This is a genomic window from Aeromonas sp. DNRA1, from assembly GCF_963888745.1.
Classification (GTDB): Bacteria; Pseudomonadota; Gammaproteobacteria; order Enterobacterales; family Aeromonadaceae; genus Aeromonas; species Aeromonas hydrophila.
Map to the genome: position 1 here is coordinate 683,351 of NZ_CAWPKQ010000001.1, position 57,671 is coordinate 741,021.

A 57,671-nucleotide genomic window follows, 5' to 3' on the forward strand; every position below is an offset into this window, starting at 1 on the left:
AGCACATGCCGACCCTAAAGCCGACAGAATTACCTATGCTGATGGCCGATATCGCCAATGGGCGGCTCGATCATACAACTCGTTGCCAAATTGAATGGAGTCTTCATACTTTAGTTCGCCCTGGAGAATCAGCTGGTACACGTTGGGATGAGATCGACTTTGAAGGCAGAGTCTGGAACATTCCTGCAGATAGAATGAAGATGGATCGCCCTCATCGGGTGCCACTGACCTCGCAAGCACTTTCCCTTTTAGAACGCATGAAACCCATTAGCGGGCACCGTCCCTATGTCTTCCCTGGATATCGCGATCCCTTAGGACATATCAACAATCAAAGTGCGAATGCAGCTCTGAAGAGATTGGGATATGGCGGCCGACTAGTCGCCCATGGCTTACGTTCCCTTGGTAGCACGACCCTGAACGAACAAGGGTTCAACCCAGACGCTATTGAAGCAGCACTTTCCCATAGTGATGAGAACGAAATCCGCCGAGCCTACAACCGAACAGACTATTTTGAACAGCGGGTAATCATGATGGATTGGTGGAGTAACCATATTGAGCAGGCCAGCCAAGGTAATTTATCTCTAGCTATTTGCTTTCAAATCCGTCAAGCCGTGAATGAGTAAATACATAACCAAGGCGACCTTCGATATAAAAGGAAAAGTAAAGAGGTATTAGCATGGTTGATAAACTGCAGCAAGGAAAACCATCTCTCATCCCCCTCGAGTATTGTACACCTGTACGAGCTGCTCGTTTATTGGATTGTGAGCTTGAAGACATATATCATTGGGCATACATTGGTGCCATCAGATTCTATGCGGACTTTACCGACTCTGAGTTCTACTATAGTAAGTATGAGGATTCGGTCATTATAAATGATGATATTGGTAACAAATTCGTCACTGAAATAATAGTGGATGAGACCATACCTAAAATGTACTCATACTCTGATTCGAGAAGAACTGAATTTGGCTTATACGGCCCAGATAATTTTATCTATGATGCATCACTAAATTTTTCTCCTCAAGATGAATCGGTTAACATTCAGATTTCTATCTCTGGTTTCTGGGAAGTAAATAACTTCAAGATATCTCACACAGAAGTTTTTGGGCGGCGTAGCCCTCTACATTGGGATCTCAGAGCTAGTTATGTTGAAAATGGAGCTTCTCACGCTAAATACATCAATTTATTAGATATCGAAGTATGTGATATGAATAGCAGATTGAGGGTGATGCATGATGATTTGAAAAAAATCTATGAACACATGATATCTGGCGAGTTGATGGTAAAAAATAGTTATATAAACCAAACCAGAGCAAGCCATTTTACTACAGAAAAAAGGCATAAGCCTCATGGCAATGCAGAGAGGTTTGCAGCCAATCGTGAAGTAGTGCTAAAGGCTGCTATCTACGCTAAAGCACAGTGGCCGGAAGAATGTAGTACAGCAAAGGGATGGGCTGAAATCATTTTAGATCAAGAATGGACTCTTTTTGGTGAAAAAGGGTGTCCACTGGAAATCAATACAATCGAGAGATTGCTTGGCTCCGCAATGAATAAGCCATGCGTAGATTTTCCATAATGAATGACTGTTGACGTGTAAATTTACTAAGCAGTTTAATAAATATTACACGTCATCGTTTCCCGTCCAATTCGTGCTCTAATAACTCCATCGACACAAAACGATGAGGCAATTATGGAGCAACACATCCCAACCCCCAATCAAACACTACGTTTTATTCGTGTTGGGGAGGCTGTTAAAAAAACAGGGTTATCAAAAAGCTCTATTTATGACTTGATGGCCCAAGATCTTTTCCCAAAAACGGTTCGCCTTGGGGCTCGTTCGGTAGCATTTATCGAATCAGAGATCGATGCTTGGATGGTAGAACGTATCACCACACGAAATACTCCCAACAAACGGCATCAATAGGGTAAACACGCTTAGGGGGTAACTGCTACCGCCCACAGGTCGAACCGATGACCTATGGACGGATTAGCGCAGTTACCCCCAGTCGCCACAAGAATTTCTCTCTTGTTCTTTTAGATCCTATTTATATCTTATTTAAACCTATTTATAGGGATGTAACCTATTGATTTTAAATAAAAAATGTGGATGTAGGTGAAGTAAAAAATAGTAAAGGTGAAGTGAAATATAGAGTAGGTGAAGCAAAATCTAGCAAAGGTGAAGTGAAACATAGAATAAGTGAAGAAAAACATAGATGCCTGTGGGTAACTCTAGGATGTCAAAAACATATTGATAAATAAGGAAATTAATTATGGAGCATATCGGCATTGCACTACTACCACAGCAAGAACTGATAGACCTGATCGAGTCAGTATCACCTAACCTACCTCCCGAGCATGTTGAATTACTGGCCAAACAGTTGCAGCCAGCGCTCGCACCTCTTAATGCGGCATTTGCGATTGTCGCTAACCACCCTGTTCTGCATGAAGCTTTCGGCGAGCTGCTGTATCGCATAGGCGCTGGCATGGAAGGCATAGCATGATCGCTCTGCTTCTGGCCGCTGCTGTAGCGACCTCGGATGCACCGTTGGGGGCTGTCGATATAGCCTCCACGGCGGCTAAAGTGCAGGCCGATATCAAACGGATGTGCCCTTGGGTACCCATCAAGGTGGTGGAGTGCAACAACGTTCTCCCCTGCTCCAAAGCGGAGCTCAAACGGGTGATGAAGCTGCACCAGCGTTGCAATGACTCCCTTCGCCGCATACTGATCTGTACGGCTTCCGGCATCCCTGCGGATGTGTGCAAACAAAGCATTTAATTAAATAATGGTGAAAGCAATCAATAATATTCTTTCACCTTCAAAATGCATCATTTAATTGTGCCAATTATCTACCAGTCATATATTTATATATACAGGCGGGAGGCTATATGTTTTCAAAAATGATTTTAGCGAAAGCTAGAAAATACTCTGTTGCCGGTGTGTTGTTTGCTGGTATTTGGATGGGAACCAGCTTTAGCTCACGCGCTGTATTAATGGCGTATGACTGGCCAGCGTTTCATGCGATCATGATAGAAATGCTGATGTTCATCCAGTTTATTTCTTGTGTTTGGGTTGTGTTGAAATATCGAGCAGCCATACCGGCAATCTTGTTGTTAATCGGTGTATGGCAAGCATCTATATTAATTGATGTTATCTCTGATTATCGTGCTGCCGTTGATCTGTTCGGGGCCAAGTTCCTGCTTGTTGTGCTGTTGATACTCCCTATTTTTATAGCCTATTGGGCTAAGGGAGGGGATGCGATGTCCAAGGAGGGAGATCATGTTGAAGCTGCATAATCTTCTGCTGCTGGTGCTGCTCTCGGCTTCTCCAGCGATGGCTATTGATACCTTTAGCCCGCTGCCAAACTCTGCCGCTGTTGATTATCTCCGTTTGATTTTTGGTGGCCTTGTTGACTTCGTGCTTCTGGGGCAATCCTGGTCTGAACCTGGGCTAATCGGGGCATTCATGGGCGTGTTTGGTCTCGGAGCCTATTTTTTAGGTATGCTCTATTTTATCTTTGGCGTACTAAAGGGAATGCTCGACTCTGGTGAAACGGGCCGATTTCTTGGGAATGCAAAAAGCAAAGTTAAAACTCCTGTTAGAATGGTCATCGGTTCTACCTGCCTATTTCCGGCTAAAAATGGTTTTAGTCTTGTTCAAATAATGGTGATGTGGGTTGCCCTTCAAGGAGTCGGTTTAGGGGATAAATCCATAGTAGCCATCATGGATTACTTCAAAGCAAGCCAATACATTTTAAATCCTATTCTCCCCGATGCTAGAAATTTGGCTGCCAGCGTTTTTAAGTCCCAGGTCTGTGCGGCAGCCCTAAATAAGGGATTCGAGGAAACAGGGTTAAGTGAACGGGTTGTTACAAGAATAAACAGTAAGGAATATTCGGTTGGTATTTTCTCTCAAAATGTGCCTGTAACTGAAGTTCATTGGGCAATAGCAAATGAGGGCTCTCCTGTCTGCGGCGGTTTTACTTGGGCACGCCAGACAGTTGGGGATAAAGATGCTCGGATGATCACGAATGCAGTGATGGCCGCTCATAGCGCTGCCATCACTGATTTGCTGTCTGCTACCCGCGGCCCAGCGGAAGCCCTCGTTAGCTCTGATGTCCGCCCCTCTGACTCGCTGATCCAGGAGCTGGCCAATCGCTATAATGCCACGCTGCGGGCCGCTGCGGCGCAGGCGGTACAGCAGACAAACGAGGAAGCAATGAATAAGTTCGTGAGCCAAGCCTCTGACGGCGGATTTTTTTATGCGGGCACCTGGATCGGTCATATCGGACGCTGGAATGATGCTGTGCAGCAGGCTATCAACTCACTGCCAACGGTTCGCCCCCTAGATATAGCAACTCGATTCGACGATGTGAGCTCTCGAACGGTCAGGGACTATCTGGCCACTGTCGATGCCATGGCGAGAAATAGCAAAGATACGCTTGCCCAGGCTTATGAAAATAGCTCGGGCCTGCCAGAGCCTGATGGCCCAGAAGCTTTTGCAGATTTCCTCTCAAAGGTGTTTATGGGAGCTTCCAGGATCACAACGGAACAAGCAGCAGGCGGCACGCTCTCGCACATGACCCAGATGCGGGCGCTGGGTGATAACCTCTTGTGGGCTGCACAAAGCTCAATGCTGGCCGTGGCAGGCGCTTCCGGCCTTGCTGGTGCCAAAGCGGCTGAGTGGACAGCTGGGCTCGGTTTCTCTTTCAGCGAGGCGTTGGCCGCCGCTGGCGGTACGATAACGATGCTGATTGTCTCTATGATGGGACTTGGCTTAATCCTCTCGGTGTATATCCCTCTCATCCCCACAATGGTCTGGACGATGGCCGTCCTGAATTGGTTGCTGTCGGTCGTTGAGGCGGTTATCGCGGCCCCTTTGTTTGCGGCCGCACATATCTCCCCATATGGCGAGGAAGAGATCGGGACTGCTGGAGAGGGATATCGGTTGCTGGCCAGTCTAGCTATTCGCCCGATGCTGATGGTGATCGCTATCTTTGTGGCTATCGGCTTGTGCAACGCAATAGCTGGTGTTGTGAATGATACATTCATGCCTATGGTGGCGGGCGCTCAATCAGGCAGTGTCGTCGGAATCGTGAAGTTTGTGGGGATCGTCTCTGTCTACGTGCTGTTGATGATGGGCCTGACTCATGCCTGCTTTGCCCTAGTTCACTGGCTGCCGGATCGTGTCATGCTGTGGCTGGGTCGCTCTGTTGCGGGTCTGGGTGGTTCTGAGCGCATCGAGGGCGAAGTTAGAAGCGGGATGTCTACAGTAGGCAGTAACCTGCAAACTACAGGGCTTTCCGCAGCTCGTGATGTATCAAAGCAAACCAAGGCAGATGGCGGCAACCGCGAGTCACTGCAGCAGTCGATTAAACCCCCGTCATTCGGTACTGAAAAAACTCTATGAGGTGTGTTATGTCGGATAGATTGAACGATGGCCTTCTTCTCGGGTATCAAGCGGGGCAGGATGATCAGGAGCAAGTCACGGCGATTTGGAAGCGTCAAGCTAAGACGATGCGGGGACAGCTGGAGCAGCAAATCAACGACACAGCAGAACAGTGGTTACAGCGGCAGGCGTGGCTGGAAGTCACTAAGCTGATGCTTGACGAGATCCGCGAGTCAAACCCGAATAGCCCACTGGCCAACAAAGAACACGTGAACGGGATTTACCACGAGCTCTGCCGCGAAATGCGGGGGCAGCTAGCTGCAGGAATAGAACCGGACAAGGTAACTGTTACTCCGAGATAGCGGGTCGAACTCCAAATGTTTGTTGCCAACCATGAGCCCATCTCGTGATGGTAGAAACTCTCGAAGGGAGTTTCTACCAGAGCCGAGTGGGAGGCAAGCGCAGCGCGGCAGTCTTTAGCCCCGCAGGGCCGACACATATCAACCTTCCAGCGAAGCTGGTAGGTGATATGTAATAGTCGGTTACTTTACTTGTGCTGGCATTACAAAAAACTCATTTGGACTCAGATTGATCGTCAGTTAGCAGAGGGCACAATGTACCAGTTTGGGCACGTAGAAGCATATGCAAGGAAGCCACAGAAAGGGGCATGGAGCATACGAGATGTAGCTGCAGAGGCCGAGAGAAAACGAGAACACTGTATGCACGTCGAACAACCACAGGAGCCGATCAGGGTCTTTGGCTGCTCACCATCTGAAGCAGTGAAACAGGCTGAAGCATGGGGGGCGCAGGCCAAAGACGCTAAAGGCCGGAAGCTGCGCTCAGATGCCCCTGTACTCCTTGCAGGAGTTCTTAGCTACCCAAGGCAGGGAGAAGAGTGGCCGGAATTCAAACGGAAGGCTCTGACGTGGCTCAAGAGCGAATATGGGGACAATCTGGTGTCGGTGATCGAGCATCAGGATGAACAGCACCCCCACATACACTTCTACGCAGTCCCAAAGCCCGGACAAAGCTTCAACAATCTTCACCAGGGCAGAGCTGCGGCAGCCGAAGCAAAGCGTAAGGGAGAAACCAAAGCAGCTCAACAGTACGCCCACAACAATGCAATGAGAGATTGGCAAGACCGACTTTATCAAGCTGTGGGTAGGGAGTTCGGGTTAGCTCGGCTTGGGCCAAAGCGCCAACGCCTGACCCGCGCTGAATGGGTAGCCCAGCAGGCTGCCCAACAAGCGATTCTCTCTGCAGAACGGGCAGGAGTCTCCACCCGCAAACCGACAGCAGAGGAGCAAGAAGCGGTTTTCAAAGACATCGAGGGGAAGGAGGTCGGGCTGCTGCGCAAAGAGCGAGTCTACACGGAACACGAACTTATCAAGGCTGCAAACGGTGGTCTCAAGCTCGGGATCTCTATGCAAATGCAGATGCAAGGCGATGCGGCAGCCCAAGCGGCACGCGAAATCGCAAAGCGTAAAATGAGTGTGGACGCAGAGACGCGCCGAACCAAGGCCGAAGCAGAAGCGTTGACCGCTAGGCTGCTAGCTGCAGAGAAAAAACTTGAAGACTATCTGACAACGCTCCGAGAACGTGAGATCGCACTAGCCATTTTGGAAACTGAACACCAGAAGCAAACGTCTGAAATAATGAAACTATCAGGGTACCGGGATGTGTTGTCTCATCAGCTCAATCTTGCAGAAGAGCGACTTAGAGAACTGGAGCCGCACTCCCCGAAACCGCGATAAAGCTGGAGACTATATATCGCTCAAGGCTTCAGTATTTTGGCGTTTAGGGGCAATTCATCAAAAATGAATACGCCCCTCTCCTACTAACTTACCCCGCCTCTGAAGGCGGATGTAGCTAGTGCTTTTTTTCGTTTTCTGAGGCGACCACGTCTAAGCCGCTTCAGCGCGTCGCTTGGTCAAACCATCACGCCAGGCCTTGAGAGCTTCCAAGTCCTGACGCAGCTCTGGTTCCTCCGGAATAAACACAGGTATCTCGCTCGATTGACTGTGCTCATAGCAGCTGTACTTGGTCATCAGCGTATCAATCAGTTCGCAGTCCTTCGGTTCAATGTCCTGGACAGCATGCAAACGGTTATCGGTGGTAATGCTACGCCGATGCCGGAGCACGACCTTGTTAAGCAAATCCTCTTCAACTGACCGCTCAATCAGCTTGCGAAATTCACTGCAAATGCCCTGGGCGAGCATCCGGTAGGCCGCAGCCCCCCCCGTCTCACCAGCCTTACGTGCGGTGTCCAGCTTGGTGATCAAAAGGTTGTTGGCTTTTTTTGTATTGGCGTTCCACACATCCTGGTCTGCTGGATGGCCAGCTACACCAGCGTAGGCCTCGATGCACATAGGTTGGTAGTGCGCCGCTTTCCATTTCTCGCCTTCTTTTCGGGCGAGGTCTTCCAGGACTCCGTAAAGGGACAAACGGTGAGTAAGCACAATTACCTGCCTAGTTTTGGCAAGTTCAACGAGGCGGCATGCAACAAACCACTCAAAATCATGGTCGAGCGAGGAGATAGGATCATCAAATAGGAAAGGGGCCGCTCCCGGTTTATCACCAACATCAGCCAAAAATGCCGCAAGGGAAATGATGCGACGCTCCCCGTCACTCAAGACACTGTCTGGCATGGCGTGGCCGTTTTGAGCTCCTTTGAGCTTGAGCTGATGCAGTACCTTGGCGTTGCGAGTTCTGGTCTTGACCAGTTCGACTTGTATACGGGTTGCACCAAGTGCCCGGAGCTCACGATTGAAGCGTTCAACGTATGCCTCGGTGACGACGGCCTGAGTAACTTCTGCTGATTTCATCGATATCGCCCGGGTGCCCGCCAACCCTTTCCAGGACTCATAGTCTTTCACCTTGCGCAGACGGTCGACCTCAACACCAATTGCCGCAGCCTGCTCTGTAATCCACTTCTTGGCTTCTAGCGCTAGCTTTTGATTCGATGCCTGCACTCTATCAAAACCAAGAGCATCCTGATCGTACTGGGCGGCGGTTGCTTCCAGTGCATCTCGATAAGCCGTTAACTTCGTGATGGCTTCATCGACTGCGTAAACTGAGGTTGCAGGCTGGCCGACCTCATGGGCAATTAGAGCGTTTTTGGCTGAAAGCGCTTGCAGCCAGAACCCTTTGAGGTAATTCCACCAACCTTCATCTGTCAGGCCGGCAGCCTGGCACTGGGTCTGCATATCCTGTTCCGCGATGATGCTTGGCAGTTGATCAAGGCCCGCTCTGTACTTTGCTTCAGCGGTCTTGGCATCTGATTCAAGCTTGCTGTGCACGAAGGATTCAAAGTCATTCAAACGCTGCCGCGCATCTTCAGACAGTTCTTGGTGACATAACACACACCGAGCGTCCGCAGTTGCTGGAAAGGCAGTTTCCGGATATGGAGTTGCTGAATAGAGCCTGGCGGCCTCCCACATCGCTCGCCATGTGGCGGTCCCCACCCCTTCAAGCACGGCTGACTTTACCTTGGCTCCCTCAACGGCAATTTGTCGTTTGGACACCGCATCCTGCCTGAGGAGGCGCAGTGCCTGAATGTTATCGGCTCCATAAGCAATAGACGCTTGCTGGAGTGCATTGATGATTTTTTGTAGCTCGACCTTGGTGCGTCGTTTCTGTTGTGCCAGCGCTGATGGATCTTCGGTTTTAAGGCGTTCTACTAGCTCTAGCAGCTGACGCTCGTCTTCGGCGGCCCAACGCAGGGATGTTTCAAGTTCAGCCGCGGACAATTTACCGAGTTCGCTGTAAAGTTTCTGGGAGGGAGTTGTTCCGTAAATCGGTGGGAACACGGGTAATGCGCTGACCAATTTGTCTTGTTCGGACTCCAGAGTCTGTCGAACCATTTCGACCGCCGAAGCAAGTTTCTCAAAGATACTGATGACGGGAGGAATGTAGGTCGCAGCACTTTCAGCAGTCAGATAATGACTGGCTTCGTCACTGTCGAAGATGTCGATACTTCGCAGTGTATCAATGGCGTCGTCTTCTGCGCTCCACTCATGCAAGCGCTCTACGCCGTTGAGCTGAGAAGTGATACTGCATTTGCTGTGTGCCGGGGCAGCCTTGAACACGTTGGTTTTCAGGTCAACGGCCCTTGGCTTGCCCGACACCTTTTTTAGGATGCGGGTATAGCTGGATTTACCTGATCCGTTGTGACCGTAGATCACGGTGAGGTTCGCACTGCCAAATTCAAGTGGAACACGGGGTTCCAGATTTTCGATCCCGACAACCTCGGCGATTCGAACCAGCCGCAGCTCGTCTCCTACCTTTGGATTATTGATCAACTCAACGAAGTCGCGGTGATTGGTAGGTTTTTGGCCTTCTGGGGTCTTGAGGATGGCCACTAAGGCTGTAATGTCCGCCGGATTCAGCTCTCCATTTTTCAGAAGCCTGTCGGCGGCCTCTTGTAGCCAGTCATTTTGCTTAAGTAGCCAAGTACGAATCTCTGCTTGAACGTTCATTGTGTTCCTCCCTGATGGCCGCTCATAGTAGAACGCTATCAGAACCAATGGGAGCTGTGCTAGAGACAATTTAAATTGTAGGGTTATACATATTTTCCTGAAGTTTTTCGCTGACGCTAAAATGAGCATTTCTCACTCAACCGGTCATAAGCAGGCTCCTTCGAGCACCTGCTTATGATCGGTTGTGGTGGTGCATTATCTGCGGCCAAAGAGCATCTTGATTTTAAGATTACCAAGTTTCAGTCTGGGTTGACGTGGTAAGCGTGGTGTGAAAGTGGCGTGATGCTGTATGGATCGCATGCCGCCTTATGCGGCTGCGGACATGATTCGACTATCGAATTCAATTAAGATTTTAGTGTCGCTACTAATCACTCCCAGCAACTAAAACTGCGAAGTTGGAGAAAAAGCACATGAGTGAATTTGAGCTCAAGGAGTATAAAAGCAGTTTATGGCTGTTTGAGTATGGTCAGCCAGTTGCTGATATGGATGACATGCGAGTCCTTGATTTTGGTAGTTATTTTAGTATTGAAGGAGGGCTATACAATGCACATCTACCTGCAGTCCCATGGAGGCAACTATTCATTGATGCCGGAATTGACTTTGACTAGCCCCCCCCTGTAGTGATAGTCAAATCTGATATGCAGATACTGCTAAGCACAACCCTTCTGAAGCAGAAAAGCGTGATCGTTTGGTGCAAGAGTAACACCATCAGTTACATCATAGTCTGACAATGATTTACAATTCTCTTTAATATCATATAAATGCATGCTTAGTTCAGCCTCCCCCAGCCTTTGGAAAGGGCCACCTCGCAAGAGGTGGCCCTTTTTGTTTGTCTATGTTGTTCACAAAGACCCAACCTGTTGGCTTTTCGAGATCACTCTCACGGATTGATGGCTCTACTGTGGAGGCAAAACCAGTAATATAACGCACTGGTTCATAAGGATTCGTCATGCGCTTAGAGGATGCCTGCAGCCAACATTTCACCTTCGAGATGCTGTTTCACTGTGGTGAAACTTGGCAACGCATCCAATGCCCAAACTTGCCTGAACAAACTGAGAGCTGGCTGGCCTACCGTGAACTGGCAACGCATATTCTCGACCCCCTGGTAGAAGCATTTGGCCCCCCATTGCTGACCTATGGGTTTTGCGGGGTAACACTGCGCAAAGCTATTCTTTCCAACGCCTCCCCCGGTATAGCCCCCACACTGGATCAACATGCGGCCTGTGAACTCAATCAGCGAGGAAGAGTTGTCTGTCCTCGGCAAGGGGCAGCGGTTGATCTGATATACACAGGGAAGAACAGCTATCAGGTAGCCCTTTGGTTGGCGCAGCACACCCCGTTTGATCGTCTCTATCTCTATGGCCCAGACCGGCCACTGCATATCAGCTATGGGCCCGAACAAAACCGCGCCTTGATCGAACTCACCACTCACCATGGAAGACGAATGCCCAAGCGGCTGACACTCACCCAACTCAAAGGAATGTGCTGATGCTGACCCCCGAGCGCTTCACGCAACTGGTCGCTGCCCTGCCATACAAAAAAGTACTGCCCGACGCGGTCTATCTGCACAAAGAGACCCTGGCCACGACCAGCCCACAGCTCTACCGTTTTGTCTGCGCAGTGGCACAAGCGCTCAAACTCCCGGAGTGTGAATGGGATCTGGTCAAGTTGGCAAAGCAGGACTTTCGGCTGTCACTGCTCAGCTACCCCACCTTCTTCGAAGAGGCCTACCCCAGCCTCAAGCAGAGCGTGGCCGTTGACCTGGCCAAACTAAGCCATACCGTTACCCGCTACGACAACCAGGACAATCCCCCCATTCTGCATCGCAAAGAGTGCATGCTAACCCCCGATCACCCACAGGCAGAGAGCTGTCGCCAGATCACCGAAGAGGGGGAGTTGGCGGGACTTTACGATCATCCCCGCATGATTGGCTTCAAAGCATCGTGGGAGCGGCTTATTGCAAGACATGGCTACCAACTGGTTGATGGGCGCCTGTTTCGCATCTCCGCCCTGCCGCCCGAAGAGGGTGGCCCACAAATTGATCGCCATAAAACCGCGTTGGTTCGCCATGAACTCTCGGCCCCCATGAAGATGCTGGCACGCCATGGTTATCTCAACGGCGACTATGCGCTGTTTGATTACGGTTGCGGCCGAGGGGATGACCTGCGGGAACTGGAAGCACACGGTATTGATGCGCTGGGCTGGGACCCGAACTTTCGCCCGGATGGGGAGAAGGTGGTCTCCCATCTGGTCAATCTCGGTTTTGTGATCAACGTGATTGAGGATCAAGATGAGCGAATGGAGGCACTGCTCGGCGCCTGGGAGCTGACCCAAACCCTGCTGGTCGTCTCGGCCATGCTGGCCAACGACAGCTTTATTGCCCAGTTCACCCCTTATAAAGATGGCGTCATCACCTCGCGCTACACCTTTCAGCGCTACTACAACCAAAGCGAGCTCAAGCACTACATAGACAAAACACTGGATGAAAATGCCATCGCCGTTGGGCCCGGCATCTTTTATGTGTTCAAAGACAAACTCGAAGAGCAACGCTTTTTGGCACAGCGTCAACGCCGAAGCCACAGCTGGCAGCAGCTGACCTCGCCCACGCCCAACCATCAGGCCGCAGCAGCACTACTGATCACTCGTCATCAAACGCTGTTTGAAGCCTTCTGGCAGCGGGCGCTGACCCTTGGCCGAATCCCGGCCAATGACGAATTTGAACAAAGCGACGAGGTAAAAGAGATAGCAGGCAGCCATCGTAAAGCCATGACCCTGCTTGGCCAACATTTTGACCTTGCCCAGTTAAAGCAGGCCGAGCTGGAGCGGCAGCAAGATTTGCTGGTCTACCTGGCGCTCAACCTGTTTGGCAAACGCCAAGCCTATACCCAGTACCCCAACGAGCTGCAGCGGGATATCAAAGCCTTTTTCGGTGGCAACCCGCAGGCACAGCAGGCAGCCAAAGCACTGCTTTACCAGATTGCGGATATCGCCCTCATCAACCAGGCCTGCGAGCTGGCCCATCAACAGCTCCCCAACAGCCTGCTCTATCCCAGCCATTCACTGCTGCTGCACAAATGCTTTATTCCGCAATTACCGCCGCTGCTGCGTGTCTACCTGGGGGCGGCCTGCCAGCTCTACGGTGACTTGACCGATATCGACGTGATCAAGCTGCACATCCGCTCCGGCAAGGTGAGCCTGATGGGGTATGACGACTTCAGCAGCCCCATCCCCCATCTGGTGGAGCGGGTCAAGATCAAGATGGCCGAGCAGGAGGTCGATTTCTTTGACTACATCAATGAGCAGACCCGGCCACCACTGCTCAACAAAAGCTATCTGATGGCACCGGATGATCCGAGCTTCAAGGCACAACGAGCGCTGGAGCAAAGATTGAGCAAGTTACTAGCAATAGACTTGGCTCAGGACCTCAACCTGAGCCGCTCTCAATTTAGCAGTGCACTAGATCATGCTGATATGAAAATCATTGGTTACCGAATACATCGAGGCAAAAAACGTTAATTGATAAACAATGAGGCATCAAAATCAAATACATCAATGAGCTGGCGCTGAACACCAATTCCTTTATCTATCATAATATCTGCCAGTTGCTCACCATCAATCAGAATAATAGGAACACAGCCAGGCTTGAATGAAATTTCCTCAGCTTCTTTGGTAAATCCGCTGGTTGTCATGAATATTCCCTGCTCAAAATCGCCGGTAATATCACCCCGAAATGCAGATACTGACGGACGCCCAACCTTATTATCTTCTGCATATCGCTTGCATTGCACTGCTACGCGCATTTCAGCAAGCCCCATTTTCAACAATCCTCTTACATCAATGCCGCCATCTCGACCACGAGATGTTAACTCCATACGAGTAAATCCATATTTTGATAAAAATAAGCGACAAAACGACTCAAACTGCTCAGGAGAAAAGCTCCGCAGGCTGCTTAAAATTTCAGCTTTTACTTTCTCACGCTGGACAGCAGCCAAATCAAGGATCTGCTCTATATAGTTCTCAACTTCCTGAGCAGAGCGTTGCTGTTCCGAAGAAGAGGTATTCTGTTCAGGCTGTAGGACTTCTTTCACATCTGACAGCAGCTCATATGACCCATCATCGTTCTTTTGGAAAAAACGCTGCTTATGCATGGAGCCTAGTGACTTGTTGGCACAGTGGCGATCCATGGTGACACGAATCACCGAGTGAGGTGATTTGGCCCCAAACTCATATAGCTGATGTGTCACGATTACGTCATACACCTCATCTACCGAGGCAGAATGCCCAATCAATAACAAAGCCTGCTTAGCTGCTTCAACGATGGTTCGATTAGTCACTGTAATTTCTTAATCCGATCAACAAGTTCTGCCAATGGTATGTCTTTTGTCATGTGGCACCAAGAGATCCGTATCGCACCTTCAATTCTTTCTTCATCTAGACCCATAGCCATCAAGACATGGCTGGGCACATAGCTTTGAGAGGTGCATGCAGAACCATTCGATAACGCAACGATACCTTTAAGCACAACGAGTGCCGCTTCAGAGTTGATCCCAGGAATTGAGACATTCAAAACATGACTAGCCGTGTTCCGGCCATTTTCAATACACCCGAGCGGGCGAAGGGCAGAACGTAATTGCTCCTTGATCTGCTCGCAATAACGACGACGCTGCTCGCTATCGCGTTTGGCTTCTTCACAGGCTTGACCTAAACCTGCAATCAAGGCAACAGGAAGAGTGCCTGGGCGCAAGCCCCTCTCCTGCCCACCACCAAACATCAGCGGGGTAAGAGGTGCCCTTTTAAAATTGCGCCGCTTCAGTAACAAAGCACCCACACCTTTTGGAGCATACATTTTATGACCACTGACACTGATCATGTCGATACGTGGATCTTCAAGAACCTCAGAATATTTTCCATAGCTCTGAGCCGCATCTACATGGAAAAAAGCATCATGGGAAGTAAGCACTTCGCACAACTCGCTGATTGGCTGAATAGACCCAGTTTCGTTATTAATGTGCATGATCGAAACCAGCGCGGTGTCGGGGCGCAATGCATCACGAAGATGCGCAGGATCCACCATGCCTGAAGAATCCATCGGCAAATACGTGACCTCAAATCCTTTAGCCTCAAGTTGAGCAATTGGCTCCAATACAGCCTTATGCTCAATAGGCGTTGTGATGATATGTTTGCGTCCCTGCTGTTCCGCATATTGAGCCAGTCCCAAAATAGCTAAATTGTTGCTTTCGGTTGCACCGCTGGTGAAATAGACATCAGACTTGTCAGCACCAACAACAGCTGCAACCTGCCCTCTCGCCCTCTCAACAGCTTGCTTTGCTACAACCCCGAACTCATGAGTACGGCTCCCAGAATTACCATATTCCTCAGTCATATAGCGCATGACAACCTCTGCGACCCCTGAAGAAACCGGGGTTGTCGCATTGCAATCCAAGTAAACTGCCATTATCCTTGCCACCTCTTTCAATGTTCGTACGTACACACGACTTTTGTTCGAACCCATCGACATGGTGTCACATACAGTGTGGAGCGCAAGAGGTTACCATGTTTGAACCCTCCTTTGAGTTCGTTTTTCCAGCAATTCGTGGTATCCAGGCGGGCTCTGAGTACTACGTGTCAATGTGTCCTCTCAAGCTATTGCCACGCATCTTCAGGTTTGATGATGAGGATCTCTCGCCTGAACTGCGCGCACAGAGAACCCTCAACGTAGGGCGGATCCCGGTGATGGCTGACTATATAGTTCGCAATAGAGATTCCTACGTGTTTTCTGCCATCACCGCCTCGATTGACGGAGATGTGAGATTTGAACCAATGGGAACCAGTGGTGAAGCGAGCCGTATCGGGGCCCTCAGAATTGGGTTGGACGCACAATTTATCATCAATGATGGACAACATCGCAGAGCTGCGATTGAAGCAGCCCTAAAAGAAGATCCATCCTTGGCAGATGAAAGCATCTCTGTGGTTTTTTTCCTCGATCAGGGATTAGCGCGTTCACAGCAGATGTTTACAGACCTCAATCAGAATCAGGTCAAAGCCAGCAAATCTCTGGCCATCGCATACGACCAACGAGATAAGAGTGCTGCTGTCGCTCGGGCTGTTGCATCCAAATCCAAAGCCTTTAAAGGGATTGTCGATATGGAGCAAAACAAACTTGGTAAACGCTCCCGCAAACTCTTTACTCTTAGCGCTATTCATCAGGCAACTCATGCCTTGTTTAGCAATTGGGAAAGTATTGACATAACTAAAGCGACCCGTGAGGCATGCCGTTTTTGGAATGAAGTAGATAATGTCATACCAGAATGGAAACTCGTCAGGCTATCCAAACTGACTGCTGGGGAAGTTCGTGAAGACTTTATCCATAGCCATGCTGTAACACTGCACGCATTAGGTTTGGTTGGTAAGACTCTTCTTGAAAAGAATTATGACCTGAAGCAATCCTTATCTGGGTTATTGACACTAGATTGGCTACGTCAAAATGCAGAAATATGGGAAGGTCGGGCTCTGATCGCGGGCCGTATTCAAAAGACATCAAATACGACGTTATTAACTGCAACACTGATCAAACAACACCTTGACCTCCCCCTCTCTGAAGGAGAGGAACAAGCTGAATATCTATTTAGGAAAGGTAAGGCATGAGTACCGAAATACATACCCCTTCCCGTTCAGCATTTGATGCGGCCGGGTTTACAGAGACAATTCGGTTCTTGGTTGACCGCACCAAATCACTTTATCTTAGTGATCAGATCCCCTGGGTAATTGGTTACAGTGGTGGTAAAGACTCCACCGCTATACTCCAGCTAGTGTGGTATGCCATGCAGGAACTGCATGCCGAAGGTAAAGCCAATAAACCTGTCCATGTGATCAGTACTGATACGCTTGTTGAAAATCCGATTGTTGCCATGTGGGTAGGACGCTCATTGGAACAGATGCAACAAGCGGTAGCTGAGCAACACTTAAATATTATTCCACATCGCCTGACACCAGAAGTAAAAGATCGCTTCTGGGTCAATTTGATTGGTCGTGGTTACCCTGCTCCTCGCTATAAGTTTCGCTGGTGTACCGATCGACTCAAAATCAGTCCATCTAATAACTTTATTAAGACAGTCGTTAAAAATAACGGTGAGGCTATTCTTGTTCTTGGTACGCGAAAAGCGGAGAGCGCGACAAGAGCAGCAACAATGGAAAGTTATGAGAACAGAGAAGATAATACTCGTAGCGCTGTTGGATTAACTGTTAACAAACAGCTTGATCGTGTCTGGATATATACTCCTATCGCCGACTGGAGTAATGACGATGTCTGGCAATACCTGATGCAGGTTAAAAATCCATGGGGCTTTAAAAATCAAGAGCTACTTGGTATGTATCAAGGTGCAACTGCGGATGGTGAATGCCCTCTCGTCGTTGATAAGTCAACTCCTAGTTGTGGAGATAGTCGTTTTGGCTGTTATGTCTGTACCATGGTAGGTGAAGATAAATCTATGGCAGCCATGATTCAAAATGACACCGAGAAAGAGTGGATGTTGCCTCTCTTGCAGCTCCGCAACGAAATCGACATTAATGATTCAAATAAAGAGCGCAAAGGTAAAAAAATACAAGCAGACAAGGAACGTCGTGATTTTCGTCGAATGAATGGCTCCTTGACCGTTCATATCAATGAATATGGGGCGGATCTGGTGCGTGGTCCTTATCGGCAGCCATTTAGAGAACACATGCTCAAAAAAGTGCTTGAAGCACAAAAAATCGTACAAGAGATAGGACCAGATGAAGTTCGCAACCTAGAACTACTCTCTTTGGAAGATTTGGAAGCAATTCGACATATATGGCTGGAAGATAAACACGAGGTTGAAGATAGCGTTCCTCATATTTATGAACGTACGCTGGGGAAAAAATATCCAGGTATTAAACGTTCACATCATAGTTTATTAAATAGCAATATAATGGAAAAATTGAGAAATAAATGCTCTACGTACAATGATCCCGATGGTTTAATATATGAGCAGATTAGAACACTGATCTCGATTGAAGATAAGCATAGCAATATGCTGCGTCGTGCAAATCTATATAAAGAGCTGGATACAAGCTTGCAGACCATGGCCTTCAACAATATTCAAGAGGCCAGAGACTTTGCACTGAACAGAAAACTCAATGAAAACAAAATAAAACTATTACAGCCCAATTTACCTGATCAGGATAAAGAACAACTATTGTGGGAAAATGAGAAGCTGCAACTTGCTTTGACGAACAATAGTCATTTCTTGGAAGATGAACAAATTGATATTGAAGAGCTATCAGCATGATTTTTGAACAACTCGTGTTAGAAAATTTTGGTATCTATAAAGGACGCCATGAGGTTGACCTTGATAGCCCCGATCATAAAAGACCTATAATCCTCTTTGGTGCACTCAATGGTGGTGGTAAAACAACCTTTTTAGATGCCTTGCAATTGGCTCTTTATGGCAAACATGCCAAATGCTCCAATCGTGGTCGCCTTAGCTATCCAGCATATCTGGAGCAGGCGATAAACCGATACGCACCGGAAAAAAAAGCTTCTCTCTCACTTCGCTTCAGACATACCATTCTCGGTAAAGATCATACTTATGAAATAAATCGAGCTTGGGAGAAAGAGGCTGACAAAGAGTGTAAGGAAGTAGTTGTCGTCAGCCATAACGGTCATCCGGATGCACTATTGAGCGAGCATTGGGGAGAATTTATCAATGAATTTATCCCTCAATCACTGTCTGAATTGTTCTTTTTTGATGGTGAAAAGATTGAACATCTCGCAGATCCCGCTCGTTCTGCAAATCTGGTAAAGACGGGTATCGAAAGCCTGCTCGGTCTTGAATTGCTATCACAGCTCAATATTGACCTTGACGTGCTTAAAAAACGCGGTCAAAACCAGCTGCTGGATCCCAAGCAAAAGGTGAAACTGGAAGAAGCTGAAACTCGGCTTGCAGCCATTTTGGAAGCTCAAAATACATTACAGAATAACCTAATTGATATAGATGATCAGATTCTAGATAGAGAAGCTGAAGTAGCCTATTGGCGACAACAACTGAAAGATAATGGCGCTCATCTTTTACATAAAAAAGATGAGATCTCTCGTCAACAAGTTGAAATTACAACTAAGATAGATGGCATCAATAGCGAGTTGATCAAACTTGCTGCAGGGTCATTGCCTTTGAAGCTCGTCTCTTCATTAATAGAACAGACCAAGTCTCAGCTTTATAAAGAAGATGAGATAAAACGCTATCATATCGCTCGCTCTTTACTTATTAACCAAGAGAATAAAATATTTGGATTATTAAATGAACGAGGAACGGCTCATAATGTCATCCAGTCTCTGCAAACCGAGTTATCTAAAGAACGAGAGGCTTCTGATCAGCTCTACTCTGAACCCTGCTATTTAAACAGTAGCCCTGCAATTTTCGATGGTCTTGCTGAACGGCTCGCTGCCGAAGAACAGGAAGCGTCGTCACTAATGCAGGAAAAAGAAAAATTATATGAAAAACTGCAATTCGTAGAACGGCAACTCGCCGCTATTCCTGAGTTAGCATCTGTTGAGCATATCATTACACGCTCAGTCACAGCGGATAATGACCTAGAAAAAGCAAAGAAAGAGAAAGAGGAATTGCTTCTAGCTGTACAAAATTTGGCCGCAGACATAACGCAAGCAGAGATGCAAGTTACCTCAATTCGGGTACAAGGTAATGCTATCGATTTTGAGCAGCAGAGACAGCAGCAGCTCTTTGCTCATATGGGCAGACTACAAGATATTGTGGATTCCTTTAAAACAGATCTCATCAAAGATAACATCGATAAGCTACAAACAAAGGTCATCTCCAAGTTTAATCAGATAAAACGTAAAGACAGCCTAATCACAAAGATTGAAATTGATGCAGATTCGTTTGTATTAACTCTTTACGCACAAGATAATAAACCTATCTCCCCTGCTCGGCTCTCCGCTGGTGAAAGACAGCTGCTGGCCATAGCCGTCTTATGGGGGCTTGCTGATGAGTCAGGTAAAGAGTTACCAACAATTATTGATACCCCAATGGGGCGCCTTGATGGACAGCATAGAAGCCATCTAATCAAACACTATTTCCCACAAGCAGCATCTCAGGTCATTCTTTTATCGACCGATGAAGAGATCCAAGGCAAATACTATAAGGAGCTCAAGCCTTATATAGCAAAGGAGTATCATATACGTTTCGAGGAACAGAACTTTACCTCTACGATCAATCCTGGATACTTCCCGGAGAGAAATAATGATTGATAGTATTCGTTTGTCAGAAAAAGCTAAACAGCAGCTAATTGTTATCAAGCGCAAAACCGGTATAGAGAACTGGAATGTGCTTTGTCGTTGGGCTTTATGCCTTTCTTTAGCTGAAGAGTCAGCCCCACCATTCGAGGATATCAAAGCCGACAGTTCTGTTGAGATAAATTGGAAAACATTCTCTGGAGAGTATGATAAAATTTATATAAATATAATCATGATGAAATTCCATAATGATAAGTTATCACTAAATGAATATGACCATTGGATTAAAATTCATATTCACCGTGGAATTTCTTATTTACATACCCGGATATTAAAAATTGATGATTTTATGGGGCAGCTATAGCTGCCCCATAAATTAGTTTTGTATTAAATTTTTTTCTAACTCACTTGTGGCAACCCCATAATCTGACATTTTAAGCTCTTTATAACGTTCTCTAGTTTTTTTAATCTCAGCTTTTGTTCGAGGCGCAATATGACATATGAGCAAATCCTCAAGCAAACGTTGATAATCTCTCTGGGTCAACATTTTTATGCCTGATTCATTCATAGTTGTGACACTGCACCATGGATAACTCGCAAGAGTCCAAGGTAAATCTTCCAATTTATTAAGAATAAACTTCCAAGAAACTCTATTTTCCTCTAAAAGTTGGCGTATAACACTTGATATTGCCCGCTGTATAATCCCCTTTAAAAAAGGATGTTCAGAACCAGGATTTAATTTGGATTTTCTTAGCAGTCGCAAGTCATGATTATCACTAATTAATTTAACGATGTCTCCACAGGAAATTAATAGCTCATCGATTCGCTTTGATATAAAATCATAAGCCTCATCTAGCTGCTCTTCACTGGGTCTTGCGGCTTTTGATAAGTTATCAATTGATGAACCATATCCTATTGCTTTAATTATTTCATAAAGCTGTTTAATCGATGTAATTGCCTTTCTATCACTATCTTTGACGCTAGATGCTATTGATAATTCCCCACTATCACCAGCTTTAGTAAAAACTGCAACCCTATCTTGTTCAGATAAAATGGGGTGCCCTTCAATCAACCATCTATTGATAATGGCATACCCATCATCTTCATCAAGTGCTATGTTTTCACTAACAGACGTACTCTTTGCATTTTTATTTATATTGGTAAAGAGACGCCTAGTTTTTTGCTGACCATCTTTGGTTTTTTGATGACTAACCAAAATAACACTGATTTCTTCAGATGTCAGAGAATCATCAAGTTTAATCGCATCTTTTATTGCTTTAAGTCTATGTTGCCCATCAAGAGCAAAATATCTCTGTGTTCCATCAAAAGTCAAAAGACCAAAAGAACTATCTATACCAGAAACATGTTCTGTTTGCTCCATACGAACAGGTGTATATTTAGGGTCTCCCCCCCAAGCAGCTACAATTAATGAGCCAAGAAATCTATGCTTTGAGTTCAATATATATTCAGTGATTTCTTTGGTTCTATCAGATATACCTCTTTGAATAAGTTGCCCAAGTTGGTTATTACCATTTAATTCATGTGCAAACTCTATTTCTTTTGCGACTTGCCCATACTTCATCACACAAACAAAGTAAACCCAATCACCTACATGTGCTTTCAATGCTGGTATTAAAGTTCTATTTGACATTTAATTGCCTCGTTTTTAATTAAAATGCTTTTTCAGTCACCCCAAATGAACCATTGATTCTAATCTGATTACCATATGGGCAAAACAAATCATTAATCAATCCTTTCATTTTTTCCAATACATCCCTTTCACCAAATAAACAACAGCATATTAACTTTTTGAAATTCTTAGCATGTAGTTTATAATTTTTATTATTTACATCACGATGAACAGCAATATTTTCATTCAGGTCACTAAGTTCTCCACTGAAAAACTCATCACGGATGTTATGGCTTAACCCAACATAGACTATATAATTGAAGTTCATGGATGTCATGTCATCCAACTCGAACGATAAATCAGGATTCCAAACTAATATATAGAGTGCCATTTGAGGTGGTAGTTCAACATTTCTGTTATCCACATCAAAAATGAGTTTGTTACCTATATCAGAAAATGCTCGTCTAAAATCAAGAATTTTCTTTTTATCCAGCATGAACTCTACTGGTAATGATATTTCAATTTTTTTGGAGTGATTTACATTATCCATATCTTATTTCTTATTGAATGTCAGTTCTTCACTTGTTATTCTTTCGCAAGATGAACCTTTATATGTGAACAGTCCAACCATTGCTCCAGCCCCAGTTACAACCTTCAATACTAGAGAACCACTAGTACCAAGACTTCTATTTTCAACTAAAAATGAAGCAACACCATCAGAAATGACTCCTTTTAGTTTATAACTTCCAGTTTTAACCTCACCATCAGTTTTATAACTAACACTGAATTCACCTAAAAGCTGGTATCCTGACTGTTCAATAAATAATACATATGTAGTATTACAATCTTGTTTATTGACCTCTGCATGCCAATTTCCAGAAATCATTACACCACGATACATCCAAGACCTAAGCAGTGGAAGCAAACTCTTATTTTTTATTTCAATAAATATCCATATAGATAGCGAAGTCACAATACCGCTAACCACCCCACTAATAATGTCTGATGGAAATGAAGCCATTAAATTAACTCCCAAAATGCCTTATCCCGCATCATAGATACCTTTTTATCTCCATCGATATAGAGACTAAAGTGCTTATCTAGCTTGCGGATGGTTTCCATTAATTGTTCTTGCTCAGTCTTATCATCTTTATTAAAGATGGCCTTGATATCGGCATTCTTGATCTCGGCGACGCGATGTACCACCCAGGTCAAGATATAAGAGCCGTAATTGTTTTCCCCTGTTTTAAAGTGACTCAAGTCTTGGGTTGAGAGGATCACCCCCACCCCATACTCACGCCCCTCTTTCAGGATCTTGCGCAGGCTGGGGAAGTCCTGCGACATGAAGTTGTCGGCCTCGTCGACCAGGATCATCTTGGTGATCTGGCGATAATCCCCGTTTACTTGCGGCTTGCCGCGTTTTTGCATCTGCGAATAGAAGAGATCCAGCGTCAGGGCTACCACCAGGTTCTGGATCTGCGGTGAGTAGCCCGCCAGCTCGATCACCGTCACACCATCGAGTAGCTCATACAGGGAGCTCACCTTATCCGGCATGGTTTCAAAGATCTCGTAAGTGACCAGCGAGTCGAGCGCCGCGTAGAGAGAGTCCTCTTCTACCTTCTCCTGCTCAAGATAGAGATCCCACACCTGAGCCAAGGTGGGCGCAGGCCTTGACCAGGTGCAGGCATCAGCTCTGCTGATCCCCGCAAGCTCATAGGCATCGAGGATCAACTTGCGCAGTCGCAGCTGCTGTTTGGGCCCAAGGCCAAAAGCTTTGGCCAGGGTCTCGGCAAACCCGGTCGCGGTATGCACCGGCAGCATCGGCATATCGCCATAGAGCGAGAGCGGATTGTACGGCAGGCGATACAACCGCAGCCGCTTGCTCTGGTTTGCCTCGCTAAAAGCATCATCCACATAGTCAGATTTGTAATCGAAGATCAGCAGGCCGATCCGTGCGCCCTCGACGTTGTTGTCCTGCTGGCGCATCAGCTGGGTGATCAGCGACTTGGTAAACTGGGTTTTGCCGGTGCCCATGGTGCCAATGATGCCGGTATTGGTATTCATAAAGCGGGCTGTATTGGTCGGCTCCCAATAGAGCGGCGTTTGCCGCAGCGCCTCGTGGCCAAACAGGATACGCATGGGCTCTGTCGGCTCGATGGTCAGTCCGGTTTCCACCGTTATTGGGGTAACCGGATCGGTGTTTTGGGTATCAGTGGCTGGTGCCACTGGCGCCGTATCCACTGCCTCATTGCCCCCTTCTTTTGGCTGCGGTTGAGAGCCAGATTCAGGCTCCGCCACCTCTTCTCTGGGCCCCAGCAGATATTGTTTGTCGACATGGCACAGGGTCACCAGCTCATCAAGCGCAGGGGCGCTACAGGCCTGAATAAGGCTACCCAGCAAGGCGTAGGGCAGTTCAACCTGTAATACGCCCCGTTCGGTCATCTGGTAGTGAGGCACAAAGAAGCTGTCGTTTTCGATATGGGCGACCACAAAGCCTTCGGGATAGTCGGGCACGCTGGCCAGGGTATATTCCCCTTTGAGCCACCACTCCCGCTCGGTCAACAGCGGTGCAAGCTGTGCAGGCTGCATCACCTGATAGAGGCACAGCTTGTCGACCTGCATCAGCACCTGGCGAATAAAGAGACCACGGTAGAGCCGCGCAGCCAAGGTATTGGGGCCAAGCACCTCTTCCATCAGGTAACGTTTTAGCTCCAGCGCCTGTTGCCCGGCATAGGCAAAGTCAGGTCTGACACCGGTCTTGACCTCCAGAGGCAACAAATAGAGTTGCTTGCCCTTGAAGCCGACAAAGAGCACGTCATCGGAAATGGCCCCTTTGCGATACCCATGCACCTGACGGGAGAACTCGCTGTCGCTCATCTTGAGGCCAACATTGCCGGAGACGCGGATCATCTCGGCCACGGAGAGGGGGACCCAGCAGATATCGGATTGCCGCAACAGGGCCGAGACAAACTTGTAGGCACCGATGATGCCGTTCTTCTCTTTGCGCTCCTTGTCGTTGGCCGTGAGCATCTTGAGCAGCCACTCGCCGTTGAAGGCATTGAATTCGGAGAGCAACGTCTCCCCTTGTCCGTGACCCTCTTTTTGCAGCAAGCGTTTAAAGAGGTCTACCTGCTTGGTTACCGTGATGGCGTCATAACCGGCCGCACTGGTGTATTGATCCGAGTAGTGGATCAGCACCACATCCTGCTGACTGGTGAAGAAATCTAGAGTCACCTTGGGATCGATGATGGTGGTCCACAGTGCGCTGTCATAAGAGCGGGTCAGCAGTGCCTTGAAATCAGCACTGACCGCCAGCCCCAGGCTGGTTTCCAGATACTGGGCATTGCTCTGGCTGGCCGGTTGCCACAGGTTGCCCAACAGGCGGGCCACCCGCAGCGACTGCACCCCTTGATAGGGCACGCCACGCAAACCAAAGGCGGTGAAATAGGCCGCCCCTTTCGTTTCGGCCGCTTCCCCGGCGATCAAGCCATCACACAACACACCACTCAGTGCCTCATCGGTATTGATGGGATGGCACTCTACCGGCTCCTGGTTGCGGAAGAACGCCAGATGGGCATAGGCAAACTGCTCGCGCTCGTTGGGCAGGGTGAACTTGCTGTAGGTCAAACGGCTGCGGATCAGGTCGATCAACATATCGGCCTCAGCACGCAGCGCAGTGGTGTTCAAGCCAAGCCAGGCTTTCAGCTCGTCATAAGCGGCCGTTTCGGCAAAGCGGTCGAAGTCATTGAATTGCAACCGCTCATCGTAGAAGTTCACATGAATGGCGATCGCCTGCTCTTTGTGCAGCTTGAAGTGCTCGATCAAACCGAGGAAGAGCTCTGCCCCACTCGCCTGATTGATGGCATTGACGATCAGGGTGCTCTTGGCCCCGGCACTGAACAATCGAGAATAGGCCTGGGTAAACTCGGCCAGTTTGTCGCGCACCAGACGCTTGATGTAGCTGTAGCTCTCCTGTTTTTGTGGCACCACGTCGAGCCAGAAGCTGTTCTCCCGCACCGGCAGCAGATGAGCGTAACCTGAGTCATTGTCATAGACGAAAGGCAGCAAGCCAGATGCAACCAGGCGCTCGCGGGTCACCTCTGCCAATTCGGCAAAAGAGCTGACGCCATCTTCATCGCGATCGGCTTTTATCTCGGCCACCAGTTGCAGGTGATAGGCAAGTACCAAGGGGTGCAGCGGGCTAAGGCGTTGCCACTCATCCTGGCGGCACAGACCGATGCGCATCAACTGTTTGTGCTCGAGCGCCAACACCGCATTGGTCGGTATCTCGCTTAATGCCGCTTCGTAGGCATCCAGCACCCGTTGCACCAGGGCGCAATAGCTGTCGCCCCAGGCAACCAGGCTCGGCAAGGTTTTATGGTGTTGCAGATAGTCAAACAGGGCGGCATAAGCGCCATGTAAATCAGGGAACCTTGCACTAATCGCCGCAAGTGGCATGGGTTCGGCGCTCAAACCGATATACAAGGCCCGCTCATCAACCATCCTAGCTTCGAGATTCAGCAGCTGCTGGCGGATACCGGCCACGCCACTTTCGCTGTTATCGAAAATGATCTTGCCTTTGGCCCGCAGATACTCGGCATTACGGTCATCTCTGAGCAGCTTGGCGAAACGATCTCTGTCAAATAGCAGCGGAACGCAGATGCTCTCATCGGCGGCCGGGCCTTCAATATTGATGGGCAAGCGACGCTCGCCATTGACCAGCTCAAACTGGATCTGTTCGCTCTGCTCGGCCAGCGCATCAAAGTTCACCCAGCCACAGGCGCGGCAGTCCACTTCACCCTCATAATCAGCCAGATGCATGATAGCGTTTTGCTCTGGGTTGACCTTGAACTTGTTCTCTTCCAGCAGCAGGGTCAGCCACTTCTTGCCCGCATCTACTCGGAAGCAGTGCAACAACTCATCGAAATAGAAATCTCCCTGCTCTACCACTAGACAACGGAACTTGTACTCTTCGGAGCGGTTATCGCGTTTGAGCTCAAGGCTAAAAAAAGTGGGTTCTCCTGTGACGGGCAAGGTCACCGTCGCCCAGCAACGCTTACCACCGACACGGCTGACAGAATAAGTGACCGCATTTTTGAGCGGCCCATTGTGCATCAGTTTGAACTGGCTCTCGTCCAGATCATTACCGATGAAGGTAAAAGAGAGGTTGAGGGTTTTCTCCCCCGGCGGGAGCTGGATCAGCAGGCTCAGGTCGCGTTGTCCCGCCTTGCTCTGGCTTTTGGCTCTTTGTTGCAGTGAACCACTGTCAGCGGCCACCTCTTCCAATAGCAACTTTTGCGCTTTGTTGGCTTCAATCTCTTTGAGGTAGGCCTCGAATTCCAGATCACGCCAGCTCTCATCCTGGAAATGCTGGCGGATAAACTTGGCGCTGAACTCTTTCAGGACACTCTCGAGCTGATCGAGATCATAATGCTCAACCGCATCTTCAATCTCGCGTCGCAGCTTACGGTTTGCTTGGAGCCGCTTGCTGATCTGGGCCTTCTTGCCACTCCAGCTCAAAATGACCGGGTCATTGAATAGCTGAAGCTCATCAAACTCCAGAACACCATCTTGATCAAGTGCACTAAACAGAGGAGCAAAACCAAATACAGTCGCCCCCTCTTCGGTGATGAGGGCCAGTTGCTCTTCAAGCAGGCAGGCTGACAGCTCCTTGTTACTGCTGCCAACATCAATCAGCGCGCCAAGCTGCTGCGAGAGACTATCCGGATGCCAGACAGCACCGGGCGCCCCCAAATCAAGCGCACTGTTGATCAGGGTATCCAGCATGCTGTTGTGGATAATGAGCAGGGCTGCTTTTTCAAATTCTGCACTGCGCCCTGCGACCAGATCACGCAAACGGGAAATGTAGTTTTCGGTAAATCCCGGAGCCTCACCATGCAACACAGGTAAAACCCGCACGCCATTGCACTCTACGTATGGCAGGTCAATGCCATCGGCCGTAGCAAGAGTATTTGTGGCAGCAAAGGTCACCAGTGACTGATAGAGCACCAGACCGTTTTCTGCACTGGGGGATTTGAACTGGTAACGAGAGCCGGGTTCAATGTCGGCACTGACCCACTCGATGAAACGTTCGGCCAGAAAATGCTCAAAGGGTCTTGCGGACATATACGGCGTCTCCACTGTCACTCATTCGTTCTACATTGCCCATGCGCTCATAGAAGCTGACCAGTTGCTGCAATGACTGGTTATCAAGATAAAAACCGCGCTGCTCGAAGCCTTTGCGCAGATCGTGCAGGCGCAGCTTGTCGGCCTTGCCGATGGTGAGATTGGTCAACAGCAACAGCTGATCCTGATTCAGCACCAGGGTGCGGCCAGCGGCCCCCCGTGCCTGAATAAAATCACTGAGCAGCTTCTCCTCCAGCTCTTTGACATATTTCTTGTTCACGCCGCCACGGGAGGTATTGGCATCACGGAATTGCTCCAGAGCCAACTCTTTGAGCTGCTCAAAGGCTTCTGCCACGCTGTTTGTGAGAGGGCGCTCAGGCCGTAACCCGCGCTTCTCTCTAAAGGCCTGCAGATAGTTGTTCAAATCTTCCAGCAACTGAGTCTGGTCAGCATATTGCGTGGCATCGTGATAAACCTGCCAAAGCGGTCTTTTCTTGGCATCCCCTGGCAACTGGAGCACGTCAAGGGCGGAAAGCAGCGGGAAAACCCGCTCGCTGGCAGCAGCCAGCAGCTTGTAGCCAGAACGTTTTACCGAAGTACGTTCAGAGCTGGCCTTTTCCGAATCGAGGATAAAGTAGAGGGGTTTGCTTTGGGGCTCATGTTGCCAGTCGGTCACATTCAGTGCCAGCTGAGCACAATAAGCAAAGGCATACAGCTTGAGTGTGCCAGGCAAGGCTTGCAGCAGGTATTGGGGATGTGCAGCCAAAAAGCGAATATCTTCACGAAATACGGCATTCAAAAACGGCAGATAAGGTTGCTCATCCTCATTTTTTACCAGGCTGCCGCTTTGCAGCCTGCCTTGCAAAACGGACAGCAGTTCTTGCTCGACAAAGTTGAGCTTGTCATCGAGCGCATCTTCCAAGAAGAAATCCCCCAACAGACCTGCAAACAATTTGCACAACCGCGTATCTGGTGCGCTGAGATCGGCTTGCCCACTCTTCTTACCTTTGGCCTTAAACAACAGGAACAGCGGTGAAATATGGAAGAGTGCATCATTTGAAAAATAGGCTCGCTCAAGCACCTGCCAAAAATCAGGATCGTCGAGCTTGCCTGCAAACCGGGCTTTGCACTCCTCCTTAAACTGCTCGAATTCATAGGCAGTCACCTGCTTGCGCAAGGAAAGCCCGAGCACGACACCTGTCACGGTATCCCAGTGAAACTCATTGCCTTTGTTGCGAATGGGCCAGTAGTTGGTGAGCTTGTTTTTATCAACCGGAGCTAATCCGACAGGAATTGGATACAGAGACATGGCTATCTGGTTCCTTCTACAGTGATCATGCCGTCATCCAAACCAAGACGGTAATGCTGATCACCTTCGTAATAGTGAAGAACAGGGCTCTTTTTAGCGACAGCGCGGATTTGCTCAACCATCTCATCAAGCAACACGATGGCATTCTTGTCGTACTTGTTTGGTCGATAGCCATTGTTGAGCTTGCAGATCAGCTCAAACAGATTGAGGTTGATTGCCATTGGTGCCAAGGGCTGATCATCAACCTTCAGATAGGCGCTGAAATGATCGTGTTTCTCGACATGCTGACGCTGAATTGCGCTGTAATCAGCTTTCAGATCGACAGGTGCCGCGACATGACACTGGCCAAATTGACCAAGAGAAAGCTCTCGCTTTGACAACTCAGGGGCATTGCGGTTGGCATAAACAAAAATGGCCGAGATCAGCGCTTTCACATAGAAATTGCGCAAGGCCAGCTGGCTTCCACCCTCCCCAAGATACTGACTATGCTGCAGCCAGACAGTGGCATAGTGTTCAAGTACCTGCTCTTCAAAATCGACTTTGAATTGGTGATGGTAGTTATTGCCAAGGTCACAGTCCTTAAGCAGATAAAAAAGCCGCAGAAGGGATGCGGCTTGACCCGCTTTATCACGAGGCTCGTTGAATATGAGCCCCAGTTTTGCCAGCTCGTTCATAAAGGCATCCAGCGCCTCATCCGGTAGATTCAGCTCATAACGCAGCACAAACTGGTCTACCGCTTGGGTATGAATCAAGGCAGGATCAAAGTCAGCAAGACGCAGGCTTAGCTCGCTGTCTTTAGCCAGAAACAGGTTGTCAAAGAGGTAATGCTCCCCGGCCAGAAGCTGATGGAGCAGATCCAGCAAGGCGCGAGTCGTAATGAATTGATCCTTGATCAAACGGGTTTTGAACAGAGTCGTAATGATAATCTCTTGCACGTGTTCATTGGCCAGCAGCCTGAAATTGGCGATGAGGTGCATGTCGCGTTGACGTTGCTCATCTGCAAGCGCAATAGCATGAAACAGATTGTCATCGGTTGGCTGGGTTAACCGCTTGAGCAGTTGACGCATAAAGCTTGAATAGCTGCCTGTATCATCATTAAAACGAAATTTTGGATAGGACTCGAAATCCAGAAAGTGATATGCCCCTTGCGTTCTCTCGCCGCTATCCAAGAAGCGCTCAATCACGCCACGCAGTGCACTGTGCCGCTCAGCCCCTTCTTTGGCAAAGTTGGCCAGCATACCGATGTTGATACCAACCACCAGGGGTTGGGCACCGTTTCCTGCAAGATCAAAGAGTTCGTTTAGCGCATCGATTGCTGATTGATGAGGCGAAAAGCTATGGGTTGCATCCAGATGGAAGGTATATCTGTTTTTATATTGGTCATAGCTACGTGACAATATTTCAGATTTGCCATCACCACTACTGCCGCATAAAAACACACACTCACCAGGCTGCAATGAACGGAGGCACTTTTCAAAGTCATGCTCTATTTCGGGTGTAACGTAGAGATAATCCTTGAGATCATCAAACAGATCTCTCTGACGTTGTGTTGTCGTCTTGACCGAGAAAGAAGAAGATTTAGCCAAGACCCCGAGGGCCTTGCGAAGGGAGATTGAGCTCACGATATAACCCTGCCATTTCCATATCAGCAAGATAGTAACCGATTGAATCATTGAGAGACTACTAGAAAGACATGTCTTTGTATGACTCCTTGATGCCCGTCATAGCAAACCTCAACTAATTACCAAAACGTGCTCACCATATGCGCACTTTTAATCCAACACCAGCTACAGAACAGGTTTGGTCTACAGCCACCTCTGAACTTCCAGCTTCGATGTTTTGAAAGCACTCTGAAGAAGATGACGGTCCATCTTGTTTGTATTTCCTGCTGCCTTCTTTTTCTACAAAACCGGCGCCCTCTCCCCCGCCTGCTGGCAGGCCCAGTCGATGAAGGCTTGCGCCTTGGGGTTCTGGCAATTGGGCAGGGTGGCGATGTAGTAGCGCTGGGCGCAGCGCACCGCCATGTCCGGGAAGGGGGCCACCAGCTCGCGCCGTGCCAGCCGCTTGCTCACCAGGTTCTGCCGTCCCATGGCGATCCCGGCGTGGTTCATGGCGGCGATGATGGCGAGATCGGAGCGATCAAACCCCATGCTGGCCCTGCATGCCGAAAGCGACACGCCGGACTGCTCGGCCCAGCTGGACCACTCGTCGCCGTCGGAGTCATGGCCCCAGGCTTGCCGATCATGGAGCAGGCGGCAGTGCGCCAGGTTGGCTGGGTTGCCGAGCAGCCCGTGCTGTTCGGCATACTCCGGGCTGCACACCGGCACCATGTACTCGTCCATCAGCGGATGGATGGCGAGCCGCGCAGGCGTCTTGTCATCGAAATAGAGGGTGAGATCGATGCCGTAACCGTGCAGGTTGATGTTCTCGTTGCCGGTCATGATATTGAGCTCGATCTGGGGATGCAGGCGGGAGAAATCCGCCAGCCGAGGCACCAGCCAGCACTGGGCGATGGAGGGGCGTGAGTAGACGGTCAGGGTGCCCGACAGCTCCTGATGGCGGATCTCCAAGATCTCCTGGTTGATGAACTCCAGCGATGACTTGAGCGCCCAGAACACCCGCTGCCCGTCTGCCGTCAGCGCCACCTTGCGGTGAAAACGCTGGAACAGCTTGAAGCCGAGATCCTCCTCCAAGGCGCTTATCCGGTGGCTCACCGCACTCGGGCTGAGCGCCAGCTCGTCGGCGGCCAGCGCAAAGGAGCCGTGTCTGGCTGCCGCCTCGAAGGTGTGCAGCCTGGCCAGCTGATAGCCGTTGAGCAGCTTGTTTCCTGCAACACTGCTTCTTGCCACATAGTTCTCTTCGCCGTACATATGCCCCCCCTTGCGAAACCGGCACCGATGATACCGAAAAAGTGGCCCGCTGCATCAGCTCACACCACGCAAAACCACCTTCACACCATAAATGTGATGAATGTGGCACCTTTGCATCAACCCAGCTCACCCAAGCTGCCGATTTCATCATTTGTCAGGGAACCTGCATTTTCATTCAATAGCGCCAACATCATTCCCATGACAGAGGCACGCCATGAATTCAGAAATGTGGATCGTCGGAACCCTGCTGACCAGCATACTGCTGATCGTCGTCACCATAGTGAAGGGCAAGGTGCACCCCTTCCTCGCCCTGCTGCTGGCAAGCTTCTATGTGGGCGCCCTGATGGGGATGAACCCGCTCAAGATGGTCAATGCCATGGAGGAAGGCATAGGCGGCACCCTGGGCTTTCTGGCCGCCGTCATCGGTCTTGGCACCATACTCGGCAAGATGATGGAGGTGTCGGGCGCCGCCGAGCGCATCGGCCTCGCCCTGCAGCAGTGCCGCTGGCTGTCACCCCAGGTGACCATGGTGCTGGTCGGTCTGGTGTGCGGTATCACCCTGTTTGTGGAGGTGGGGGTAGTACTGCTCATTCCGCTGGCCTTCTCCATCGCCCGCAAGACCAACACCTCGCTGCTTACCCTGGCCATTCCGCTCTGTACCGCCCTGATGGCCGTGCACTGCATAGTGCCGCCCCACCCCGCCGCCCTCTATGTCACCAATCAGCTGGGTGCCGACGTGGGATCCGTCATCGTCTATGGCCTCGCGGTCGGGTTGTTTGCCTCGCTGGTAGGCGGCCCGCTGTTTCTGAAGCTGCTGGGCAAGCGGGTACCGTTCAAGGAGGTGCCTGCCGCCTTTGCCGACATCCAGGCCCGTAACGAGGCCGAGCTGCCGACCTTGGGCGCCTCTCTCTTCACCGTGTTGCTGCCCATCCTGCTGATGCTGGTCAAGACGGTGGCCGAACTCAACATGGATCACGCCAGCCACCTCTATACCCTGCTGGAGTTTATCGGCAACCCCATCACCGCCATGTTCATCGCCGCCTTCACCGCCTACTACGTGCTGGGGATCCGCCGGCGCATGCAGATGGAAGGGCTGCTGGACCAGACCGAACAGTGCTTCTCCTCCATCGCCAACATACTGCTGATCATCGGTGCCGGCGGCGCCTTCAACGGGGTACTCAAGGCCAGTGGCCTGGGGGACGGCCTGGCCACCATTCTCTCCCAGCTCGACATGCATCCCATCCTGCTGGCCTGGCTGGTGGCCATCGTGCTGCACGCCGCCGTGGGATCAGCGACCGTCGCCATGATGGGGGCGACCGCCATCGTCTCCCCCATCATGGTGCACTACCCGAACATCAGCCCGGAGATCATGACGCTCGCCATCGGCTCCGGCGCCATTGGCTGCACCATGGTCACCGACTCCCTGTTCTGGCTGGTCAAGCAGTATTGCGGCGCCACCCTGAACGAAACGCTCAAGTACTACACTACCGCCACCTTCGTCGCCTCCCTGATGGCGCTGGCCGGCACTTTCCTGCTCTCCTGTATCGTGTAACGAGGCCGAGAACACCATGAAAAACATCGACGTATCACAACTCACCCAGCAGTTTCCGCTGCTGCAATCCCTGATCGCGCTGGAACCGGTCAGCTGGTTCAACCCCAAGACCACCACCCTGGTGGAAGGTCTTCCCTATGTGGGGCTCGATGGCAGCGATGTGGCGGATGCCTCCGCCCGCCTGGCCCGCTTCGCCCCCTACCTGTGCGAAGCCTTCCCCGAGACCCGCGCCAGCAAGGGCATTCTGGAGTCCGAGATCGCCGCCATTCCCGCGATGCAGGCCACTCTCAACCAGCGTTACGGCCTTGAGGTCAGCGGTCGATTGCTGCTGAAAAAAGACAGCCATCTGCCCATCTCCGGTTCCATCAAGGCGCGCGGCGGCATCTACGAGGTGCTGGCCCATGCCGAGCAGCTGGCCATCAAGGCTGGTCTGCTCTGCGAAGAGGACGACTATCGCAAGCTGTTCACGGACGAGTTCCGCCACTTCTTCAGCCAGTACAGCATTGCGGTGGGCTCCACCGGCAACCTCGGCATGTCCATCGGCATCATGAGCGCCCGCCTCGGCTTTCGCGTCACCGTCCACATGTCAGCTGATGCGCGGGAGTGGAAGAAGCGCAAGTTGCGCGAACATGGTGCCATCGTGGTGGAATACGCAGAGGATTACGGGGTGGCGGTGGAACAGGGGCGCAAGGAGGCCGAACGCGACCCCAACTGTTTCTTCATCGATGACGAGAACTCCCTCACCCTGTTCCTCGGCTACGCGGTGGCCGGTGAGCGGGTGAAAAAGCAGTTTGAGGAAATGGAGATTGTGGTGGACGCCGACCATCCGTTGTTTGTCTACCTGCCTTGCGGCGTCGGCGGCGGCCCCGGCGGAGTGGCCTTTGGCCTCAAACTCGCGTTCGGTGACCACGTTCATTGCCTGTTTGCCGAGCCGACCCACTCCCCCTGCATGCTGCTCGGGGTGCACACCGGCTTGCACGATGCCATTGCGGTGCAAGACCTTGGCATCGACAACCTCACCGCGGCCGATGGCCTCGCGGTGGGGCGCGCTTCCGGCTTTGTCGGCCGCGCCATGGAGCGGCTACTGGCAGGTTTCTACACCCTGAGCGATCAGGAGATGTACGACCTGCTCGGACTCTTGGCCCGCGCTGAGCAGATCAAGCTCGAACCTTCTGCGCTGGCCGGCATGGCAGGTCCGTGGCGCGTCGCAGCCGACCTTGCGTGGCAGACCGGTCAGGGGCTGGATGCAGCAAAAATGGCTCGGGCCACCCACCTGGTATGGGCCACCGGCGGCGGCATGGTGCCCGCCGAGGAGATGGAAAAGTACCTCGCCAGCGCCCGCCGCTGATCTTTTTTTCAGCCATAAAACCCGCCAGACTGGCGGGTTTTTCTCGTGTGGGATCAGCAAGATGGCGCCTCTGCTCACCATCCCATACATCAGACGGCCAGACAGCTGGACACCCTGAATTGCCGACAATCCCCCCAAGCTGGTTATTTTGTGATACGATAGTGGCCGTTTTTTGACATCTGCACCCACGTTGGCGCCCTGATCCGGCGAGATCGCGACCCAATCCGTCGATCACAACCATCACGGGCATGCAGAAAAACCGTGGCCTGATGGCCCCGTCCGGCACAAAGCCTGGCGGCGGTCAGCAAGACACACGAGATAAGGAGATCGGGCAATGAAACAATATCAAAGCTGGCTGGGACAATATCTGATGAGTCGCCGCGATGGGGATCACGCCATGGCATCCGAACTCGCCAGCTCCATCTGCGAGTTCTGGCAGGCCCAGGGAGACGAGGCCGAGTTCAGCAAATGGCAGCAGATCTACCAGCAGCACGTGGAAAAGACCACCTGACCCATTGGGTGCCCCCCTCGGCACCCGCCCATCACCCATAAAAAAACCGGCGCTCATGGCGCCGGTTTTGCATTTCAGGGACCAAATTACATCTGGTCGACCATGTCCTGGGCGAACTGGGAGCAGGAGCGCAGGGTGGCCCCTTCCATCAGACGCTCGAAGTCATAGGTGACGGTCTTGTTGCGGATCGCCGCTTCCATCCCCTTGATGATGAGGTCGGCCGCTTCGGTCCAGCCCATGTGACGCAGCATCATCTCGGCGGAGAGGATGAGGGAGCCCGGGTTGACCTTGTCCTGACCGGCATATTTCGGCGCGGTGCCGTGGGTTGCTTCGAACAGGGCGACGCCGTCGCCGATGTTGGCACCCGGCGCGATGCCGATGCCGCCCACCTGGGCCGCCAGCGCGTCGGAGATGTAGTCGCCGTTCAAGTTCATGCAGGCGATGACGTCATACTCGGCCGGGCGCAGCAGGATCTGTTGCAGGAAGGCGTCGGCGATGACGTCCTTGACCACGATGGTCTTGCCGGTCTTCGGGTTCTTGAAGGAGCACCAGGGGCCGCCGTCGATGAGCTGGGCATCGTACTCTTTCTGGGCCAGGGCGTAGCCCCAATCCTTGAAGGCACCTTCGGTGAACTTCATGATGTTGCCCTTGTGCACCAGGGTCACGGAGTCGCGATCGTTGTCGATGGCATACTCGATGGCGGCACGGACCAGACGCTCGGTACCGGCCTTGGACATGGGCTTGATGCCGATGCCGCAAGTCTCGGGGAAGCGAATTTTCTTCACGCCCATCTCGTTTTGCAGGAAGGCGATCACCTTCTTGGCTTCGTCGCTGTCTGCTTTCCACTCGATGCCGGCGTAGATGTCTTCGGCGTTCTCGCGGAAGATCACCATGTCGGTCAGATCAGGACGCTTGACCGGGCTCGGGGTGCCCTCGTAGTAACGGACCGGACGCAGGCAGATGTAGAGATCCAGCTCCTGGCGCAGGGCCACGTTGAGGGAGCGAATACCGCCGCCGACCGGGGTGGTCAGCGGGCCCTTGATGGCCACGCAGTATTCACGAATGAAATCCAGGGTTTCGGCCGGCAGCCAGGCACCTTCGCCATAGACATGAGTCGACTTCTCGCCGGTGTAGATCTCCATCCAGGCGATCTTGCGCTCGCCTTTGTAGGCTTTCTCGACCGCGGCATTCACCACATTCAACATGGCCGGGGTCACGTCCACACCGATGCCATCCCCTTCGATAAACGGAATGATCGGATGGTTGGGAACCTGCAGCTTGCCGTTGGCATCGACTGTGATTTTCTGGCCCTGGGTCGGGATAACTACTTTGCTTTCCATCGGCATCTCCTAACTTCCGTTTGTTATCAATCTGTAAGTTGCGCGCGGCCATCTTAAGCCCATCCATTTGCAGAATCAAATGGCGAGCACGCATGTCAGACCATAGTCGCGCACTGGATCACAATGCGTCCATTCAGCCAGCTCCGGATCCGAAGCAGCCCCGCCAGCGCCTGACTCGGACAGGCTCCAGCAGCATCCCTGCTTATCCCGCCAGCCCCTCGGCCTGCCCCTGCGGCTGGCTGAGTGCCCGGTACTGGGAGGGGGTCAGCCCGGTCTTCTGCTTGAACACCCGGCAAAAATAGTTCACATCGCTGTAACCACAGCGGCTGGCCACCTCTTCCAGCCGAAACCGGTACTTTTTCAGCATGAACTTGGCCCGATCGATGCGCACCCAGCTGATGTAATCGGCCAGGCGCATATGCCCCTGCTCGCGAAACAGGTGGGATAGGTGGCTGGCCGAGACGTTGAAGCGATGGGCGATCGAATCCCGGCTGATGGGGCGGTGAAAGTTCTCCTGGATATAGATGCAGATTCCGTGAAACAGCTCGGCCCCCCGCGGCCGCTCGAAGGTGGACTCGGCCAGCAGCTGGCGCACGCTGGTGAGCAGCGCCTGCAACAGGTGATTGTCGGTGGGGGAGCGAGCGGGATCCTCGGTCAGCACGTTGAGCGCCGCCAGTATGTGTTCGTTCACATGGCCGGCCCGGGCCATGATGCTGTGCTTTTGCACGTCAAAGAAATCGGGGTCTTCCCGCCGCTTGCTCACCAGACTGAAGCCCAGCTGGCGCTTGCCGAACAGCAGGCTCAGCACCGAGCAGTCGGAGGTCCAGAGCGGCTTGTTCCAGCCGTTGGGGGGGATGTAGAGCGCCTGCCCCGGGGCGATGCAGATCTCCTGGCAGCCCTGCTCCCTGTCCCAGATCTGGTTGCGATACTCGCCGCTGAACACCAGCTCGAGGCGGGGAAAGTTGACCTGATAGCTGAAACCGGGCGGCACCCCCTGATCCTGGGCGAACCAGATCTGGTCGAAGGGGGTCTGCTCGTGGAGGGCGCCATCGAGCAACTGGCTGAAGACAAGAGACATGCTGATCCTGATCAAGAGAGAGGCAAGCGGTTGCGGTGCCCGCGACCGCCCATGTTATAGTCCGGTCCACGGCAGCAATGCCACCCTTTTCTGCACCCGATTTTCTGCACACCCAATGAGGCATCCCTTATGAGCAGTCGCGATCTGCCCTCTTTTTTGTCAATGCAAAATCCGATTCAAGGCTACGACTGGGGCAGCCATGACGCCCTCACCACCCTGTTCGGCATCCCCAATCCGGCGGGCAAGCCCCAGGCCGAGCTGTGGATGGGTGCCCACCCCAATGGCTGCTCCGAGGTGATGCTGGCCGGGCAGGCACAGAAGCTCTCGATCCTCATAGAGCGCGCCCCCGCCGCCGTGCTGGGCGAGGCCACCCAGACCCGTTTCGGCAGCCTGCCGTTCCTGTTCAAGGTGCTGTGCGCCGAGAAGGCCCTCTCCATTCAGGTGCACCCGAGCAAGGCGCAGGCCGAAGCCGGCTTTGCCAAAGAAGAGGCCGCAGGCATTTCGCCCAAGGCCGCCAATCGCAACTACAAGGATCCCAACCACAAGCCTGAGCTGGTGTTTGCCCTCACCCCCTATCAGGCGATGAACGGTTTTCGCGCCATCCCGGCCATCCTGGCGCTGTTCGAGCGGGTCAAGCTGCCCGCCCTTGCCGAGCTGGTCGCCGCCCTCACCGCCAGCCAGAATGAAGCGGGCCTGCAGCACTTCTTCCACCAGCTGCTGGTGCTGGAAGGGGCGCGCAAGGAGGAGGCACTGGCGGGCCTGCTGGCCTTTGCCGCCGCCCATCAGGATGAAGAGACCTTTGCGCTGATCACCAGCCTGGCCGCCCAATACCCGGGGGATGTGGGGCTGTTCTCGCCGCTGCTGCTGAACGTAGTGACCCTGCAGCCCGGTCAGGCGATGTATCTGGACGCCTGTACCCCGCACGCCTATGTGCGCGGCACCGGCCTCGAGATCATGGCCAACTCCGACAACGTGCTGCGCGCCGGGCTCACCCCCAAGTACATAGACGTGGCCGAGCTGTTGGCCTGCACCCGCTGCTTGCCCAAGCCGGACGACCAGATCCTGCTTGCTCCCCGCATGGAAGGGGCGGTGCAGCACTTCGAGGTGCCGGTGCCGGACTTCACCTTCAGCGTCTATCCGGCGGGCGAGCATCAGCTCACCACCGCCAGCGCCGAGATCCTGTTTGCCATCGACGAGGCCGTGATCCTCAAGCGCGGTGACGACACCCTGCGTCTCGAGAAGGGTCAGTCCGCCTTCATCCCGGCCGCCACCGGCCGCTACCAGCTGCTGGCCGAGGGCCGGGTCGCCCGCGCCGGCAACCGCTGCTAAGCCGATTCAAATCGACTCATGACCACAAGGGCCATCCAGGATGGCCCTTGTTTTTTGGCGGTCTCAGCCACCGCGCTCCCCTGCCTTCTGCCGACAAATTTCTTGATGTGCGGCATAAATTCATCAGATCCTGCTGTCGTCCTCTGCCGGGTTGGCTATCATGCCCGTCTGGCTATCACTGCGCCTTGACCCTCGCCGGGGCCACCACAGTCATCCGGCACCAGTTCAGGAAGAACATCATGAAAGGCTACTGCGGACGATCCGTTTTACTGCTGGCGCTGCTGGGCAGCCCGGTGCATGCCGCCTGTGACAAGGGAGTGGCGCTCAGGCTGGCCAAGGCGTTCTGGAGCGAGCACAAGGATTTCTATTACGCCGACCCTGCGCCGCTCAAGGCGCTGCTCACCCCCGACTTCTTCGCCGTGCTGAGCAGCGAGGCCGCCTGCAACGCCGACGGCGAGGTGTGCGCCATCGATGCCGATCCCTGGATCAACGCCCAGGATGGCGAGGTGAGCGAACCCGTCAGCTTCACCCTGGCCAACACACAAGAGCAAGGGGTAACGGTCAGGATGCAGTATCTGTTCGCCCTCTCCGACACCCAGAAAGAGCCGCAGACGGTCAGCCTTCATTTTCAAAAGAGCGGCGACGACCGCTGCTACCTGATGGATGACTTCATCCCGCCCGGCGATGGCTCGCTCAAGCAGCGCCTGCGCCAGTGGCAGAGCCACAACGCCATCGAACCGCAATAAAAAACCCCCGCCATGCTGGCGGGGGTTTTGCATTCTGCCGGGCCACGCGCCTCAGCGCCGGGCTGGCCACGGGGTCACTCCTCCACTGCCTCCGGCTGAGGTTCTTCAGCGCGGATCTGCTGCAGCTCTTCGACCCTGGCCTGCCATTTGTCGTGGGCCTGTTTGCGCTCCTGTTGCTTGAACTCTTCGCGCATGGTGTCGATCTCTTGGACCAGTTTTTCCATCGGGATGTCTCCTTACATCTGGGTGAACATGACAAGTAAAACGGGTTGACGGCACACTCCGCATCAAGGGCGTTGGCCTGTCGGTTCATCAGGTTTGACTTCCGGTTTGCCAAAACTGTCCAACTAAATAAACGATTGGATATGCAAAAAGCAATCTAAAAAATGATTAAACGTCTCCCAGAAGGCCATCAAAAGGAGGTCAAAACCGCCTCTTTCCGCTCTAACAAATAAAATATAAAACATTAATTATCAAACAGTTAAATGCACATCACTACAAATCCGCACACCCTTTTCAATCGGCCGATTATGCACTGATTTTTCATCCCCTCATTCTTGCGTTTCCTGCCACCCCGCCACCATGAGCATCCCCCAAAGCCAGGCCACCGCTTTTGCCGACCGGCTCACAATTTTCCCGCCCGCTCGAGCACACAAATCTCCATCCCGCCGCCTGCCGACAGAGTTCAGGCTCATCACTTATTGGTCATCAGTCGTACTCGGATTAAAAATAACCTTATGTTTTAAAATGTATTTCTATAGAAACGAGCTCGTTCATTCAGGCAGGACAAAATGCGAGCAGGGTCACAGGCAGGCAGCATCGGCACAAAAATCCAGTAAAGGGCACATATCTCCGATTTCGGCCGAGGCACTTGGGAGAAACAATAGGCAGGTCAACCAGTTGCACCACCGTTTTCAACAGGACCACTTCCATTCGGACGGCACCAGCCAGGAGAGAACCATGCTCACCACCCTGATAGATGAAGGATTGATCTGCCTCGATCTTGCGGCCCGCGACAAGCAGGCGCTGTTCGTCGAACTGGCCGCCAGGCTCAAGGCCAGCGGCAAGATAGCCAGTCAGGATCAGTTTGTCCGCGACCTCTGGGCGCGGGAGGAGCTCGACAACACCGGTTTCGAGCAGGGGGTCGCCCTGCCCCACGCCAAGAGCGAGGCGGTGCAAGAGCCCGCCATCGTGGTCGGCATCAGCCGCCAGGGCATCGACTACGGCGCTGAAGATGGCGAGCCCTCCAGGCTGTTCTTCATGATTGCCTCCCCGGCGGGCGGCGCCAACCACCATATCGAGGTGCTGGCCGAGCTCTCCACCAAGCTGCTGGAACCCGGTTTCATCGCCAGCATGCAGGAGGCCACCAGCCGCGCCGAGGTACTCGCCTTGCTGGCCGCAGCAGGGCCGTCCGCTACCCCAGCCTCCCCCCGGGCGCAATCCGCCCAGCCGGCGGAGCCGCAGGAGCGCGGCATCAAGGTTCAGCTCAACACCCTCAAGCAGCATTTGCTGTTCGGCACCTCCCACATGATCCCCTTCATCGTGGCCGGGGGCGTCTTGCTGTCGCTGTCGGTGATGATCAGCGGCAAGGGCGCCGTGCCCGAGGCGGGCGTGCTCAAGGACATGGCCGACATGGGGATTGCCGGGCTCACCCTGTTTACCGCCGTGCTGGGCGGCTACATCGCCTACTCCATGGCGGACAAACCGGGCCTGGCCCCCGGCATGATCGGCTCCTGGATTGCAGTGCAGCAGTTTCATACCGGTTTTCTCGGCGCCATCCTGGTGGGCTTTATCGCCGGACTCATCGTCAACCAGCTCAAACGCATCAAGCTGCCGGATTCCATGAGTTCGCTCGGCTCCATCTTCATCTATCCCCTCATCGGCACCTTCCTGGTGTGCGGCATCGTCATGTGGGTGATAGGCGCCCCCATCGCCGCCATGATGGAGGGGATGAATCACTGGCTCTCCGGCATGGCGGGCTCGGGCAAGGTGATGCTGGGGGCCATCCTGGGTGGCATGACCGCCTTTGACATGGGCGGCCCCATCAACAAGGTGGCCACCCTGTTCGCCCAGACCCAGGTCAACACCCAGCCCTGGCTGATGGGCGGGGTCGGCATCGCCATCTGCGTGCCGCCGCTCGGCATGGCGCTGGCCACCCTGCTCTCGCCCAAGCGCTACAAGAAAGAGGAGCGTGAAGCGGGCAAAGCAGCCGCCATCATGGGCATGATCGGCATCAGCGAGGGGGCCATTCCGTTTGCCGCCGCCGACCCGGTGCGCGTCATCCCGGCCATCGTCGCAGGCGGTATCGTCGGCAACATCACCGGTTTCATGATGCACAGCATCAACCACGCCCCCTGGGGCGGCTGGATCGTGCTGCCGGTAGTGGAGGGCAAGATGGGCTATATCCTCGGCACCATCCTCGGCGCCCTCACCACGGCCCTTATCGTCAACCTGCTGAAAAAGCCGGTCAGCGACACCGAAGAGAGCAACGAGCGCCAGGAGGAGTACCAGATCATCGAGGCGGAAGGGGAAGCCGAAGTGCTGGCCATCACCGCCTGCCCCTCCGGCGTGGCCCACACCTTCCTGGCCGCCAAGAGCCTGCAAAAAGCGGCCGCCAAGGCCGGCATCAAGCTCAAAGTGGAAACTCAGGGCGCCAACGGCATCATCAACCGCATTACGCCCAAAGACGTGGCCAACGCCCGCTGCGTCATCCTAGCCCACGACGTGGCCATCAAGAACAAGGAACGCTTCGCCAATATCGAGGTCATCGACGTCAAGACCCGGGAGGCCATCCACAACCCGGAAGGGCTGCTGGCCCGCACCCAGCCGGGGCGCCAGGTAGCCTGACAACGGCAGTTGAGAGTACCTACGAAAGAAGGGGCCAAGGGCCCCTTCTTTTATCTCGGCATCAGGCAGCAGCAAACCCCGTTCGGCAGCCGCCCGAACGGGGATAGCGCCCTCCCCCTCAGGATCGATAAGATAGGAGTCATATTGTGCCTTCGCCCGCCAGCCGGCCTGGCGACCGCACATGGATGGAGCCTTGCACTGATGGAATTGACGGACGTACTGCTCACCCTGGCGGGTCTGGTGACCGCCGGCATCATTCTCAAGAATCGCGCGGTGACCCAGCCCGACTGGGACAAGCTGCCTACCCTGCCCGAGTACCTTGCCCGCCATCCCGAATGCGCCACCGACGATAGTGAAAGCGCCAGCTGCTGTGCCTGCGGTTCGCACAAGGTGCTGTTTCAGCCGCTGACCGGCGCCGGCGATTACCGTTTGCGCCACACCTGCCTGGCCTGCGGCAAGGTGCTGTTTCGCAGTCGCGCCATTCTCTGACAGATTCCTATATCAACTAGATGAGTGAAGGGACGCCCAGTGAGTGACCGAACAGCCTCAGCCCGTTGGCGCTGGCTTCGCCAACATATAAAAATTTTGCGCAATGCTGAGCTGGAACCCGAAGAAAAGGGGACGACTTGGCGCTTTGCGGGATTGATCGTGGCGGCCATTCCTGCCCTGACAGCAGCAACCTACCTTCTGGGGATGGCCTATCACTATGGCTATACCCTGGCGTTTAACCTCGACTATGCCGAATTTTCTCCGCCGGCGGATTATCTGCTGGCCCTTGGCCTTCTCACGACTCTCAATATGCTCAAACCCTGGATGTGGCCTGTATTGGGTAGCATATTCACGATTTTTTCAGTGGCGTTCACCCTAATCATCTGCGCTCGCTGGCGAATTCATCTCACATGGCTGTGGCAAAGCTCAATGTTCTATCGTTGGCTGATCAAAAGAGCGAAAAAGATTGGGCGATACCCAGCCCCCCTCTCTTTTCAGAGCGTTTGTTTGGATGGGGAATAACTATTACAAATTTGCCTTCTTGTCGTTATCCGTATTGATCCCCGTCATGGGTGCGCTCTGGTTCTTTGTGAAAGGTGTTGAAGAGGCACAAACACAGATCACCCGCCTCGAGCAAGATAAATGGCCGCAGAGAGAGGCCCATAGTCAGTCGCTCCTGCTGGGGGATGAGCCCCATATTCGCATCGCCTGCAACGCTTCCCACTGCGCCTATCGCCTCAAGGGAGGCGATACCCTGATCCTGCGCTTCGATCAGATAGAAGAGACTCGCTATCGGCCTGACAAGGCCGCCTCGAAATAGCAACCGCCGCCTGAGGGTGGCTGTGCGCTATCTGGCCAGCAGCTCTTGCAGTGCACTGATCAGGGCGTCGAGGCCTTTATCTACTTTCGAGCGAGGGCAGCCGACGTTGAGGCGAAGATAGCCTTTGCCTTCGACGCCATAGGTGTCGCCACGCATGATGGCGACCCGGTATTTTTCCACCAGCAAGATTTGCAGCGCATCCATCCGTTCGGTGGAGTCGATGCCGAGGCCGCTCAAGTCAATCCAGGCGAGATAGGTCCCCTCGGGCACCCGATAGCCGATGGCGGGAAAAGCGGCGTTGAGCCGCGCCGCCACCTGGGTGAGGTTGCCGTGCAGATAGGATTTGAGCGCATCAAGCCAGGCACCGCCATCCCGATAGGCGCTGATATGGGCCAGCACCCCGAGAATGGGGGGTGATGAAAGGCCATGGGCCGCCTTGAGTCGCTGCAGATAGCCGGCCCGCGCCTCGGCCTTGGCAATAAAGGCGTAGGCGCCGCCAAGGGCCGGAATATTGAAAGATTTCGAACCCGAGCTCACCAGCGCCCAGCTCTCGTCCTCTGCCACCTCGCTCCACGGCAGGTAGCGGGCAAAGCTCACATCCATATGGATGTCGTCCGAGATGACCTTGACTCCGTGGCGCTGGCAGATGGCGGCCATCCGGCCGAGTTCATCCCGCGTCCAGACCCGGCCGGTAGGATTGTGGGGGCTGCACAGCAGCAAAATCCGGCACTCGGGGCGGGCCGCCTGTTGCTCGAAGCAGGCCCAGTCGATCTGATAGCTCCCCTCTGCTTTTTTGAGCGGGCAAGGCAGCAGCACCCTGTCGTTGGCGGCCAGCATATTGCCGAAGGCGTCGTAGGCGGGGGTGTGCACCAGCACGCCTTCGCCCGGCGCTGACCAGAGGCTCACCAGCTGGGCGATGATGTAGATGACCGAGGGGCCGTAGACCAGGGCGGCTGGGTCGAGCTGCGCCCCGTAACGGCTGGCGAACCAGTCGCTCACCGCCCCCTTGAAGTCGTCGTGATTCCAGCGACTGTAGCCAAAGACCCCGTGCTCAAGGCGCTTGGCCAGGGCCGCGCGAATGCAGGGGGCTGTCGCGAAATCCATGTCGGAGATGGTAAAGGGGAGCAAGTCGGCGTGGCCGAAGCGGTCGGCCACATAGTCCCACTGGGTACAGTAGGTGCCGTGGCGATCGACGACGCGATCAAAATCAAAGAAGTCGGTATTGGGCATCTCTTTCTCACCAGTAAAACAGCAATGAACAAGGGGGCATGGCGCCCCCCGAGGTAGGGTAACAGGGGCCGACTCAGGCCCCCATCAGGCTCTGCAGCTGGTTTTTCACCAGATGGACCTGAGGCCCGATCACCACCTGCAGGTTGTGCTCATCGAGCTTGATCACCCCGATGGCGCCGTTCGCCTTCAATACCTTGTCATCGACCCGGCTCATGTCCTGCACCGACATCCGCAGGCGGGTGATGCAGTTATCGAGCGCCAGGATATTGTCGGCGCCGCCCAAGGCGTTGAGGATCACCTCTCCGTTGTAACCGCTGTTGCCGACCTTCTTGCCCGCGGGCTGGGCAGCCTCGCTGGCCTCAATCTCGCGGCTCTCTTTTTCACGGCCAGGGGTTTTGAGGTTGAAGCGCACGATGGCGAAGCGAAACACCCCGTAGTAGATGGCAAACCAGATGGCCGCAGCGACCGGCACCAGATACCACTTGGTGGCGGTGCCTTGCAGCACGCCAAACACCAGAAAATCGATGAGGTTGCCGTCGGTGTTGCCGATGGTGACGCCGAGCAGTCCCATGGTCATAAAGCCGAGCCCGATCAGGATGGCGTGAATGACGTAGAGCACCGGCGCCACGAACAGGAACAGGAACTCGAGCGGTTCCGTGATGCCGCCGATGACGCAGGCGACCACACCGGAGACCAGCAGCGCCTTGATCTTGCCGCGATTTTCCGGGCGAGCGCAGTGATACATGGCGAGCGCCGCTCCCGGCAGGCCGCCGAGGAAGGCCGGCATCTTGCCCTGAGAGAGGAAAGAGGTGGCCGATACCGAGAACTGGGTGGTGTCGGCGCAGGAGAGCTCGGCGTAGAAGATGTTGAGCGCGCCGCTCACCTCGTTGCCGCACACCAGCGATGTGCCGCCCGCCTCGGTAAAGCGGATCAGCGCCACCAGAATGTGGTGCAGGCCGAGCGGCAGCAGCAGCCGCTCACCAGTACCGAACAGGAAGGGACCGAAGGGGCCGGCGTGGGAGATGAGTGTCCCGATACCGTTGATGCCGGCGGCAAACCAGGGCCAGACCAGAGGCACCACCAGACCCACCACCCCCAGCACGATGGCGGTAATGATGGGCACGAAGCGGGCGCCGCCGAAGAAGGCGAGCGCATCGGGCATCTGGTAGGTGTAGAAACGGGCGTGCAGTTTGGCGACGATCACCCCGACGATGATGGCCCCCAGAATGCCGGTGTCGATGGAGCTGACGCCGAGGATGGATTTCACCCCGTAGGCCTTCTCTGCCGCCCCGTCACCGATGACGTTGGCCACGGTCAGGTAGAAGTTGATGGAGAGGTTGAGGGCCGCATAGCCGACGAAACCGGCAAAGGCCGCGACCCCCTTCTCTTCGCGCGCCAGCCCGAGCGGAATGGCCACCGCGAACATCACTGGCAGGTAGATAAAGGCCACCAGCCCCACCTTGGTCATCCAGAGAAACAGCAGTTGCAGCACGGTATTGTCGAGAAAGGGCATGCTCTGCTTGACCGCATCGCTGGTGAGCGAGCTGCCAACACCGAGCAGAATGCCCGAGAAGGCCAGCAGGGCGACCGGCAGCATAAAGGTCTTGCCGAGGCTCTGCAGGAACTCCCATACGGTGGATTTGGCGGGGGACTTGGCCATGTGTCAGATCCTTGTGAGGTGAGGGTCATTCGATACGCCTGTCCGGTAGCCTCCCTGACGAATGGCAACGGTGAGCCGTATCTGGTTTTGCCGGATGATAAAACGTTTTACCAACTCGCAAGTGCCGACAAGATCACAGTTCAAACGCTCTGCTGGACACTGTTCCTCAAATTTGTGAGGCAGATCCATGGGCGCGGGATGTAACGTTTCACTCGGCAACCCAAGCGGGTATGCTGTGCACCTCCTCTCTTCGCCTTGATCGCCACCGCCTGCCTATGTCGCCCAAACCGCTGCTCGCCAACAACCCCAAGATCACCGACGTGGCCCGGCTGGCCGGGGTCTCGGTCACCACCGTCTCCATGGTGCTGCGCGGCAAGGGGCGCATCTCGCCGGCCACCGCCGAGCGGGTGCAGCAGGCGATCAGGGAGCTCGACTACGTGCCCAACAGCGCCGCCGCTAACCTGCGCAGCCAGCAATCCAACCTGGTGGGGCTGATCCTGCGCGACATCACCGACCCCTTCTATACCGAGGTGACCGCCGGGGTGAGCGAGGTGCTGGAGCAGCAGGGCTATCTGCTGTTTCTGACCCAGTGTGGCCACAGCCCAGAGCGGTTGCAGCAGAGCATCCAGTCCCTGTCACGCCAGGGGGTGGCGGGCATCATCTTCAACCCGGTGCGCGGCGCCGCCGCCAAGCCGCTGGAGAACCTGCTCGGCTCGGCGCTGCCGCTGGTGTGCGCCGCCCGCTCCTACTATCGGGACGACGTGGACTTTATCGGCCCGGACAACACCCACGCCGCCCAGCAGGCCACCACCTATCTCATCGAGCAGGGCCACCGCCATATCGCCTACGTCGGCGGGCGGGCCGATTCCCTCACCCGCGCCGAGCGCATCGGCGGCTACTGTGCCAGCCTGCTGCAATACGGGCTGCCCTTCAAACCGGAGTGGGTACTGGAGTGCGAGCGCACCCAGCGCAGCGCCGCCGACACCATCGCCCAGCTGTTGCACCGGCACCCCAAGGTGACCGCCGTGCTCTGCCACTACCCGGAGGTAGCCCTCGGCGCCATCTACGGCGTCGAGGCGAGCGGGCGCAGCGTGGGCAAGGACAACTACGTCGGCCAGCAAGTTGCCCTGCTCGGCTTTGACGACGTGGCAGAGGCCGAGCTCACCTTCCCCGCCCTCACTTTCGTCAGCTCGCCGGCCCGCGACATCGGCCGCCAGGCCGCCCTGCGCCTGCTGACCCGATTGCAGCAACCCGAACTCGCCCCCAACCGCCATCTCATCATCCCCAGCCTGCAAAAGCGGGCATCGGCCTAAGCTGGCTGGGCAAGCCTGCTGCAGCCCGAACTTGCCCCACCCGCCATATCATCACCGCTCACCAACAAACCGCAAAAGCGGGAGTCGGCCTGAGACGCCCTGTTGCGGCGCCAGGCAAGGGGCAGTTGTGGTCAAGCAGAAAAGCGCGAGCGCAAAAACGTGAGCCTGCTCACTGGGTTGGCAAGGAGAGATTGAGAGCCAAGTGGAGAGGAATATGATGGGCGTCCACTCTCTTCACGAGCCCCTTTATGAGCAACCCGCACGACCAGAATCCACCGAGTGAAATCCATCGCTGTGACAAATGCCGGGAGCGCACCCGCCATATCGTGGTGCTGGTCGCCCGCGATCACACTCAGGACATCATGCCCAAGGATCCGCGCAAAGCCTTCTGGCAAGCCTTTACTTCCAGCAGCATCACCAACTGGGCGTTTGGCGAAACGCTGGCTTACCAGGCCACCCATGTAAAGCACCTGATTTGCGAGCGCTGCGGCGAGAAGTTTCTGGAGTATTGAGGCCCAGAGGACGGCGCGCCCCAGACCGTCACAGCGAGATAAAAGAGAAATAAAGATGAAGTTTGTCGAGATGGACCCCAATCAACTGCCGCTGGCGCTGCTGCTGGAGGCAGATCCCGCAGAGCAGCGCATTGCCGCCTATCTGCCTGGCGCCTGGGGCTTTGCCGTCCTAGCGGGCAACGAGGTAGTGGGCGCCTGTGTGGCCGGTCTGGTGGGGGAGCAAACGGCCGAGATCTTCAATATCGCCGTTGCCCCCAACCGCCAGCAGCAAGGCATCGGCTCCGGCCTGCTGCGCTTCGTACTGACCAGCCTGGCCGGGAAAGGGGTACACCGCGTCGAACTCGGTACCGGCAGCTTCGGCCACCAGCTCACCTACTACCAGCGCCACGGCTTTCGCGTGGATGCCGTCATCAAGGATCACTTCCTTACCCACTACTCCGAGCCCCTGATGGAGCACGGCATCCAGCACAAGGACATGCTGCGACTCTACCTTGAACTGGGCTAGGCTATCCCTACCCTCAGCAGCCTGTACGCCCTGGGGATAAATGGTGGGGGGATCAATTCAGCGTCGCCACATCTCATCGAAAGCAACGAGAGCCATATCGATCGCCATGACACTGGTAAAGGGATGAATGCAGGATGCAGACAAGAAAAGCCAGCCCAGATGAACTGAATGCCATCTTCTGGATGGGCTTTGATGCTTGGGGCGAAGGACTGTCACCGACTGAATATCTGGCGAACTGCCACGCCAGTCAAAAATACCGCTCCGGTGTGTGGTATGTCCTTATTGTGGGCAATCAGCCTGTCTCTTCCCTTATTGTCTATCGGGACCGATTTGGCCTTGGCCAAGGCTGTTTTGGCATAGGTTCACTGGCAACGGCACCTGCGATGAGGGGGCAAGGATTTGGCGCCCATCTGCTGCGTGGGGTGACAGGCATGCTGCTGGATAATCCCGATGCCGTCGCCACCTTCCTCCATGCAGATATCGACCATCACTTCTACGAGAGGCTGGGGTATAGGCGCATTCCGGGGGGTGATTGCATGTATTTCTCTCATAGGCGGCCACGCTATGTCGGCGAACCGCCAACCTACTTTTAATCCACTCTCAGCGTCATCACCTCTACTTGTCAGCCTCCAGATATCTGTTCCAGAAAAGAGCACTCATAGATGAAACGTATTCTGATTATTGGCAACTCGGGATCGGGCAAGAGCTGGTTGGCGGCTCGATTGGCTGAGCAGTTAACTATCCGCGAGGTCAATCTCGATACCATTGTCTGGCAGCCGGGCAGCTTTAACCAAAAACGGCCCCAGCATAAGATTGACCAGGCCATTCAAACACTTGCTCAAGAGCCCTCATGGGTGGTCGAAGGGGTATTTGGTGCCCTGGCCGAGCAACTGCTTGATGCCGCCGATACCCTGCTATTTCTGGATCTCGACTGGTCTGTATGCCGTTATTCACTGCTATCACGCGGATCACAAAGTGCCAGGCAACGGGATGCAGTGGCAGCCGAAGAGAGCTTTCAACAACTGCTGGTATGGGCATCGGAATATGGGCAGCGAGCCGGCAAAAGCTCCCGCCAATCCCATCGCGAGCTGTTTGATCGATTCCCAAACGCCAAGCACCGTTTCACGACTCGGGCAGAGGTAAATAGCTATCTCACTCAACTGACCACTCATAGCTAACGGGGGTAGAGGATGACGCAACAGGAGCTGGCGAAAATGGGGGGCGCTTCGGTAAATATCCAGTTGCTGGATGGCAAGCCCTGCATCAGAAAAAGCGGTGCATCAGCGGTCGAGCGTCATTTCTACCAATGCGCCGCCCCGCATTTGAGCGGGCTCAACACACCTGCCCTTCTCAGGGTCGAGGGGGAGATCCTGTTCCTTGAGCAGATCCCTCATCCGGTCACTCTCACGCAACTGCACCACAACGAACAGACCTTTGCTCAGCTGGCCAGCCTGCACAACACCAACTATCAGCCCGACTTTGCGGTGAAAAATCACGGCTGGTCACTCGCCGACATCGACGAGGCGCTCTCTGTACTAGCGGCCAACGAGAAGATCCGCCATATCCAGCAAGTTGGCCACGAACTATTCGAGGAACAGTGCCTGATCTCGGGGGATAGCAATGAGGGCAACTGGGGTACCCGCGACAATGGTGAGCTGGTGTTGTTTGACTGGGAGCGATTTGGTTATGGCAGCCCGGCCATCGATCTGGCTCCGCTGGTGCCGCGGATGGGTTCACTGGCGGAGTATGAAGCCATCATTGAACGCTATCTTTGCCACAGTTCGCTTCTCTCTGGTGACCGGTTACTGCGCCATCTCGTCATGGCCAAGTGCTGGCTGATTATTGAGGTCACCAATCTGCTGACCAGAAGAGAGAAGCCGCAGGCACAGCAATATCTGGAGTGGTATCGGCAACAAGTTCCCCACTGGCTGGAATCGGTTGCACATATTGTGTAATTCGTAGGTTCGAATAGCGGAGCGTATTCGGACGTTCGCGTTATCACCTCTATCTTTTCGTCCATCCCCTCTCTTGCTACCACCCAGCCTACCCAAACAAGCGGTGCAATTCACTTCGTTCATTGCAGCCTACGGGGCCAATACCTGTGGTTTCACTCGTGCATTGTAGTGAGCTGTCTGGCACCTATGGCGCAACTCATTTATCCAGCTTGTGCTGCTCGCGCCTCCCCTGCACCCGCCCCTCGCTTCCCGCCAGCGGGGCCATTTCTGTGCGTTGGCTCACATCCCACAGCCGTTTTTCACCTCATAAATTTACAGAAAGAGCGCTCCCATCCGCTGAGTAAAAACTCACCACACGGCCAAAGCGCTGAACCATACACAAACACAACCAATTGATTTTAATCATTAATTAAAATACTAGCGATTCAATCCGCCCCCGTTTCAGCAGCTATTCAGCTTTGCGATCAGGGTCACACTCGAGGCGATGCCGCACAAAAATCCAGTATTTCGCAGTTTTGTCCGATAGGTGCGCGGCACTGCGGGCGGGATAATAGTGGGGTCACTTTTGTCTGCATGTCCTGGGCGCTAGCCCAGGAAAAGATGCCAACAGGCTCCGGCCAGGAGCAGGGAGAACGCCATGATCACCACCCTTATCAACGAGCAGCTGATCGCGCTCGATTTAAAGGCCACGCGCAAGGAGGAGGTCTTCACCGAGATGACCCGTCTGCTCGCGGCACAAGGCAAGGTCAGCGACGAGCAGCAGTTCATCAAGGACTTGTGGGCCCGGGAAGAGCTGGACAACACCGGCTTTGAAGAGGGCGTTGCCCTGCCCCACGCCAAAAGTGCGGCAGTGAGCACCCCGGCGGTGGCCATCGGCATCAGCCGCGCCGGTATCGATTACGGCGCCGAGGATGGCAAGCCCTCCCGGCTGTTTTTCATGATTGCCTCCCCGGCCGGTGGCGCCAACCACCATATCGAGGTGCTGGCCGAGCTCTCCGCCAAGCTGATTGAAGAGGGCTTTATCGATGCCCTGCTGGCAGCCAAGACGCCTACTGATGCGCTGGCACTGCTGCTGGCCAAGAAAGAGGAAGCGGCTGCCGTACCTGCGGCCGACAAGGGGCTGATCATCGGTGTCACCGGCTGTCCGGCCGGCATCGCCCACACCTATCTGGCGGCGGAATCCCTGGAGCGCGCCGCCAAGGAGCTGGGCTTTGAGGTGAAGGTGGAGACCAACGGCTCCATCGGCGTCAAGAACAGCCCGACTGCGGCCGAGATCGCCCGTGCCAGCGCCATCGTGGTGGCCTGTGACAAGCAGGTGGACATGGCCCGCTTCAACGGCAAGCCGCTCATCAAGACCGGCGTGAAGGCCCCCATCAAGGATGGCAAAGGCCTGATCGAGCAGGCGCTGAAGGCCCCCGCCTATGTGGCGGACAAGGATGAGCGCAAGAGCGAGGAGAAGAGCTCAGGCGGCAGCTCGGATCTCTACCGTTATCTGATGAACGGCGTCTCCCACATGATCCCGTTTGTGGTCACGGGGGGTCTGCTGATCGCCCTGGCACTGGCCATCGGCGGCGATCCGACCCCAAGCGGCATGCAGATCCCGGCGGGGAGCATGTGGAACCAGATCCTCAACGTGGGTGTCGCCGCCTTCACCCTGATGATCCCCATTCTGGCGGGCTACATCGCCTACGCCATCGGTGACAGACCCGCGCTGGCACCGGGCTTTATCGGCGGCTGGATCGCCAACAACGGCAGCTTCTACGGCGCCGACGCCGGTACCGGCTTTATCGGTGCCATCATTGCGGGCCTCTTGGTCGGTTATCTGGTGCGCTGGATTGCCACCCGCCACTACCACAAGATGGTGCAGCCGCTGGTGCCGATCCTGATCGCCCCCATCGTCGGTTCCCTGTTTATCGCTGCGGTCTTCATCTTCATCATCGGTGCCCCCATTGCCGACATGATGACGGGTCTGAACGCCATGCTGCTCTCCATGAGCGGTGGCAGCCTGGTACTGCTGGGGATCGTGCTGGGGGGCATGGCCGGCTTTGATATGGGTGGCCCGGTCAACAAGGTGGCCTTCCTGTTCTCGGTGGGCATGATCGCCTCCGGCCAGACCCAGTTTATGGGTGCCATGGCCTGCGCCATTCCGGCCGCGCCGCTCGGCATGTCGCTGGCTACCGTGCTCGGTCGCAAGCTCGGCATCTTCGACGCCACCGAAATTGAAGCGGGCAAGGCTGCCGGTGCCATGGGCCTGGTGGGGATTTCGGAGGGTGCGATTCCGTTCGCCGCCCGTGATCCGCTCGCCGTCATCCCCGCCAACGTGCTGGGCAGCATGACTGCCGCCGTGATGGCCTTCCTGTTTGGCATCACCAACAGCGTCGCCCACGGTGGCCCCATCGTGGCTCTGCTCGGCGCCGTCAACAAGCCGCTGCTGGCCCTGCTCTGCATGATCTGCGGCGCCATCGTCACCGGCGTGGTGGCGGTTGCCCTGAAAAAACTGCGGGTCAAGAAGAGCGACGAGGTGACGCTGGCCAAGGCCGCCTGATCCCCACCCAACCAAGCCGCCCCTGCTGGGAGCGACCAAACCGGACGAGGCCACCTGCGGGTGGCCTCGTCTTTTGTCGGGTTCGAGAGAGCTCGTTCACCTCTGCTGTACGACGCCGGCTTGTGATCCTCTTCACGCTTCGCGGCCGGATCCCGCCAAACTAGGAAATTTTCCTACCCTCCCTAGGGATGGCTCTCACGCCATTTGCAGCGCGCCTCATTAAAGTCACGCTACCTGATGTCGTTACCCGACCCGCGCCATGGCGCAAGGGACGGGCATGGGTTCAATCGACAGGGGCTCGCCGCGCACTGCGCCCGCTTCCTGTTGTTCTTTCCGTGGCGTGACCTCCAACACCAATCAAAAAGGGAGGAACGCGGCGGAAACAGCGTCTATCTCGCAGAGGATGAACGAAGATGTTTAAACTGCTCGAACAGGTCCGGGTCCCCACCCTGAACCTGCCGGTCGAAGCCCGGCGCAAGCTCTGGTTCAAACCGTTTATGCAATCCTATCTGGTTGTGTTCATCGGTTACCTGACCATGTATCTGATCCGCAAGAACTTCAACATTGCGCAGAACGACATGATCCAGGAGTACGGTCTCTCTATGACCGAGCTCGGCATGATCGGCCTTGGCTTCTCCATCACCTACGGGGTGGGCAAGACCATCGTCTCCTACTATGCCGATGGCAAGAACACCAAGCAGTTCCTGCCACTGATGCTGATCCTCTCCTCCCTCTGCATGCTGGGCTTCAGTGCCAGCATGGGTGGCACCGGTTTTAGCCTCTACCTGATGATCTTCTTCTACGCGGCCAGCGGTTTCTTCCAGAGCTGTGGCGGCTCCTGCAGCTACTCCACCATCACCAAGTGGACGCCCCGCAACAAGCGCGGCACCTACCTCGGCATGTGGAACCTCTCCCACAACGTGGGCGGGGCCGGTGCGGCCGGTGTGGCACTGTTCGGTGCCAACTACCTGTTCGATGGCAACGTGCTCGGCATGTTCATCTTCCCCTCCATCATCGCGCTGATCGTGGGCTTCATCGGCCTGCGCTTTGGTAGCGATTCGCCGGAAGCCTATGGTCTGGGCAAGGTGGAAGAGCTGTTTGACGAAGTGGCCAGCGAAGAAGATATCGCCACCGAAGAGCAGCAGCTGACCAAGTGGCAGATCTTCGTCAAGTACGTGCTGATGAACAAGGTGATCTGGCTGCTCTGCTTTGCCAACATCTTCCTCTATGTGGTGCGTATCGGCATCGACCAGTGGTCCACCGTCTATGCCCACCAGGAGCTCGGCTTCTCCAAGGAAATCGCCATTCAGGGCTTTACCTTCTTCGAAGTGGGCGCCCTGGTCGGTACCCTGATGTGGGGTTACCTCTCGGATCTGGCCAACGGTCGCCGTGGTCTGGTGGCCTGTATCGCGCTGGCGCTGATCATCGCCACCCTGGGGCTCTACCAGCACGCCACCACCCAGTTCATGTTCCTGGGATCCCTGTTCCTGCTTGGCTTCCTGGTGTTCGGTCCGCAACTGCTGATCGGCGTGGCCGCCGTGGGCTTCGTGCCCAAGCAGGGCATCAGCGTGGCCGATGGCGTCAAGGGCACCTTCGCCTACCTTATCGGTGACAGCTTCGCCAAGCTGGGTCTGGGCATGATTGCCGACGGCACCCCCATCTTCGGCCTGACCGGCTGGACCGGTACCTTCGCGGCGCTGGACATGGCCGCCGCCGCCTGTCTGGTGCTGATGGCCTGTGTCGCGGTTGCCGAAGAGCGCAAGATCCGCCGCATCAAGCGGGAGCTAAAAGCAGCCACCCTGGCCACCCAGTCCGCCTGAGCCCCGGCGTCCGGGCAGTAGCTGCCCGGTAACACGGTTTCACTCCGTAGTGTGCATTCGGCCCCCCCTCTGGCGGGCCGTTTTTTATCCCCTCTTTTCCCCACTTGTCCCTTTTGGGGCCACAAAAGCGCTCACCCCTTGCCCATCCCTTCAACAGAGCGCAGTCGGGATCCCATTTTTGACTCCGCCCCTTTGGCAAGGCCGCCCCTTGGCGCTATCTTGTTGCCCCACCCGAACTTGCCGTGAGAGCCCATGAAGATCCTCGCCGTCACCGCATGCCCCACCGGCATCGCCCACACCTACATGGCCGCCGAGGCGCTGCAAAAAGCCGCCGACAAGCTGGGGCTCAAGATCAAGGTCGAAACCCAGGGGGCCATGGGGCTGGAGAACATCCTCACCGCCCGCGACATCGCAGGCGCCGATCTGGTGCTGATCGCCTCCGATATCGAGATTGAGCAAAAAGATCGCTTCCTCGGCTGTCCCATCCACCAGGTCGCGCTGGAGGCGGTGCTGCTCGATGCGGTGGCCGTGCTCAAGACCGCCGCCCCCGGCGTCTGAATGCTGATCCGCGAGATCTCCTTTCACTGCCGGCTGGGGCTCACCATCACCCAGGCCAAGCAGTTGAGTCGGCTGGCCGGGCTGTTCAAGTCCCACATCCAGTTCATCAACGTCACCCGCCGTCAGGCGGTAGAGGCGACCAACCAGCTCTCCCTGCTCACCCTGGCCACCCAGCCCGGCGATCTCTGTCTGCTGCTGATCGAGGGGCTGGATGCCGAGCTCGCCCACATGGCCTTCACCTGTTGGTGCGTGGAGCTGGGCCAGCCACTGGGGCGCCCCGGCAGCGCCGCCCTGGCCGGGCAGCGCCTGGGCCAGGCGCTGCCCGACTATTGCTTCACCCTGGCTCAGCTCGGCCATGCCACGGCGCCCCTCGACAAGGCTCAGGCACTGGCGGTGCTGGTGGACCTGCTGCCCGCCGCGCTGATAAGCGACAGGCCAGCGCTGGAGCAGGCCATCGCCGCGCGCGAGCAGCTGGCCGCCACCATCATCCGGCCCGGGCTCGCCATGCCCCACGTCATCTGCCCCGCCATCCGCCACCCCGCGCTCTCGCTGCTCAGCAGCAGCGAGCCCATCGAGTGGGGCTCCGCACTCGGGCCGGTGCAGACTCTGATTTTGCTGGCGGTGCCCGCCGGCCTGGCTCCCGAGCAGTTGCGTCCCCTCACCCGGCTGGCCCGCGCATTGATGGACGATCAGGTAGGCACCGCGCTGCTGCACGCAGGCTCCGCCCCCGCCCGTCAGGCCATCGTCATCGACGGCCTGCTCGGCTGAGCGACTGGCCTCCCATCCCCGTCGTTCATGCCCGCGACAACCCCCTGTGGTACACTCGCCCTTCCCCTGTTTTTGGTATGCATGCGATGAAATCAACCCGCCCCCGTCTCTCCCTCTCCGCCCGTCCCGACGCCGAACGTTCGGCCAGCAGACCCGCCGCCACGGCGCGTCCATCCCAACGCCGGGAGGCGGAACACGCCATGAGAGACAAGGAGGGTGAGCGCAAACCGGCCCCCGCCCCGGCCGATCGCAAGCTGCTGCTCTTGAACAAGCCCTACATGGTGCTCTGTCAGTTCACCGACGAGGCGGGCCGCGAGACCCTCAAGGATTACATCACCGAGCCCGGTATCTATGCCGCGGGCCGGCTCGACCGCGACAGTGAGGGACTGTTGCTGCTCACCAACGACGGCAAGCTGCAGGCACGCCTCACCCAGCCTGGGGAGAAGACCCCCAAGACCTACTGGGTCCAGGTGGAAGGCATCCCGAGCGAGGAGAAACTGGCTGCTCTGCGCACCGGGGTCGAGCTCAACGACGGCATGACCCTACCCGCCGGGGCGCGCATCATGGATGAGCCTGCCGTGTGGCCACGCAACCCGCCCATTCGCGAGCGCAAGGAGATCCCCACCTGCTGGCTGGAGATCAAGATAGTGGAGGGGCGCAACCGCCAGGTGCGGCGGAT

General features: G+C 54.3%; 51 protein-coding genes (2 of these 51 running past the window's edge). 36 read left to right on the forward strand and 15 right to left on the reverse strand.

The window, feature by feature from the left end:
- The 9 genes from AACQ43_RS03105 to AACQ43_RS03145 all read left to right on the forward strand — a co-directional run.
- Positions 1–623, forward strand: partial view of an integrase domain-containing protein gene (locus AACQ43_RS03105; protein ID WP_139493425.1) — the 3' end only. The gene continues 628 nt to the left of window position 1, outside the view; only the last 623 of its 1,251 coding nucleotides appear in the window; its start codon lies beyond the left edge, outside the window; it ends in the stop codon at positions 621–623.
- Between the two features lie 53 nt (positions 624–676).
- Positions 677–1,576 carry a hypothetical protein gene (locus tag AACQ43_RS03110; RefSeq protein ID WP_168965883.1) on the forward strand — a complete coding sequence of 300 codons (900 nt, stop codon included), beginning with the start codon at positions 677–679 and terminating at the stop codon, positions 1,574–1,576.
- Positions 1,577–1,690: 114 nt separating this feature from the next.
- Positions 1,691–1,924 carry a helix-turn-helix transcriptional regulator gene (locus AACQ43_RS03115; protein ID WP_168965885.1) on the forward strand — a complete coding sequence of 78 codons (234 nt, stop codon included), beginning with the start codon at positions 1,691–1,693 and terminating at the stop codon, positions 1,922–1,924.
- A gap of 346 nt (positions 1,925–2,270) precedes the next feature.
- Positions 2,271–2,501: a hypothetical protein gene (locus AACQ43_RS03120; RefSeq protein WP_211162444.1), complete on the forward strand. Its 231-nt coding sequence runs from the start codon at positions 2,271–2,273 to the stop codon at positions 2,499–2,501.
- The gene (locus AACQ43_RS03125) at positions 2,498–2,776 is read left to right on the forward strand and encodes a hypothetical protein (RefSeq protein ID WP_168965887.1); all 279 of its coding nucleotides are present in this window, start codon (positions 2,498–2,500) and stop codon (positions 2,774–2,776) included. The genes AACQ43_RS03120 and AACQ43_RS03125 overlap by 4 nt, the downstream gene beginning before the upstream one ends.
- A gap of 110 nt (positions 2,777–2,886) precedes the next feature.
- Positions 2,887–3,294, forward strand: a complete 408-nt coding sequence (locus tag AACQ43_RS03130) for a hypothetical protein (protein ID WP_168965889.1) — start codon at positions 2,887–2,889, stop codon at positions 3,292–3,294.
- Positions 3,278–5,407: a DotA/TraY family protein gene (locus AACQ43_RS03135; protein WP_168965890.1), complete on the forward strand. Its 2,130-nt coding sequence runs from the start codon at positions 3,278–3,280 to the stop codon at positions 5,405–5,407. The genes AACQ43_RS03130 and AACQ43_RS03135 overlap by 17 nt, the downstream gene beginning before the upstream one ends.
- An 8-nt stretch (positions 5,408–5,415) precedes the next feature.
- Positions 5,416–5,748: a hypothetical protein gene (locus AACQ43_RS03140; protein WP_234781333.1), complete on the forward strand. Its 333-nt coding sequence runs from the start codon at positions 5,416–5,418 to the stop codon at positions 5,746–5,748.
- A gap of 357 nt (positions 5,749–6,105) precedes the next feature.
- Complete coding sequence (locus AACQ43_RS03145) at positions 6,106–7,140, forward strand: plasmid recombination protein (protein WP_168965891.1); 1,035 nt, start codon at positions 6,106–6,108, stop codon at positions 7,138–7,140.
- A 150-nt stretch (positions 7,141–7,290) separates the two neighbouring features.
- On the opposite strand, the gene AACQ43_RS03150 is transcribed toward AACQ43_RS03145, so the two are convergent.
- Entirely contained in the window at positions 7,291–9,864 is a 2,574-nt protein-coding gene (locus AACQ43_RS03150; protein WP_139493428.1) for an AAA family ATPase, read from the reverse strand.
- 410 nt (positions 9,865–10,274) lie between these two features.
- On the opposite strand from AACQ43_RS03150, the gene AACQ43_RS03155 reads away from it, so the two are divergent.
- The 3 genes from AACQ43_RS03155 (at position 10,275) to AACQ43_RS03165 (ending at position 13,380) form a co-directional block, all read left to right on the forward strand.
- Positions 10,275–10,472: a hypothetical protein gene (locus AACQ43_RS03155; protein ID WP_168965893.1), complete on the forward strand. Its 198-nt coding sequence runs from the start codon at positions 10,275–10,277 to the stop codon at positions 10,470–10,472.
- Positions 10,473–10,813: 341 nt separating this feature from the next.
- Entirely contained in the window at positions 10,814–11,353 is a 540-nt protein-coding gene (locus tag AACQ43_RS03160) for a hypothetical protein (RefSeq protein WP_168965895.1), read from the forward strand.
- Positions 11,353–13,380, forward strand: coding sequence for a DNA phosphorothioation-associated putative methyltransferase (locus tag AACQ43_RS03165; protein WP_168965897.1), 2,028 nt, complete (start codon positions 11,353–11,355; stop codon positions 13,378–13,380). The genes AACQ43_RS03160 and AACQ43_RS03165 overlap by 1 nt, the downstream gene beginning before the upstream one ends.
- On the opposite strand, the gene AACQ43_RS03170 is transcribed toward AACQ43_RS03165, so the two are convergent.
- Positions 13,377–14,198 carry a restriction endonuclease gene (locus tag AACQ43_RS03170; RefSeq protein ID WP_211162445.1) on the reverse strand — a complete coding sequence of 274 codons (822 nt, stop codon included), beginning with the start codon at positions 14,196–14,198 and terminating at the stop codon, positions 13,377–13,379. The two genes, AACQ43_RS03165 and AACQ43_RS03170, sit on opposite strands and share 4 nt — an antisense overlap.
- Entirely contained in the window at positions 14,195–15,382 is a 1,188-nt protein-coding gene (gene dndA / locus AACQ43_RS03175) for a cysteine desulfurase DndA (protein ID WP_324030462.1), read from the reverse strand. The genes AACQ43_RS03170 and dndA overlap by 4 nt, the downstream gene beginning before the upstream one ends.
- Before the next feature lie 35 nt (positions 15,383–15,417).
- On the opposite strand from dndA, the gene dndB reads away from it, so the two are divergent.
- From dndB to dndE, 4 genes are read left to right on the forward strand one after another with little or no spacing between them, the layout of a single operon-like run.
- Complete coding sequence (dndB, locus tag AACQ43_RS03180; protein ID WP_021464719.1) at positions 15,418–16,509, forward strand: DNA sulfur modification protein DndB; 1,092 nt, start codon at positions 15,418–15,420, stop codon at positions 16,507–16,509.
- Positions 16,506–18,170 carry a DNA phosphorothioation system sulfurtransferase DndC gene (gene dndC / locus AACQ43_RS03185; protein WP_168965901.1) on the forward strand — a complete coding sequence of 555 codons (1,665 nt, stop codon included), beginning with the start codon at positions 16,506–16,508 and terminating at the stop codon, positions 18,168–18,170. Before dndB ends, dndC begins: the two co-directional genes overlap by 4 nt.
- The gene (dndD, locus tag AACQ43_RS03190; protein WP_168965903.1) at positions 18,167–20,146 is read left to right on the forward strand and encodes a DNA sulfur modification protein DndD; all 1,980 of its coding nucleotides are present in this window, start codon (positions 18,167–18,169) and stop codon (positions 20,144–20,146) included. Before dndC ends, dndD begins: the two co-directional genes overlap by 4 nt.
- Positions 20,139–20,495, forward strand: a complete 357-nt coding sequence (gene dndE, locus AACQ43_RS03195) for a DNA sulfur modification protein DndE (protein WP_168965905.1) — start codon at positions 20,139–20,141, stop codon at positions 20,493–20,495. The genes dndD and dndE overlap by 8 nt, the downstream gene beginning before the upstream one ends.
- A gap of 12 nt (positions 20,496–20,507) precedes the next feature.
- On the opposite strand, the gene AACQ43_RS03200 is transcribed toward dndE, so the two are convergent.
- The 7 genes from AACQ43_RS03200 to dsdC all read right to left on the reverse strand — a co-directional run bounded on the left by AACQ43_RS03200 (position 20,508) and on the right by dsdC (position 32,066).
- Positions 20,508–21,782: a DNA sulfur modification protein DndB gene (locus AACQ43_RS03200; protein ID WP_168965907.1), complete on the reverse strand. Its 1,275-nt coding sequence runs from the start codon at positions 21,780–21,782 to the stop codon at positions 20,508–20,510.
- A 19-nt stretch (positions 21,783–21,801) separates the two neighbouring features.
- Positions 21,802–22,311, reverse strand: coding sequence for a hypothetical protein (locus AACQ43_RS03205; protein WP_168965909.1), 510 nt, complete (start codon positions 22,309–22,311; stop codon positions 21,802–21,804).
- A 3-nt stretch (positions 22,312–22,314) separates the two neighbouring features.
- Complete coding sequence (locus tag AACQ43_RS03210) at positions 22,315–22,782, reverse strand: hypothetical protein (protein WP_168965911.1); 468 nt, start codon at positions 22,780–22,782, stop codon at positions 22,315–22,317.
- Complete coding sequence (dptH, locus tag AACQ43_RS03215) at positions 22,782–27,902, reverse strand: DNA phosphorothioation-dependent restriction protein DptH (RefSeq protein WP_339353988.1); 5,121 nt, start codon at positions 27,900–27,902, stop codon at positions 22,782–22,784. The genes AACQ43_RS03210 and dptH overlap by 1 nt, the downstream gene beginning before the upstream one ends.
- Positions 27,868–29,196: a DNA phosphorothioation-dependent restriction protein DptG gene (gene dptG, locus AACQ43_RS03220; RefSeq protein ID WP_168965913.1), complete on the reverse strand. Its 1,329-nt coding sequence runs from the start codon at positions 29,194–29,196 to the stop codon at positions 27,868–27,870. Before dptG ends, dptH begins: the two co-directional genes overlap by 35 nt.
- A 2-nt stretch (positions 29,197–29,198) precedes the next feature.
- Entirely contained in the window at positions 29,199–30,818 is a 1,620-nt protein-coding gene (dptF, locus tag AACQ43_RS03225) for a DNA phosphorothioation-dependent restriction protein DptF (RefSeq protein ID WP_168965915.1), read from the reverse strand.
- Between the two features lie 279 nt (positions 30,819–31,097).
- Entirely contained in the window at positions 31,098–32,066 is a 969-nt protein-coding gene (gene dsdC / locus AACQ43_RS03230) for a DNA-binding transcriptional regulator DsdC (RefSeq protein ID WP_168965917.1), read from the reverse strand.
- 214 nt (positions 32,067–32,280) lie between these two features.
- Here dsdC and dsdX point away from each other — a divergent pair, with 214 nt between their 5' ends.
- The 3 genes from dsdX to AACQ43_RS03245 all read left to right on the forward strand — a co-directional run bounded on the left by dsdX (position 32,281) and on the right by AACQ43_RS03245 (position 35,477).
- Complete coding sequence (dsdX, locus tag AACQ43_RS03235; protein WP_024942886.1) at positions 32,281–33,618, forward strand: D-serine transporter DsdX; 1,338 nt, start codon at positions 32,281–32,283, stop codon at positions 33,616–33,618.
- A gap of 16 nt (positions 33,619–33,634) precedes the next feature.
- Complete coding sequence (locus AACQ43_RS03240; RefSeq protein ID WP_168965919.1) at positions 33,635–34,966, forward strand: D-serine ammonia-lyase; 1,332 nt, start codon at positions 33,635–33,637, stop codon at positions 34,964–34,966.
- Positions 34,967–35,300: 334 nt separating this feature from the next.
- Complete coding sequence (locus tag AACQ43_RS03245) at positions 35,301–35,477, forward strand: hypothetical protein (protein ID WP_011705338.1); 177 nt, start codon at positions 35,301–35,303, stop codon at positions 35,475–35,477.
- 86 nt (positions 35,478–35,563) lie between these two features.
- Here the strand turns inward: AACQ43_RS03245 and icd are convergent, their stop codons facing one another.
- Together icd and AACQ43_RS03255 are read right to left on the reverse strand one after the other, a co-directional pair.
- Entirely contained in the window at positions 35,564–36,817 is a 1,254-nt protein-coding gene (icd, locus tag AACQ43_RS03250) for an NADP-dependent isocitrate dehydrogenase (RefSeq protein WP_011705337.1), read from the reverse strand.
- Positions 36,818–37,019: 202 nt separating this feature from the next.
- Positions 37,020–37,895 carry a helix-turn-helix transcriptional regulator gene (locus tag AACQ43_RS03255; RefSeq protein WP_168965921.1) on the reverse strand — a complete coding sequence of 292 codons (876 nt, stop codon included), beginning with the start codon at positions 37,893–37,895 and terminating at the stop codon, positions 37,020–37,022.
- Positions 37,896–38,024: 129 nt separating this feature from the next.
- On the opposite strand from AACQ43_RS03255, the gene manA reads away from it, so the two are divergent.
- Both manA and AACQ43_RS03265 read left to right on the forward strand, forming a co-directional pair.
- Positions 38,025–39,224: a mannose-6-phosphate isomerase, class I gene (gene manA, locus AACQ43_RS03260; protein WP_168965923.1), complete on the forward strand. Its 1,200-nt coding sequence runs from the start codon at positions 38,025–38,027 to the stop codon at positions 39,222–39,224.
- Positions 39,225–39,463: 239 nt separating this feature from the next.
- A complete protein-coding gene (locus AACQ43_RS03265) occupies positions 39,464–39,970 on the forward strand; it encodes a hypothetical protein (protein ID WP_168965925.1) in 507 nt (168 codons plus the stop codon).
- Between the two features lie 74 nt (positions 39,971–40,044).
- Here AACQ43_RS03265 and AACQ43_RS03270 read toward each other — a convergent pair whose 3' ends face one another.
- A complete protein-coding gene (locus AACQ43_RS03270; protein WP_011705333.1) occupies positions 40,045–40,194 on the reverse strand; it encodes a hypothetical protein in 150 nt (49 codons plus the stop codon).
- Positions 40,195–40,930: 736 nt separating this feature from the next.
- Here AACQ43_RS03270 and AACQ43_RS03275 point away from each other — a divergent pair.
- From AACQ43_RS03275 to AACQ43_RS03290, 4 genes are all read left to right on the forward strand, one after another.
- A complete protein-coding gene (locus AACQ43_RS03275) occupies positions 40,931–42,817 on the forward strand; it encodes a PTS fructose transporter subunit EIIC (RefSeq protein WP_168965927.1) in 1,887 nt (628 codons plus the stop codon).
- A gap of 201 nt (positions 42,818–43,018) precedes the next feature.
- Positions 43,019–43,306 carry a hypothetical protein gene (locus AACQ43_RS03280; protein WP_168965929.1) on the forward strand — a complete coding sequence of 96 codons (288 nt, stop codon included), beginning with the start codon at positions 43,019–43,021 and terminating at the stop codon, positions 43,304–43,306.
- Positions 43,307–43,345: 39 nt separating this feature from the next.
- Positions 43,346–43,828, forward strand: a complete 483-nt coding sequence (locus tag AACQ43_RS03285) for a hypothetical protein (protein WP_248280954.1) — start codon at positions 43,346–43,348, stop codon at positions 43,826–43,828.
- Positions 43,829–43,874: 46 nt separating this feature from the next.
- Positions 43,875–44,126: a hypothetical protein gene (locus tag AACQ43_RS03290; protein WP_248280955.1), complete on the forward strand. Its 252-nt coding sequence runs from the start codon at positions 43,875–43,877 to the stop codon at positions 44,124–44,126.
- A 27-nt stretch (positions 44,127–44,153) separates the two neighbouring features.
- Here the strand turns inward: AACQ43_RS03290 and AACQ43_RS03295 are convergent, their stop codons facing one another.
- Together AACQ43_RS03295 and malX are read right to left on the reverse strand one after the other, a co-directional pair.
- Positions 44,154–45,356, reverse strand: a complete 1,203-nt coding sequence (locus tag AACQ43_RS03295; protein WP_168965931.1) for a MalY/PatB family protein — start codon at positions 45,354–45,356, stop codon at positions 44,154–44,156.
- Positions 45,357–45,429: 73 nt separating this feature from the next.
- The gene (malX, locus tag AACQ43_RS03300) at positions 45,430–47,016 is read right to left on the reverse strand and encodes a maltose/glucose-specific PTS transporter subunit IIBC (RefSeq protein ID WP_168965932.1); all 1,587 of its coding nucleotides are present in this window, start codon (positions 47,014–47,016) and stop codon (positions 45,430–45,432) included.
- A 275-nt stretch (positions 47,017–47,291) separates the two neighbouring features.
- Between malX and AACQ43_RS03305 the strand changes: the two genes are divergently transcribed.
- The 11 genes from AACQ43_RS03305 to rluE all read left to right on the forward strand — a co-directional run.
- A complete protein-coding gene (locus tag AACQ43_RS03305; RefSeq protein ID WP_168965934.1) occupies positions 47,292–48,329 on the forward strand; it encodes a Mal regulon transcriptional regulator MalI in 1,038 nt (345 codons plus the stop codon).
- A 248-nt stretch (positions 48,330–48,577) separates the two neighbouring features.
- Positions 48,578–48,841, forward strand: a complete 264-nt coding sequence (locus AACQ43_RS03310) for a hypothetical protein (RefSeq protein WP_016350086.1) — start codon at positions 48,578–48,580, stop codon at positions 48,839–48,841.
- A 55-nt stretch (positions 48,842–48,896) separates the two neighbouring features.
- Positions 48,897–49,346 carry a GNAT family N-acetyltransferase gene (locus tag AACQ43_RS03315; protein WP_168965936.1) on the forward strand — a complete coding sequence of 150 codons (450 nt, stop codon included), beginning with the start codon at positions 48,897–48,899 and terminating at the stop codon, positions 49,344–49,346.
- Between the two features lie 134 nt (positions 49,347–49,480).
- A complete protein-coding gene (locus AACQ43_RS03320) occupies positions 49,481–49,939 on the forward strand; it encodes a GNAT family N-acetyltransferase (RefSeq protein ID WP_076361249.1) in 459 nt (152 codons plus the stop codon).
- A 69-nt stretch (positions 49,940–50,008) separates the two neighbouring features.
- Positions 50,009–50,524 (forward strand): AAA family ATPase, encoded by a 516-nt coding sequence (locus AACQ43_RS03325; protein WP_168965938.1) that lies wholly within the window; start codon positions 50,009–50,011, stop codon positions 50,522–50,524.
- A 12-nt stretch (positions 50,525–50,536) separates the two neighbouring features.
- Positions 50,537–51,301, forward strand: coding sequence for a phosphotransferase family protein (locus tag AACQ43_RS03330; RefSeq protein ID WP_248280956.1), 765 nt, complete (start codon positions 50,537–50,539; stop codon positions 51,299–51,301).
- Between the two features lie 637 nt (positions 51,302–51,938).
- Positions 51,939–53,846, forward strand: a complete 1,908-nt coding sequence (locus AACQ43_RS03335; protein ID WP_168965940.1) for a PTS fructose transporter subunit IIABC — start codon at positions 51,939–51,941, stop codon at positions 53,844–53,846.
- A 413-nt stretch (positions 53,847–54,259) separates the two neighbouring features.
- On the forward strand, positions 54,260–55,666 hold the full coding sequence (gene uhpT, locus AACQ43_RS03340) for a hexose-6-phosphate:phosphate antiporter (protein ID WP_168965942.1): 1,407 nt from the start codon (positions 54,260–54,262) through the stop codon (positions 55,664–55,666).
- A 252-nt stretch (positions 55,667–55,918) separates the two neighbouring features.
- Entirely contained in the window at positions 55,919–56,224 is a 306-nt protein-coding gene (locus AACQ43_RS03345) for a PTS fructose transporter subunit IIB (RefSeq protein ID WP_017409976.1), read from the forward strand.
- On the forward strand, positions 56,225–56,992 hold the full coding sequence (locus AACQ43_RS03350) for a PTS sugar transporter subunit IIA (protein ID WP_168965944.1): 768 nt from the start codon (positions 56,225–56,227) through the stop codon (positions 56,990–56,992). It abuts the gene before it with no gap.
- Between the two features lie 77 nt (positions 56,993–57,069).
- Positions 57,070–57,671, forward strand: the 5' portion of a protein-coding gene (gene rluE, locus AACQ43_RS03355; protein WP_168965946.1) for a 23S rRNA pseudouridine(2457) synthase RluE. 304 nt of this gene lie beyond the right edge of the window; only the first 602 of its 906 coding nucleotides appear in the window; it begins with the start codon at positions 57,070–57,072; its stop codon lies off the right edge, out of view.

What these genes read in the sequence shown, in the direction of transcription:
- AACQ43_RS03110 (WP_168965883.1), top strand. Translation starts at nt 677, where the DNA reads ATGGTTGATAAACTGCAGCAAGGAAAACCATCTCTCATCCCCCTCGAG.
- AACQ43_RS03115 (WP_168965885.1), top strand. Translation starts at nt 1,691, where the DNA reads ATGGAGCAACACATCCCAACCCCCAATCAAACACTACGTTTTATTCGT.
- AACQ43_RS03120 (WP_211162444.1), top strand. Translation starts at nt 2,271, where the DNA reads ATGGAGCATATCGGCATTGCACTACTACCACAGCAAGAACTGATAGAC.
- AACQ43_RS03125 (WP_168965887.1), top strand. Translation starts at nt 2,498, where the DNA reads ATGATCGCTCTGCTTCTGGCCGCTGCTGTAGCGACCTCGGATGCACCG.
- AACQ43_RS03130 (WP_168965889.1), top strand. Translation starts at nt 2,887, where the DNA reads ATGTTTTCAAAAATGATTTTAGCGAAAGCTAGAAAATACTCTGTTGCC.
- AACQ43_RS03135 (WP_168965890.1), top strand. Translation starts at nt 3,278, where the DNA reads ATGTTGAAGCTGCATAATCTTCTGCTGCTGGTGCTGCTCTCGGCTTCT.
- AACQ43_RS03140 (WP_234781333.1), top strand. Translation starts at nt 5,416, where the DNA reads ATGTCGGATAGATTGAACGATGGCCTTCTTCTCGGGTATCAAGCGGGG.
- AACQ43_RS03145 (WP_168965891.1), top strand. Translation starts at nt 6,106, where the DNA reads ATGCACGTCGAACAACCACAGGAGCCGATCAGGGTCTTTGGCTGCTCA.
- AACQ43_RS03150 (WP_139493428.1), bottom strand. Translation starts at nt 9,864, where the DNA reads ATGAACGTTCAAGCAGAGATTCGTACTTGGCTACTTAAGCAAAATGAC.
- AACQ43_RS03155 (WP_168965893.1), top strand. Translation starts at nt 10,275, where the DNA reads ATGAGTGAATTTGAGCTCAAGGAGTATAAAAGCAGTTTATGGCTGTTT.
- AACQ43_RS03160 (WP_168965895.1), top strand. Translation starts at nt 10,814, where the DNA reads ATGCGCTTAGAGGATGCCTGCAGCCAACATTTCACCTTCGAGATGCTG.
- AACQ43_RS03165 (WP_168965897.1), top strand. Translation starts at nt 11,353, where the DNA reads ATGCTGACCCCCGAGCGCTTCACGCAACTGGTCGCTGCCCTGCCATAC.
- dndA (WP_324030462.1), bottom strand. Translation starts at nt 15,382, where the DNA reads ATGTCGATGGGTTCGAACAAAAGTCGTGTGTACGTACGAACATTGAAA.
- dndB (WP_021464719.1), top strand. Translation starts at nt 15,418, where the DNA reads ATGTTTGAACCCTCCTTTGAGTTCGTTTTTCCAGCAATTCGTGGTATC.
- dndC (WP_168965901.1), top strand. Translation starts at nt 16,506, where the DNA reads ATGAGTACCGAAATACATACCCCTTCCCGTTCAGCATTTGATGCGGCC.
- dndD (WP_168965903.1), top strand. Translation starts at nt 18,167, where the DNA reads ATGATTTTTGAACAACTCGTGTTAGAAAATTTTGGTATCTATAAAGGA.
- dndE (WP_168965905.1), top strand. Translation starts at nt 20,139, where the DNA reads ATGATTGATAGTATTCGTTTGTCAGAAAAAGCTAAACAGCAGCTAATT.
- AACQ43_RS03200 (WP_168965907.1), bottom strand. Translation starts at nt 21,782, where the DNA reads ATGTCAAATAGAACTTTAATACCAGCATTGAAAGCACATGTAGGTGAT.
- AACQ43_RS03205 (WP_168965909.1), bottom strand. Translation starts at nt 22,311, where the DNA reads ATGGATAATGTAAATCACTCCAAAAAAATTGAAATATCATTACCAGTA.
- AACQ43_RS03210 (WP_168965911.1), bottom strand. Translation starts at nt 22,782, where the DNA reads ATGGCTTCATTTCCATCAGACATTATTAGTGGGGTGGTTAGCGGTATT.
- dptG (WP_168965913.1), bottom strand. Translation starts at nt 29,196, where the DNA reads ATGTCTCTGTATCCAATTCCTGTCGGATTAGCTCCGGTTGATAAAAAC.
- dsdC (WP_168965917.1), bottom strand. Translation starts at nt 32,066, where the DNA reads ATGTACGGCGAAGAGAACTATGTGGCAAGAAGCAGTGTTGCAGGAAAC.
- dsdX (WP_024942886.1), top strand. Translation starts at nt 32,281, where the DNA reads ATGAATTCAGAAATGTGGATCGTCGGAACCCTGCTGACCAGCATACTG.
- AACQ43_RS03240 (WP_168965919.1), top strand. Translation starts at nt 33,635, where the DNA reads ATGAAAAACATCGACGTATCACAACTCACCCAGCAGTTTCCGCTGCTG.
- AACQ43_RS03245 (WP_011705338.1), top strand. Translation starts at nt 35,301, where the DNA reads ATGAAACAATATCAAAGCTGGCTGGGACAATATCTGATGAGTCGCCGC.
- icd (WP_011705337.1), bottom strand. Translation starts at nt 36,817, where the DNA reads ATGGAAAGCAAAGTAGTTATCCCGACCCAGGGCCAGAAAATCACAGTC.
- AACQ43_RS03255 (WP_168965921.1), bottom strand. Translation starts at nt 37,895, where the DNA reads ATGTCTCTTGTCTTCAGCCAGTTGCTCGATGGCGCCCTCCACGAGCAG.
- manA (WP_168965923.1), top strand. Translation starts at nt 38,025, where the DNA reads ATGAGCAGTCGCGATCTGCCCTCTTTTTTGTCAATGCAAAATCCGATT.
- AACQ43_RS03265 (WP_168965925.1), top strand. Translation starts at nt 39,464, where the DNA reads ATGAAAGGCTACTGCGGACGATCCGTTTTACTGCTGGCGCTGCTGGGC.
- AACQ43_RS03270 (WP_011705333.1), bottom strand. Translation starts at nt 40,194, where the DNA reads ATGGAAAAACTGGTCCAAGAGATCGACACCATGCGCGAAGAGTTCAAG.
- AACQ43_RS03275 (WP_168965927.1), top strand. Translation starts at nt 40,931, where the DNA reads ATGCTCACCACCCTGATAGATGAAGGATTGATCTGCCTCGATCTTGCG.
- AACQ43_RS03280 (WP_168965929.1), top strand. Translation starts at nt 43,019, where the DNA reads ATGGAATTGACGGACGTACTGCTCACCCTGGCGGGTCTGGTGACCGCC.
- AACQ43_RS03290 (WP_248280955.1), top strand. Translation starts at nt 43,875, where the DNA reads ATGGGTGCGCTCTGGTTCTTTGTGAAAGGTGTTGAAGAGGCACAAACA.
- AACQ43_RS03295 (WP_168965931.1), bottom strand. Translation starts at nt 45,356, where the DNA reads ATGCCCAATACCGACTTCTTTGATTTTGATCGCGTCGTCGATCGCCAC.
- malX (WP_168965932.1), bottom strand. Translation starts at nt 47,016, where the DNA reads ATGGCCAAGTCCCCCGCCAAATCCACCGTATGGGAGTTCCTGCAGAGC.
- AACQ43_RS03305 (WP_168965934.1), top strand. Translation starts at nt 47,292, where the DNA reads ATGTCGCCCAAACCGCTGCTCGCCAACAACCCCAAGATCACCGACGTG.
- AACQ43_RS03310 (WP_016350086.1), top strand. Translation starts at nt 48,578, where the DNA reads ATGAGCAACCCGCACGACCAGAATCCACCGAGTGAAATCCATCGCTGT.
- AACQ43_RS03315 (WP_168965936.1), top strand. Translation starts at nt 48,897, where the DNA reads ATGAAGTTTGTCGAGATGGACCCCAATCAACTGCCGCTGGCGCTGCTG.
- AACQ43_RS03320 (WP_076361249.1), top strand. Translation starts at nt 49,481, where the DNA reads ATGCAGACAAGAAAAGCCAGCCCAGATGAACTGAATGCCATCTTCTGG.
- AACQ43_RS03325 (WP_168965938.1), top strand. Translation starts at nt 50,009, where the DNA reads ATGAAACGTATTCTGATTATTGGCAACTCGGGATCGGGCAAGAGCTGG.
- AACQ43_RS03330 (WP_248280956.1), top strand. Translation starts at nt 50,537, where the DNA reads ATGACGCAACAGGAGCTGGCGAAAATGGGGGGCGCTTCGGTAAATATC.
- AACQ43_RS03335 (WP_168965940.1), top strand. Translation starts at nt 51,939, where the DNA reads ATGATCACCACCCTTATCAACGAGCAGCTGATCGCGCTCGATTTAAAG.
- uhpT (WP_168965942.1), top strand. Translation starts at nt 54,260, where the DNA reads ATGTTTAAACTGCTCGAACAGGTCCGGGTCCCCACCCTGAACCTGCCG.
- AACQ43_RS03345 (WP_017409976.1), top strand. Translation starts at nt 55,919, where the DNA reads ATGAAGATCCTCGCCGTCACCGCATGCCCCACCGGCATCGCCCACACC.
- AACQ43_RS03350 (WP_168965944.1), top strand. Translation starts at nt 56,225, where the DNA reads ATGCTGATCCGCGAGATCTCCTTTCACTGCCGGCTGGGGCTCACCATC.